The organism is Desulfobacter hydrogenophilus (assembly GCF_004319545.1).
In the GTDB taxonomy this organism is placed as follows: domain Bacteria; phylum Desulfobacterota; class Desulfobacteria; order Desulfobacterales; family Desulfobacteraceae; genus Desulfobacter; species Desulfobacter hydrogenophilus.
In genome coordinates, this window is sequence record NZ_CP036313.1 from 4,318,588 (window position 1) to 4,376,258 (window position 57,671).

The window sequence follows — 57,671 nt, forward strand, 5'->3', positions numbered from 1 at the left end:
GCGTGAACAAAAGACCGTGTTTGGACGAAAAGTTACCCATATGCAAGGCGCAGAAAAGGTTACAACCGGAGCATACTAACGTATGTGAGGATTGTAATTTTTTTTGCAACGCCGCAGATGGGTGACTTTTCGTCCAAGCACAAATCAACATTCGTCACAATAGTTCTCTACCATACAGGACCCGTCCACCAAGCAGGCAAAGGCGATCTTTTCTGCCTGGCCGCGTCGTTTGGCGGACACCGTTTCAAATTCATTAGGTAAAGATTTTATCATATGATGATCAGGCCCGGGAACGGCAGATATCCCCTCCCCTTCCACCTTTCCGGTGTTACCTGAAATCAGTTCAGCATCCTGGCCATTGGTGACCACCACAAAAGGGATCTGGTAATCAAAGATCAGCCGCGACAATGCCAGCGTCGGCAGACGCCGGGTCACAAGAGAACCTGGGGCATAATTAATCATCATGACGGCGCGCTGATTCATGTAAACCAGAAAATCAGCAATCACAACCGCACTACGTTCAGTGGTTTGGATAGTTATTTCCCGCCGCGCCTCAATATCTGACTTATCAAATCCCAGATCGTTTACCAGATGACGGGCAATTTGCTGACGATACCGTTCATCATGGGTATCTGTAATGGCTTTGCCACTTAAAAAATCAACAAGCTCACCCAGGATCAAGTGATGGGAATTGTCACTCATAACGTCCCCTTTAATTTTAATTAAGTTATTGACCTTATATGCAGAAAAACATTATGAATGCCATAAAAAATTTATAAAAAGGGTGTATCAGTCATGCTGGATTTTCTTCCCACACCGGTTAAGGGGGTACTTTCATTTATTGGATATCTAATAAACACGCTTTGTTTGACTGTGCCTTTGATTTTAACATCTTTTTTAAAATTTGTTCTACCTTTTAAAGGGGTTATTGTATTATTGGACAAAATTATTATTTGGCTTGCAACCCTGTGGATCAGTATCAACGGCGTGAATTGTGACCTGTTCAACAGGATAGACTGGCAGGTGAAAGGCTTGACCCAGTTAAAAAAAAAGGACTGGTATCTTGTCATATCCAACCACCAGTCCTGGGTGGACATCCTGGTACTGCAAAAAATTTTTAATCGCAAAATCCCTATGTTGAAATTTTTCTTAAAAAAAGAGCTGATCTGGGTACCATTTCTGGGGCTTGCCTGGTGGGCGCTGGATTTTCCGTTCATGAAACGGTATTCAAAAAAATTTCTAGAAGCCAATCCCCACCTGAAGGGAAAAGATCTTGAACAAACCCGCAAGGCGTGTGAAAAATTCAAACATACCCCGGTGTCAGTGATGAATTTTGTGGAAGGCACCCGGTTTACCCCGGAAAAACATGAATGTCAAAACTCGCCCTTTGAGCGGCTCCTTTTGCCCAGAGCAGGCGGTATTGCTTTTGTGCTGAGCTCCATGGGCGAATACCTTCACCATATTGTGAATGTAGCCATTGTCTATCCGGGCGGGGTGCCGACCTTCTGGGACTATATTTCAGGCAAAACCAAACAGATCATTGTGGACGTGGATGTATTCCCTGTGGGTGAACAGATGATTGGTGATTACTTCAATAATGATGTGTATAAGAAACAATTCTGTGATTGGCTTAATAAGATCTGGCAGGAAAAGGACGAAAAACTGAAAAAACTGCTTCTTTGTGAATCGGCGGACAGGCCATCGGCCTGGTTAGGGCAATCACATATAAAAAAAATCAAGAATTAAAGGGGCTTTGATAAACTTATTTAAAATTCAGAGCATTGGAAAGGGGCCAATAAAAAAATCCGTTTTTTCGCGGGGAGGTGTTTTTTTCTGTAGACCCGGTCTTTAATGAATAGCACCCTTTTTTATATTTTATAACAGCCATGGGCTGATCTGGCTTTATCTTATCACCAACCAGTCTCAACCCACAACAAAGAATGAAAAAGGAAATTTCAGTAACTTAATTGTACCCTTCCTATAAAAATATCAGGCTGTTTTTCTGTCCATGTTTTCACTTCGCGGGTGCTACAACTTTCTACGGATTCCCGCGATTGAGAGAAGACCGAAAGCCAAGAGGAACATGGTGGCAGGCTCCGGAATTGTGGTCGTGGTTATGTTATCGACAAGTAATACTGAAGGCTCATAAGAAGAATAAGAATAGTTATCCGGATCAATAGAAACACCAAAAATGATAGCGTAGTCTGCTTTAGAATCAGATTCAAACTTATAGGAAAAGGGTTGCCATTCAATTGGAAATACAACCAATTCTTCAAATGACATCGTGACTATTGTTTCTATAAGGTCCCCTGAGTTAAGATTATAAACGCCAAAGTACCAAGAATCTGTAAGCAGGCCACTATCAAAGCTTAAAAAATTCCAGTCAAATGAAATAATATCCCCTGTAGACCAACTCAACTCCTGATAAATATAAGTGTCTCCTGTTAATTGTGCAAAATCATCACCATCCGTTGCATTGAATGTTGTATCATACATACGATAATAAAAACTTGAACTGGTCGCAACAGTACCAGAGTTATCCCATCCATTTGATGCATCTAAACCATCTTCAAAACTGGCATTTTGAATAGTTATAGCAGATGCCTGGCCGATGATCCCGATACTCAGTAAAAATCCAATTAAAAATAAAAACTTTCTCATGAGGTTTCTCCTGTATATTATTTTATCCAAAGAATTATTCACCACTTTTACCTAAAAAAATTTTAAGCAATTAAAATGCCAAATATATAAAAAGATTTGTCAGGCTTTATTAAAAAGGTTTTTTGCGAAAAAATAGAAGTAGCTAAACAACTTTAAAAAACACGAAATAGTTACATTTTTACCCAATATATAGAATATTTTTACACGAATTAGCCATATTTATTGCCCATTTTTTATATTAAAATAGAGCAACCTCTTGTATAACCTATACTGATTCACATTTCAAAGAAAAATTAGACCTTGGTACAATATTTTTTTTAAAAAAATCAATTATACTTGTGTAAAATAATACAGATCATTTTTATCTGGTATTATAACATCATTTAAATCAATTCCAGACCTCGTTATTTTTGCCTATATTTTTTGGACACTCGGGCAGATGATCATCTTGTAAGTTATTGAATTTATATAAACTGATGGAATATAAGTGTCCAACTTTTAGGCAAATTGTTAAAAGTCGCTTTAACAAAGCATCTTACACACCAAAGAGGTTAAAAAGTAACGAGGTCTGAAGTTAAAACAACTTGGAGGAAAAATCATGGCACAAGCCGGAATCATTAAAACAATTACAGGCAGTGTAAGTGCACGGACGCCGGATGGCCAGGTCCGCCAACTTGTTGCCGGGGACGTGGTCTATGACAATGAAATCATTGAAACAGCCACCGGTTCCAATCTTACCATTGAACTGAACGATGGAAGGACACTGAAATTGGCGGAAAACAGCCAAGTTGTCATTGATGACACCGTTGTTGCAACCGTTGCACCACAGGATGCGGTGGTTACGGAAGTGCAGGAAATTCAGGCCGCCCTGGAAGCAGGTGAAGAAATTCCCGATGAAGAGGCTGCTGCAGGTGAAGAAAATGAAGAACATGATTATAATCTTGCCTACTATGCAGGTGATCAATCCGGGGGCGAAGTCGACAGTTATCTGTTCGGTACTGAATATGGTGATGAAGATGAAGATTTTCCCGAAATAGAAGGCGAAGAGGAGGAAGTACCCGAACCTGATCCCGAACCTGATTCTGATCCCGAACCTGATCCCGATCCTGATTCTGATCCCGAACCTGATCCCGAACCTGATCCCGATCCTGATCCCGAACCTGATCCCGAACCTGATCCTGATCCCGATTCTGATCCCGATCCTGATCCCGATCCTGATCCCGATCCTGATCCCGATCCTGATCCTAATCCCGATCCTGATCCCGATCCTGATCCCGATCCTGATCCCGATCCTGATCCCGATCCTGATCCTAATCCCGATCCTGATCCCGATCCTGATCCCGATCCTGATCCCGATCCTGATCCTAATCCCGATCCTGATCCCGATCCTGATCCTGTTTTTATCGTTGGGTCCGATCCACAGGATGACGACCAAGGAGACTATAACGAAGATCAAGCCCTCGACACCCCACCATTGGATGATGTTGAAGGCACTTCAGAGACCGATTACCATACAGTAAATACGGACGGAAATGTTCAGGGAGCACTCCTTGGCCAAGACGGCGCAGATATCCTGGTTGGAGATCCCGGCACGGTCACGGAAACACTGGATAACAATTATATTCTGGTGATGGATACCTCCGATTCAATGCGTGAAAAGGATGATGGTTTAACCACCCGGATGGAGGACCTCCAGCAGGCGGTCAAAGATTTGATCGATGAATTATACCAAAAGGTTGAAGACAGTGCCGATGGCAGTGTAAAAATTACGCTTTTACCTTTTTCAACTTATGCAGGCACCTCTGCCTGGATCTCTTTTACCAAATCCGGTGATGCTGTAATCATAGATAACAGTATAGATAACTTAAATTCTTTAACAGGTGATATGGATGAAATCTACGACTGGATAGACAACCTGACATATGCCGGCTGGACAAATTATACGGACGCATTTACTGCAGCCGACACTCTTGTGGACACGTCTTATGCCCAAAACGATGTTATTTTCATTAGTGATGGTATACCAAACATCAACACTACCAACCTTAATGAAGCCTTGAACACGCTTGCTTCTAATGTTGACAGTATAAAGGCTGTTGGGATTAATATGAGTGACCGCGGTGAAGCGATATTGGACGATATCGATTCGGAAAATGATGCAACCAGTCTTTCAGACGCAAATTCACTGAGCGGTGTTATCTCTGACCTTGTGACCGATTTTGATCTTTCTCCTGCGGGCAGTGATGACATTTACGGCAATGACGGCAACGATCTTATTTTCGGTGATGTCCTGAATACCGACGGTGTGTTTGAAAATCTTGAAAATGAGGAATATGATCTATCAACGATCAAGGACCTACCTGACGGATCTGGCTGGGAAGTATTTGAAAACCTGGAAGAAGCAAATCCTGACCTGTGGACCCGGGAGGATACCATCCGGTATATCCAGGAAAACCATGAAGAACTGGCAGCAGAAACCATACTTAATGACGGGACATCCGACGGCGACACTCGCGATGGCGGATACGATTATATAGAGGGTGGCACCGGAGATGACATCATTTACGGACAGGAAGGAGACGATATCATAGATGCAGGGTCAGGCAATGATGTGGTTGACGGCGGATCCGGGTTTGACACCTTGGTTGTGAGCAATGAGACTGAACTTGATTTCAGTAATGTCAAAAATATTGAAAGCATTGATCTGAGTGAGAACAGTGTTGATCAGACGCTGACTCTTAGCCTGGATCGAGTTTTGAGTATGACAGATGAAAATAACACGCTTCAGATTACTGGGGAAACAGGTGCTTCTGTTACACTGACAGGTGTTGAAGACGGAGAATGGACCCATGAAGGCAATGGCTTGTTTACCAATGTCGCGGATAACAGCATCCAGGTAACCATCGCGCCGGTGAATGACGGTGTAGACATTGATGTGGATGTTGATAACGGAGATTCATTTCCGGTATAACAACCATGGGCTGATCTGGTCTATCGAAAACACCCGGACTCAACCCACGACAAAAATCTAAAGAATAAAAAAAGCCGTACCGAGTTTTCCGGTACGGCTTTTTTTATTTCATCCGGGTGGCAAGTTCAAGCCGGTTACGGCAACCGGTTTTATTAAAAATAGAGGTCAAATGGGCTTTAACCGTTCGGACGGAAACAAACATTTTTTCACTGATCTCCTGGTTTGACAACCCGTTAACCAGCCATTTGACCACTTCTGCCTCCCGGGATGTCAAAGCGTTCAACAGATCTTTTCTTTCGTCCTCGGCTTTGGTCTTCGGTAATGCCGAGATCACCTGGGTGATGATGGCCGGGGGCAGCCAAATCTGACCTGCTTTAAGGGTTGCGATCGCCTGCTTCAGGTTGTCTTCATGCATATGCCGGTTACCGTAAGCCCGTATCCCCTTTTGTAACAGTCGCAATGCCTGATCTTTTTGCGGGATGGCAACAAGGGCCATGCAGGGGCAGACAATCCTTGGCAGGTCTTTTTCATCACAGGATTCAAAATCAATGATCAGAATATCTTTTTGTGAGATATCATAACCGGCAAGTTGTTTTTTAGCCGGCAGATGCTCTATCTTTTTTCTGCCGCCGAACAACTCCTTGCAGCGCAGCACCAAAGTCAGATCGTTGCTATAGATATAGTCAGACATCATGATTCTATCTTTCCCTCAACGCATTGCTTTTTGCTCTGAGGATCGGTTTCATCAAATACTGCATAATGGTTTTTTTGCCGGTAATAATATCGACCTGGGCCGTCATTCCGGCAATCATCTCTTTTTTATTATCTTCGGTTCCAAGGTAATTTCTTTCGGTCATGACCCTGACAAGATAAAATTCCTCCTGCCGATCATCAGTGATCGTATCCGCACTGATGTGAACGACCTTGCCGTCAAGGCCGCCGTAGATGGCATAATCATAGGCCGTCAGTTTGACCACCGCCTTGAGCCCCGGATACAAAAATGCAATATCAGAGGGTCGTATCTTGGCTTCAACCAGGAGTTTGTCATCATTGGGAACAATTTCTATAATATCCATGCCCGGTTTAACCACGCCGCCCACGGTATTAAACAACAGTTGTTTCACCGTACCCTCCACAGGCGAACGCACATTTGTCCGCATCACCCGGTCTTTTATGGCCACCTGATTTTTTTTCAACCGTGATATTTCGGCCAAGGCCTTGTTCAGCTCTTCCTGTGCTTCGGACTTGTGCCGGCTCTGGATTTCTTTGAGCTGGTTCCGACTTTCCTTTATTTTTGACGCTAAAGATCTTGCCTCATTTACCGCGCTTTCATATTCGTTCTTTTTATCCAAAACCCTTTGCTTGAGCTGGATGAATTCAAGTTCCGATACCAGTCTTTTTTCAAACATGGGTTTGGTAAGCGCCATTTCCCTTGCGATCATTTCTTTGCTAGTTTTCAGATTGGTTATGGACATACGGGTATCGGACAACTCAATCTCCCGCTGTCTGATGCGCTGTTTTAAAACTTCTATTTCACTTTGTTTGCGGGAAACATTGGAATCATACAGCCTTTGTTCCTTTTCAAGCAGATCCGGCGCAAGACCTTCTTCTTTTTCTACACCTGCTTGAAAACTTCGAATGTCGGCTTCCGCTGCAAATCGAATAGTACGAGCACGCAGCTCATTGATCACACTCCGACTTTCTTCAAAGGAGCTACCTGCGCCTGTATTATCAATAATAACAAGTACCTGTCCTTTTTTAACGGCCTCCCCCTCGACCACCTTGATTTCTTTTATAATACCACCTTCAAGATTCTGAATCACCTGGATCTGTCGGGAAGGAATCAACCGACCGATGCCTTGGGTTCTCTCATCAAGTTGTGCATAATTGGCCCATATAATAAGGGAAATGACCACCAGGGCAACCGCGTAAAGCAAAATATTGGTCTTGGCCGGGCTGTCCGATAACACGGCAGCACTCAGGCTGTCCATGAATTCGATATCAGTCCGGCTGTATTTTTTTTTGTTGTTTCCCACCGGCCATCGTTGCGGGGGGATTTTTTTAACAGAGTTGATATCAATGCTCATTATTTTTTCCCTGCCAGCCGTGCAAGAATTTCATCTTTAGGGCCGTCCATGACAAGCCTGCCTTTGTCCATGACAAGAAGCCGGTCAACAATTTTAAGGATCGAAGGTTTATGGGTGATGATAATGGTGGTATACCCTTTAGTTACACGACCTATATTTGCAATCACCTGGGCCTCGGTATTAAAATCCATGGCATTTGTCGGTTCATCCAGCAAAATAATCGGGCTTTTTTCAATAAATGCCATGGAAACGGCAACCGACTGGCGCTGACCTCCGGACAGCCGGGTTCCCTTTTCCCCGACCTGGAGATCCATGCCCTGGGGATGGCGGTCGGTAAATGTGTTCACCCCGCCGATCCTGGCCGCCCTGATAATAGCATCATCCGACGCGTGGGCTGATTTCAGCGTAACATTGTCCCGCACACTTCCGGAAAAAAGCGTCACATCCTGGGGCACATAGGAAAAATTATGCCGTAAATCTGCCGGATCAATCTGATTGATGTTCAGGCCGTCAATAAAAATAGAACCCTCGTCCGGTTCAAACAAGCTGAGTAGCAGCTTGCCGATGGTGGACTTTCCTGACCCGACGGCGCCGATGATACCGACGCGCTCCCCTGATTTTATGTGGAAGCTGATATTCGAAACGGCCCGGCTTTGTTCTTCAGGATAATTGAAACCGACATCTTTGAATTCAATGTCACCTTTAATGTTAGGCCGGTGGATAAATTTTTTATTTTCAGGCCGTTCGACATCTTTTTGCATGAAGGTATTAAGGGATTTTAATCCGGCTTTCATCTGGCCAAAATTCAACATCAAGGAAACAGCCTGAGCCATGGGGGAAATGGAACGGGAAGCAAGAATATTAACCGCAATCAGACCGCCCATAGTTAATTCGCCATCCTTGATCAGATAAACGCCGGCAATAATAATGGCCACGCTGTTCACCTGTGTTAGAAAAGCGGTCATGGTGGAAAGAAATCCGGATCTGACCCGTGAACGCTGGCTTTTGTCTGCAATAAATCCGCAGCTTTCCTCCCAATGCCACTGCATGGAACTGCCGGCATTATACGCCTTTATCGCTTCAAGATTGGATAAAGATTCTATGAGCACACTATTCCTGTGGTGGGTGGCATCATGGGTACTGTCGATGGTTTTCTGGATCAAATACCGCATGGGGATACTGATGACCAAAATTAAAAAAACCGTTACAAGCGGGATAAGCACAATGAGATGGTTAATTGAATATATCACCAGAAGAAAAATAACAGCAAATGGAAGATCTATAAATGCGGTGATTGCACTTGAGGCAAAAAAAGACCGTATGCCGTCAAAATCTCTTATAATGCTTGAAAATGAACCGATAGATCCCGGTTTATCCCGCAATTTCAGGTTCATGGCCTGTTCAAAAAGCATGGAAGAAAGAATCACATCGCTCCGGCGTGCGGTATTCTCAAGGAAGTAGGTTCTGATATTTTTAAGAATCAAGTCAAAAATATAAATCAGGCCGACCCCGCAGGCCAGAACCCACAATGTGTCTGTTGCATTATGGGGAATAATGCGGTCATAAACATTCAGGGTGAAAATAGGTCCTGCAATGACAAAAAGATTCACCAGGAATGTGGCAAGAAGCACCCTACCGTAGATCCCTTTAAATTTCATGAGCGTGCCGAAGAACCAATTTTTTTTCTTTAGAATACCGGCTGCCGCAGGATCCTGGTTTGCTCCTTTAAATTTCTTTTTAAGAAAAAACACATACCCGAGGTACTCCTCTTCCAATTTTTCAAGGCCAATTTGAACCGGATTGTCATCAAGCCAGGGAAGTATGACCTCAGCGTTTTTTTTCTCAAAATTAATGTCAAGCAGAAGACATGCATTGTCATCTTTAAGGGTGAGAATCGCAGGGAGAACCAGGGAAGGAATCTGTTTAAGCTTACGCTTCTGCAGCTTTGAAACGAACCCGGCTTTTTGCGCAGCACGCGAAAAATTGGCTTTGGGATTGTCAATACTGAACAGCCGCGGCCGATCTGCACCGGGTTCAAACGGAAGGCCATGGGAAAGGACTTTTTCAGAACTGGGCGTGTGGTTCAGTCTGGTCATTGCTACCAGGCACTGCATCAAAGGATCGGAAAAATGGGTTTGGCTCATATTTATCCTTTTAACGGAATAATTTCCGCAATGCCGTGGCCCTGGAAATAAGTTATATTTTTATCTGCAAGTTCAAGCCGTTGGGTTTCGTTTTCAATTTTTGTGGCAATCAAATTTATACCCAGGCTTTTGGTAATTGCAAACAGTGAATTTAAAACCATATCCGCTTTCTGGGGATCATCAAAGACCTCAAGATAATCGCGTTCAATTTTAATGTAGTAGGGTTTTATTTTATCCAGCAGGAGAAGTGACGCATCATGCATGGTGAACCGGTCGATGCCCAATTTAAAGCCCTTTCCCGTAATCAAACCGTTAAAATCAAAACAGATTTCAGGAAAATTTATCAAGGTGTTTTCATGTATTTCAAACAAAAGATGGTCTGACAGCGATTCTTTATCCGAGAGGAATTGCCGTAACCAGGCTGCAGCCAGATGGTCTCTGCAGAATTCCGTTGTGAGATTCACCGCCAGAACACTTCCTTGATTTTCCTGCAGAAATACCGCGGATTCTTCTATAATATACCGGTCAAGTTTACTTGCAAGGCCCAGGGTTGTAATCATGGGCATAAACAGGTTTGCCTTTCTTTGGATGCCTTCCTGGTCCACCATGTTAACAAAGACTTCGCGGTGGAATTCACCAAGATCAGAGTGGACGGGCTGGGCTGTCAGAAAAAAATGATTCTTGGAGAAGGCGACCTCAATCAATGTTTTCCATTCCTGTTTTCCTAGGGCCTTCTGGAATGACTCGTTCCTGAACATCCTGACCGTTCCCGGATGGCCGATTTTTGCTTTTGACAATGCATAATCCGTCCTGGAAAGAACCATGCCCACATCATCATTTTTGTCATATGATGAAATCCCTGCGTAGACTTTTATTGTGTCCGGAATATCCCTGTCTTTTTCTGATAAAAATTTCTTTATAACGCTTTCAACAAGAGTCATGACGTCTCTTGGTTCGGTGTCCGGCAGGATTGCGGCAAACTCGCGCCTTGGAAATCTGTAAACCGTTGCATCCGGTACAGCGGCCCCTGTCCGGGTGTCTAAAATACCTGCCATCTCCTTGAAAATTTTATGGACAAGGGGCCGGTTACCCGAGGCCTCGATTGCCTCCATGCCGGTCAGGCCAAAAAAGACAACATGGCCCCGGGCTTTTTTGCTCTCATCCCCGGTAAACATGGCAAGCTGTTTTATGAAGGACGTACGATTGTGAAGGCCTGTAATTTTATCCTGATATCTTAATTTCTGGTACTTGCTTAAGTTTTCAAGGTTGTGTTCATAAATTGACTGCACTTTTTTAACCATGGTGTTCATGGCAAGAACCACTTTTTTTAGCTCTGGTGTTTGGGGGATATCCTGGTTGACAATAAAAGCATTATTACTGATTTCTTCTGCCTGGTGTTTGATTTTTTCCAAGGCGCCCAAAAGATGGCGTAATCCTAGAACACTCAAGAAAAAAACAAGGATTCCAAGTACAAAAAACTGAAGACACAACTGTTTTAGTGTCTCCCAAAGTTTGGTGTAGGATGAGCCTGGATGACCTTTGATTTTAAGGGTGCCGAAGATATTCCATCCCGCCATGACCTTTGCCTCGACTTCGGGTATAACAAGATCAACGTGAGTGATGAAAAAAGATGGCACGCCATGTATTGCCACTGGTTCACGTTTTTCATACACCAGGCTGCCGTCCTGGCGGACCAATGATATGAATTCAAAATAGCCGCCGTCGAACATTGCGTTGATACAGGTTTTCATGAAATCTTCATCCATGGGCCGAATACTCAACGTCAGGGCAAGCATGTTCACGTTATTTTTTGTGTTCAAATAAGATTCATTGGCTGTAAATTCCCGGGCCGTATTAAAATTGATCCTCAAGACAATAATCAGGGTTGCCGTCAAAAGCAAAGTTACCAATAGCTGCGTCTGTTTTAAAAGACTCAATGTTTAATCTCCTGGATTTCCAGATCAATAGCCTTTAATTTGAGTTGATTTTTCAACAACCCGCGACTCACACGTTTACCAAGGCCATGCTGTTTCTGGATATAAAGATCCCTGGCTGTAAAACTGTAAACAGGGACAAGGTCAGGCCGCTGTGTGGCAGGCAGGATCTTTTTGATATAGTTGTCAAGGACAAAGGGTACGGTGCCCAGGTTTTTGTAATAGGTTGCAACAAGATGGGCCGGCTCCGGAAATCCTCTGGCACGAACATAAGTCAGAAATATTTTTTCACCAGGGACGCCAAGCTGCATCATGGTTAGAAATTTGGCAACGGCGAAATCCTCACAGTCACCCTGTCCCCTGCCGAGAAATTCCAGGCGGCTGGCCCAGTAATCACTTTTATTCCACGTTTTTTGGTCAGAACGATATTCCAATTGGTTATAAAAATTGTTTACATTAATAACGATCTGCTCTTCGGGTAAACCACTTTGTTTTTCCATCATCGCAAGCAGGCTGTCTAAACGCCTGACCGCCTGCCCACCATATTTTTTTTTATACGCATTTAACAATTTTCCAGGCACAAAAAACCTGGTGGTGGTTTCAGCAAAGAGCGCCGTCACCACCAGGACAGTCAATACGATCCATATATGCTTGATTTCGGACATTCATCAACTTACTATTTCGTCAACCGAAATTCCGTACGACGATTCTTCCGTCGGCCGTCATCGGTTGAATTATCTGCAACAGGCTGACTCTCTCCCCGTCCGCTTGACGTCATTCTGTTTTCATCCAAATCCAGCCGTTTCAATTCCTCAAGTACACTACCGGCCCTTGCTTCGGATAATTTTTGATTGTATGCCTCACTGGCAGTACTGTCCGTATGGCCTATGATTTCAATATGATAATCGGTTGCCGCCTTAAGCTGTTCTGATATCGGTATGAGCATCTGTTTTGCATCATCCGTTAATTGGGACGAGTCAATATGAAAAGGAATGACATCCAGGCTTATGGACTGAACTGCTTTTCTTGTATCTATCTTGAGATTCAATGCTTCGGGAGTGCCTTCATCTGGCAGGATATAGGGACTGATATTTACCGGTTCGGTGTAGCCAACCAATGAAACATTTTCACCGATGCAGCCATAAGCTGACACATTTGCACCCATAGCTGAGTTATCGCATTGATCGCTGACATCGACCACCCTATCGACGTCACGATTCGGGTCCAGGATCTCTTTTTCATATTCTACAAGGTCATAGGGTTTTTCAGTGGGAAGATTCATCTCTTCCAGCAGGCCTGTATCAAATTCATGAATCAGCACCCCTGTTGCCTGTGAAATCCTGTAATATGCCGTCAGTCGATTATATTCGGATTCGGCATTGGCAACTTTGGCAGCATTGTATTCATTTTCCATATTAAGAAGGTCTAAAAGTGTTCGACGGCCTAAATGATACTCATCTTTAAACGCGGATAGGGTCTCGGCACTCAACGCCAAATGGTCATTGAGAAATCCTTTTTTGACCTGTTCAGCCTGATTGATATTCCAGGCCAGCTGGATAGCCTGGTTAACATTTCTTCGTTCGGTATATGCAAGCTGATATTCTTCGAGCAGGGAATGGTACTTTTGACCTTTTTCACCTTTGCGGATTCCCCCGTCGTAAAACAGGTAGCTCAATTTGAGCAATGCCGAGGCCTGGGTGGTATCCCCCTCATCACGTCAGCATCATTCTCGTACTGTGCTTTCAATTCAAGATCAAGACTGGGCCAGTAGGCCCCTTTTGTTCGTTCATAGGCAAATTTACGCGCATGAATATTGAACGTTGCAACCTCCAAGGCCGGATGATTGCGAAATGCAAAATCAATAGTTTTTTCAACCGTATCCGGAAATTTAAAGGCCGGTTCGGGCATCACGAATTGTTCAGGCTGGAGCACCCGACCAAACTGGCGATGAAATTTTACAACAGCATGGTTCAGGTCCTGCTGGGCTGAAATCAAATTTCCCCGGGCAAGGGACAATCGGGCCTTTGAGTTGGTTAGATCGGAAACACGGGTAAATCCTGCTGTGGTCCGTTCCTTGACCTGGCTCAGTATCCGTTCCTGGGTCATAACGTTTTGTTGCGAAAACGCCAGCAGTTCACGGGCTTTCAATACATTAATATACGCTTCAACCGCTTCGAGAAAAACCCGGTTGGCAACCGTGACGACCTCATAGGCTGCAGAGAGGATTCGGGCATCCGTCTCCTCGACAAATGCTTTTGTTTCTCCACCTTTGAACAGGTTCTGCCGAAGATATATTAATGCTCTGGATGCAATATAATCTTCACGTTGATCGTTGGTATCAACACCGTCCGTAATTTCAGGCCCTACGGACACTTCTGCCCCGATTTTCGGATAGTAGCCGCTTTCCGCGATGGAAAGCTCTTCCAGGACACTGCGATAGTTGTCTCTGGTCGCTATAATATCCGGATTTGTTTTTATAATATCTTTCAGGATATCATTTAAAGGCATGGGATCAAGGTTCCCGGCTTCGGAAGCAATCACAGCGCCTGCGTAAGACACAAGACACACACTAAAAACAAATAACAATTTCAAAAATCTATAAATTTTTAACAATCGAACGGCTCCTTTCGTTGGCATTATTAAACGCTGACTTAAAGGCCATGAGAATTTTAAAATACGTAAATATGGCGAAAAATATTTACTCCTATTCAATGTGTTGCATCAAAATATGAGCATATTGATGCAACAAAGAAAATGTAAAAAGATCAACCATATGGTGAATTTTACTATTTCATGATCCTAAAAATATTCTAAATTTACTTACTATAATATTTGGATAAACTCCCATTGATTGAATAAAAATCGACATGAGAGAGAAGTATAAAATAGGTATTAAATAGGATAAAAATTTGATTTTTGTCAATTAAAATTATGATCAGGCATAATAAAGTAAAGACAGCTGATTAAATAACTTGAACTAAATAGCTTGCCTTTTAGCCCATCTACGTCGTTGCATCAAAGGCCCAATAGGCCTGCTGTTCAATCTTTAATACGCCTTGTAGATGAATCAACATTCGGCGTTATTTCTGCCCAACCTATTTAAACTGCGGTCCTCAGTGATTCGGCGTTATGTTTTCATTGACAAGGCATTGTCTACAGTCTACTTTAGACCGAATTTTTTCAAAGGAAAGAAATTTTATGCTGAAGTACCAAAATATTTCAACAAGCATCCTTGAATTTTTAAGGCGGCAGATTGTGTCCGGAAAAATTCAAGGCGGTGAACGCCTCATCGAAAACAAACTATCCGTTGAACTTGGGGTTAGTCGTCCACCCCTAAGAGAAACCTTTCGAATCCTTCAAAACGAAAGTCTGGTAAAAAGCACGCCTCGCATGGGTACTTTTGTGACCAAGCTCAGCGGTTCGGATTTTAATCAGATCTGCGACCTTCGCATAATGGTGGAATGTTTTGCTGTTCAGCAATTAAAAAACAGTGGAATAAGAGAACTGCCTGAATTGAAAAAAATAGTTGAAACCCAGAATGCGATTCAGATTCCAAAAAAATTTATTGACGATGAACAAAAATACACATTATTTTATAAGTTTTCCAAATTTCATCTTCAACTTGTTGAATCTGCAGGAAATTCCTATCTTACGCATTGGTACCGGGGATTGTCTTCAAATATTGCACGCTACCAGTATCTTTTTTTCTTCCAACCAGGCGCCATAGCCAAAGACCTGAAAGACCACACCAAAATGCTGAATTTAATTAAATCAGGACAATTAGATGAAGCGGAGGCTCTTTTAAAAGCACACTTGGAATACCAGCGCAAAAAATTAATGACAACATTAAGCCGGGTTGAAAAGGCAGATATGAATGCAGAAGGACATTAATAAACCAAAGGGGAGACCCAAAGCAATAATTGTCTACAATAGACTAAACAGAAGGAGGAAAAAATGAAGATGAAATCAATGCAGGTTTGTCTGATCCTGGCAATAGTGTTGATTGGAACGTCTATGGTGTGTGCCAAAGAACGTATGATTCGATGGAAGTATAATTCTTTGTGGCCGGTAGGTATCGGACTTTATGAAGGTGATAAGTATTTTTGTGATACGGTCAACCGGTTGAGTAACGGCCGATTGAAAATAAAATTATATCCGTCCGGGCAGTTACTACCCGGATATCAGAATCTGGACGCCGTTAAAAAAGGAACAATTCAATGTGCCGGAGACTTCGGTTCTTACTGGGTTGGCAAAAATACCGCCTTTGACATTCTTGCAACAACGCCCATGGGCATGACCTGGATAGACTACATGCTCTGGATCTATCATGGCGGCGGCCAACAATTGTATGATGAACTCTATGGACAGTACGGCTGTAAGTGGCTGCTTCAAAATTTCACCCCCATTGAAGCCGGTATCCGAACACACAAACCCATCCGTACCTTAGAGGACTATAAGGGGCTACGCCTTCGCATGGGCAGTCTTTTCGGACAAAAAATACTTCAAAAATTAGGGGCCTCACCGGTTCTGCTGGACGGCAGCGAGGTCTATGAGTCCGTAGCCCGCAAAGTAGTTGATGGCGCTGAATTCAGCATCGCCACAGTGGACTGGACCGTTGGGTTTCAAAACATCACCAAGTACTGGAATGCCCCGGCATGGTATCAAACGGCCATCGTGCTGGGCGTGATAGTAAATCAAGATGCCTGGAACGAGCTGCCCGACGACTTGAAAGAAGTGGTGATCCAGGCGTCCCGGGCCACCACAGCCTACATGAGTTCCTGGTTTGAATACGGTAATATCAAAGCAACCCAGGATTTTCTGGCCGCAGGTACTGAAATCACCCATTTAGACGATGACTCCATTAAAAAAATATCAGCCATTATTAGTGAAGTCCTGGCGGAAGAGGCTGAAAAGAATCCGGACTTCAAAAAAATACTTTCTTCACAGATTAAATTCATGAAGGATTTTTCACCGGTTCGCGACTATGAGTCACCGTTTACCTTTGGTACAAATTCCATCTCCCTGCCGGAATTAAAGTAGTATTTGAACGCAAAGTCACCCATCTGTGGCATTGCAGAAAAATTTCCAATCCTCACATACGTTCGTATGCTCCGGTTGGAAATTTTTCTGCGCCTTGCATTTGGGCAACTTTGCAACCAAACACGAATTTCCGTTAATATATTGGAATTAGGAATTGTTTTTATATGGAATTGATGAATCGAATAATTTTAATAATTGAAAAAATCATTGCAGCCATTGGCAAAACAGCCGCCTGGGCCATTATACCCTTAATGCTGATCATGGTTTTTGAAGTGGTGACCCGGCGTATACTCAATCATCCCACGCTATGGACGTTTGAAACCAGCACTCAGCTTTATGGATTTCATTTTATGATTCTGGGTGCCTATACGCTGCAACTGGGTCGCCACATTTCAGTGGACATTGTTGTTGAACGCTTCACCAAGCGTACAAGGGCAATCCTGGACATTCTGCTTTACCTGGTTTTCTTTTTCCCTTTTATCATTGTTTTACTTATTGAAAGCACAGCCTTTGCCCGGGAATCATGGAGAATACTTGAAACCAGTTTTTCTGTATTTGCACCACCAATTTATCCCATCAAGACAATGATTCCGCTCACGGCTCTGTTGCTTTTGCTGCAAGGGATCTGCATGTTTTATCGAAAATTCATTTTCGTGGTAAAGGGAGTTGAGTTATGACAACCGGTATGATCCTTGCGCTTTTAATGTTCGTTTGCCTGTTGATTGGTCTTAGCCTGGGCCATCCCCTGGCCTTTACCCTTGGCGGACTGGCCGTCATTTTCGGATATTTCGGATGGGGACCGGAATGTTTCGGTATGTTCATTGATCGCATCTACATGTCGACCATGAACAGTTACATCCTTGTGGCAGTACCCCTGTTCGTCCTGATGGCCAATTTTTTAGACCGATCCGGCGTCATGGAGGGACTGTTTGTCTCTGTGCGCTACCTTCTTGGCCCCGTGCGCGGCGGTATTGGGATGACCGTTATCCTGGTGGCCACTATTTTTGCGGCCTGCACCGGTATTGTCGGCGCGTCAGTGGTGACCATTGCCCTTTTGGCTACCCCGCCCCTGCTTGAATATGGATATAAAAAGGAATTGATTGCCGGCTCCATCTGTGCCGGCGGCACCCTGGGCATCCTGATCCCCCCCAGCATCATGCTGGTGCTCATGGGGTCCTATGCCGGTGTTCCGGTGGGCCAGTTGTTCATGGGGGCTCTAATTCCCGGTGCCATCCTTTCCGGGCTGTATATTCTATATATTGCTATTATCTGTTTTATTAAGCCGGAATGGGGCCCCGCCCTGACAGTCGAAGAACGTGCGGCGGTTCCCACCCAAAAAGTGCTTATCGACTGCCTGAAAAATCTTTTCCCGCCCGCGCTTTTGATAGCGTCGGTCCTTGGGGCTATCTTTGCCGGTGTGGCAACGCCTACGGAAGCTGCAGGCATGGGGGCCTTTGTTGCCCTTTTAATGATGATTGCATACGGCAGATTCAGTTTCAAAATTATCAAGGACTCGGTAATTGCCACCAGTACGGTAACGTCCATGGTATTGTTTATCGTGGTTGGCGCCACCTGTTTTACCGGCGTCTTCATCGGCCTTGGCGGTGACGAGCTTGTGGAAGTGGCCATACTGAGTGTGGGAAGCAAATGGGGATCTTTTGCCCTGATGATGCTCATCGTCCTTTTTCTGGGCATGTTTATTGATTGGATCGGCATCACCATGATCTGCCTGCCGCTCTTTGTTCCCATTGCCAGAGATCTTGGATTTAACGAATTGTGGTTTGTTATGATGATTGCCATGAACCTGCAAATGTCTTTTCTGACGCCGCCGCTGGGCTATGCTTTTTTTTACTTCAAAGGCGCGGGAGGAGCCACATCTCAAATCGAGATGATTGAAATATACCGGGGCATGATCCCCTTTATTCTGATAATGCTTTCAGCCCTGGCGCTGTGTATCCTGTTTCCCCAAACCGTTCTCTACCTGCCCGAAATGATGAACTAACATCCATGGGCTGACCTGGCAGATCAACACCCAGACTTAACCCATAACAAATCATGAAAGTAATTTAACAATTTATTGAAACTTTCATATAGTGAGGAAGACGTGTTAACCGAAAAAATAAAAAAAAAGCTGAAAAACATTGTTGGGTCAAAGGGATTTATTGATACCCCGGAAGACTTGTCAGCCTATTCCTATGATGCGTTTGTTAAAGAGGCAACCCCACAACTTGTGCTGTTGCCTGAATCCACGGCAGATGTTGCCGCTATCATGGCGATAGCCGACCAGGAGGGCATCCCGGTTACCGCACGGGGAGCCGGGACCAACATCAGTGGCGCCTCTATTCCCGTCAATAAAGGGATTGTCCTATCCTTAACCCGGATGGACCAAATCCTTGAGGTCAGCACCCCAAACCGGTACTGTATTGTCCAGCCCGGCGTGGTTAACGGAGATCTCCAGGCCTGTCTGGCTAAAGAGGGATTCTTCTACCCCCCTGACCCGGGCAGTTACATGGTTTCCACCATCGGCGGTAATGTGGCCCAGAATGCCGGGGGACCCCGCTGCCTGAAATACGGCGTGACGGTTGATTATGTCCTGAGCATGGAAGTGGTGCTGGCGTCAGGCGAAGTGATTCGTTTTGGAAGCCGGAATGTAAAAGACGTTACCGGCTACCGGCTGTCAAGCCTTTTTTGCGGGTCCGAAGGTACTCTGGGCATTGTCACTGAAATCACATTAAGGGTTGTGCCTTTACCCGAAGCCACACGCACCATACTTGCCGTATACAACGACCTGGATGACACGGCGGACACAGTTGCCGACATTATTGGTTCAGGCATTCTTCCGGCTGCCCTGGAATTAATGGACAAAACCGTGGTTAACGCTGTGGAAGACTCTGCCCACATTGGCCTGCCTCGCCATGCCGAAGGACTGCTGCTCATTGAAGTGGATGGTGTCGAAGAAGCCGTGGAAAAGGAAATGCGCACCATTGTTGAAAAAGCCAAAGCCCACGGCGCCCAAGAAGTCATTGAAGCGCGTACGGCTGCCGAGCGAGACGATGTCTGGACGGCCCGGCGCTCGGCATACGGGGTGTTTGCTCGCCTGGCACCGGATTGTATTGTAGAGGATGCCACCGTACCGGTCAGCCATGTCCCTGACATGATCCGCCACATCCGGCAGATTGCGGACCGTTACCAATTGCGCATCGGCATTCTGGCCCATGCAGGTGACGGCAACATGCATCCGTTGATCTCCACAGATACAAACGACAAAGAAGAGTGGCAGCGGGTTGAAGCTGCCAGTCGAGAGATTTTCGAACTGGCCATGTCCTATCACGGAACCTTGTCCGGGGAGCACGGCATTGGCCTTGCAAAAACGGACTACCTGCCCATGGCCATTGACGATGCAACCCAGGCCTTCATGACCAGGATCAAGCAATGTGTGGACCCCAAAGGGATCCTTAATCCCGGAAAATTTGTATAGGTGGTGATCATGAAAGCTGATGAAGCATATCAATGTGGTAAATGCGGTCTATGCCTAACCAGTTGTCCGGTCTACAGGGTAACCCGTGAAGAAACCACGGCCCCCAGGGCCAAGGTTCATCTAATCAGAAGTTTCGCCCATGACAGCCTGCCGGCTACGGACCGCATGCAGGAAAAGTTGCAATGCTGCCTGATGTGCGGCACCTGTACAAACATGTGCCCGGGCGGTGTGCAGCACGATATCCTATTCATGCGCATGCGCCAAGAAATGGGGGTCCGGCGCGGCCGGTCAAAGGAAGTCAAGGTCGCAGAAGCGATTCTGCCCAGGGAAAACCGGCTTCGGCTGGCGTCAAAGGCGGCACGGTTAGGAACCAGCAGCCTGGCCCAGCGCATCATTGGACGCATGCACATCGGCAACATCCCCATTGAGAACTTTCCGCCCCCCAACGCAACACCTTTTCGCGACCAGATACCGGAAATTATTGAACCTTCCGGCAGACCTGCAGGCACGGTGGTTTATTTCACCGGGTGTGCGACTAACCATATTTTTGAACGCACCGGCCACGCCGTCATCAAGGTGTTAACACGCATGGGATACCGGGTCTTGCTCCCCAAAAATCAGGGATGTTGTGGTCTGCCGCTGTTTTTTCACGGTGGTATAAAGCAGGCAGAGGATACGATTCTATCCAACATCGATACTCTGCAAGCCACCACCTGCGATGCCATATTGGTGGACTGCGCGACCTGCGGCTCGGCCCTGGGCCATGCGTATCCGCAATTGATGGCTGAATTGGATCTACCTGACGGGCCGGCACGTCGCCTGGCCGAAAAAGTGTGGGATATCGGCGAGTTTGTTTTTAAGCATTTTGACCAATTGGCGCCCCATCTGGATCAAGAAAGGGATAAAGAGACCGTAACCTATCATTTGCCCTGTCACCTTAAAAATCATGGCCAAGGGAAAAATATGGTTGAAAACCTGCTGAAGCAGCTTCCCCATGTGGATTACCAAAAGGCAGGAGACTGGGATTCATGCTGCGGCGGGGGCGGTTTCTTTTTCAATGAATACCCTGAAATCTCAAAAAAAATCGTAGACGGCAAAATCAAAAACGCGATCAACACAGGGGCACAATCCTGGGCAACGGGCTGTCCGGGCTGCCGGGTACAATTGTCAGGCAACCTGCCCCAAAAAGGCTTGCTTGATGTCTGCCATCCAATGGAAATCATCGCCCGGGGACTTAAATAACTTGGTAAAAAAGATGATAAGGGCCGCAGATTAAATCAAGTAGACGAAATTTGCGGTCCTAACCCAGGGCAAATTGTTAAAAATCATCCACCTGCATCTGGTAAAAGATTTGGGAATTTTCCCCGTCATCGGATTTGACAGGCCGCTCCGTGATCCGGACATGACAAAGTTCAGTCTCCGGCACAAATGTGCTGTGCAGCCCCTTAATGACGGTTCCAGACACGATTTCACCGTCCACAACCACCCGGGCCTTTCCAGGAGTATGCTCCGACCAGCGGATCAGATTTTTTTTCTCATCAGCCAGGGCCTTTTTTGACGCCGCCGGTTCAAAAATATGCTGGTTTATTTTTGCTGCCTGTTTAATAAAGTCTTTGATTTTTGCGGCACACATCTGCATTTTCTTTTCCGCAGCTTTTAGATTTTTTCTAAGTCCTGTTAAACGACTATCTAAGGATTCCCGGCCACCCGGAGGCAGTTCCGACCGGGATTCAATTTCCCGGTATTTAACCAGTATCCGATCCCTGCCCAAATCCAGTTCGGTCATCTGTTTTTTAAGATCGCCTGCCTGTCTGCGGATCGCATTCTTTTTTTTACCCAAATCCTGAAGCACTTCTTCCAATCGTATTGTCCCGGCACTGTTTCTTTCCAGTTCCCGGGCAACAAAAGCATCATGCCCGACTCTAATCCTGGAAGGGCCGGCTGTACCGGAGCCGATGCTGCGGGCCATCAGTCCCATTTTAGCGGACACCCGGCTTGACACCAGTATACCGGTGATAATGGAACAGGTTCCGGAGCATTCAATTTTTGAATCTACAACCTTTTTTTTAACAAACACATCACCCATACAGACAATCTGGCTGTTGGTAATGGATTGGGCATACACATTGCCCCGGGCGTACACCCGGGCATCATTGATGCTGCGGGTAATGGTCAGATCTCCCTTGGCTTCTACAATGCCGTTGTCCACTGCCTGTGCGGAAACATCAACACCGCACACCCTGGCACCGGATTTTATGCTCCCGGTTACACGAATGTTGCAGTCAAGTTCAACAGGCCCGGTTTCATTGTCTATATCACCGTTAATCTCAGATTCTTCATGGACAACAATCAACCCGGCCAAGGTGATCCTGGGGGCTCCCCGAACCGTGGCCAGCACTTTTTGACCGTCCTCGGACAACACGGCACCTGCACCGACACGAAAGGGATCATCCGTTTTGCCTATCGCCGAAACGACATTACCGAAGACGTCTTTGCCGGGCTGGGGTCTGGTCCCTGCAATTTTTTCAGCCAGCACCGTGCCTTTTTCCACCAAAGACCTTCGGCCCCAGCGTTTAAAATCAATATTGCCGGAATCATCCATGCCACCGGTTTTTAGATAATCCGTATTAAAAAAAAACTCTATTTTGGTATTTTTCCCCGGGGACGCCCCTACCCCCTGGGCCACACCGAAAAGTGTTGAATCCGCAATGGACGATCTGATAAAGTCTTCTATGCGTTCATCCGATGCCAGACCGAAAACAATGCCATTTTCCGCTAGGGCCGTACGAACGACCACGGCCGGAATATCCGGATCCATGTCACAAATTTTTGATAAAAATGCAGACATATGGTCGCAGGTAACCTGGAGCAAAAGGCCCCCGCATATCTGTGCCACCTGTTCCATCCGGTCAAGGATCAGATTATCATTGGCTTCCGGGGTTCCCCCTGGGATATTGTTTGCAGATGTGTGGTACGCATCAGGGTCACCAGAAAGCCCATCCACCAAGGATTTTGTTTTTGCAGACGGTTTGCCGGGCAAGTCAGGCGGTGTGCAGGATCGATTCTGAAGTTTAAGTATCGCATCCCGCTGTTTTATTGTGATCATGCCCGCTTCCACCATCACGTCTCCGATGCGCCGGGGCTTTTTCCCTTTTTTGAACTGCTCTTTTTGTTCCTCCAAAGCCAGATCCAGAACGCTTTTATTAACAATCCCCCTGGCAAGCGCGATGGCACCGAACCGGTATTCTTGTTGATGGATGGCAACGGCTTTGACTGCCATGGTCAGCCGATGAACATTCTGGGTTGAAATCAGGCTTTCAGCAAGAAAATATGCTTTGAGTTTTTCATTTAAATCGTTGTCACCGGTGCATTGGGCAAGGGCATTTTGCAACTGTTCTTCACTGATGAATTCATTTTTGACAGCCAGGATTCCGATCAGCGGAGCAGTTTTACCATGCTTTAACCCATCTTCTGCCATATTTTCCCAACATCCTCCTTAGAAAAGGATAACTATCAGCCGGCAACAGCAATTATGCCTGCAAGCAGCAAGGGGAATTCGAACCAGAACTCATAAAAATTAGCGGAAATATCACTGTCTGTTTTATACCGGATGGTTAATATAAACATAAAAGCCGGTATCAAGGCAAGACCGCAAACAACAGGCGACCCCCAGACAGATAAAATCAAAGGGATGATCATTGTAGCCACAAGGGTGTAATGAACAAATTTAAGACTTTTCTTTTTACCCAGAAGAATGGGAAGAGTTTCCCGGCCTGCAATTCTGTCTCCCTGGATAGCCAGAATATCCATAAAAGCGGTCCTGGCAAACGATAGTCCTGTGGTAAAAACAAAGGCGACCAGGGTCAGACCCGGGTGTGCCTTAAGACTTATCCCGGGCATCAGGCTTGTAACAACGCCCCATGCCACTGCAATGAGAATGGTTTTTGAACCCGGCACATCCTTAAGTCGGTAAATTTTACGTCCGGAGGAAAAGGAGGGGAAAATAGTACGGGTATATGACATGCCTAACAGCATCATGACAAGCAGCACACCAAAGTACCCCCATCCCCTTGTCCAGGCAAGGTAAAGCCCAATCGCACCGGACAAAAACGCCACCAACAAAAGCCATCCCCTGTTTTGCTTATAAAGGGCTGCACGATCCGGTTTGTTGTAGGTGTCGGACCCGATGGTCATCATGTTGTTCATAATTTGCATGGACAGAATATAAAACATGGCAATGACCGCAGATACGCCAGGGCTTTCTGCGCCGGAAATCATGGCTGCTCCCAGGGTCAGACAGGCGGCACCTGCGGCCAGGATAATGTTGGCTTTCATCAACACATCCATCACGGCCATAATTTTTCTCCGCCCGGGCTGTTTTTCCCTGAACGCCTGTTCCACCCGACTGCAGGTATCATTGATAATCCAATTGGGGGTGGAGGCCCCTGCGGTAATGGCAATGGATTTTGCATGGGCAATGGATTCATAGTCGATTTCCGAGGCCTGTTCAATATGCATGGACGGTTTACCGGTTTCCGCAGCCACCTGGGCAAGGCGCTTTGTATTTCCGGAAAATTTTCCCCCCACAACAATGACGGCATCATGGGTAACGGCCATTTCCCTGACTTCATTCTGCCGCTTTTCCGTGGAATCGCAGATGGTGTTAAAAATTTCGTAATGGGGGACATTTTTACGGCACCAAGCCTGGATATCCGCAAAAATTTTAGTATTCTGTGTGGTCTGGGCCACTACCACAGCCTTTTCAAATATAGGAAGCGCCTGAAGCTCATCCAGATTGGTGACGGTATGTCCCTTATCCCGGGCATATCCCAAAAGGCCGATAACCTCGGGATGCTTTTCATCGCCAAGAATAATGGTGTCATAGCCCTTTTTTGAATATTTATCGATAATGACCTGTACCCTTACCACCCGGGGACACGTGGCGTTAATTACGGTGAATCCAACATCAGCCAGGGCTTTTTCATCCTGGGGCGGCACCCCGTGAGCCCGGATGAGCACAATGCCTTTTCCGGATTCAGGAATCGTGTCCATCCGAAAAATCTGTTTGCTTTCCAGCATCTCCAGAACCTGAGGATTATGGATTAAAGGGCCATACGTATAAATGGGTTCCTTAGCCTTATTGGATGCATCCAGCACCATGTCCACGGCCCGGCGGACGCCCATACAAAAACCAGCGGTTTTAGCAATTGAAATTTTCATGAAATTCTGCTCAGTAACTCCACAAGACGGTTAAATTCGGATCCGGAGGAGAATTTGATCTCGATTCGTCCACGGCCCCCACTTTTCTTTATGAAGACTGGAGAATTGATCCGGGAGGATATCTGGGACGAGGTCTCTTCCAGAAACTGTTTTTCGTCCGCAGTCATTTTTTTTTCGATTTTCTGAGGCTGTTTTTTAGCCTGATTTACCAAACGTTCGGTTTCCCGTACCGATAGGTGGTGTTCCACCACCTGTTTGAACAAATAAAGCTGATTTTCAACAGAGCCTGCCCCCAACAGTGCCCGGGCATGACCCATGCTGATTGTTTCGGCAATCAGGCTCTCCTTGATCTCTTCGGGAAGACTGCGCAAACGCAGCAGGTTGGCAATGGTAGACCGATTCTTACCAATTTTCTCGGCCACCTTTTCCTGGGTGTATCCAAACTCATCAATGAGCCGGAAATAGGCTTCGGCCTCCTCGAGCACGTTGAGATTTTCCCTTTGGATATTTTCGATAATCGAAACTTCAAGCACCTGCTCATCCGTAAGATCCAAAATAATGACGGGCACCTGGGAAAGTCCAGCTGCCTTTGCGGACCGCAAGCGACGTTCCCCGGCAATCAGCTCATAGGCACCATCCATTTTCCGGGCCAAAAGGGGCTGGAGAACACCCTGCTCGGCAATGGACTGGGTAAGCCGTTCCAGTTCCTCCTCACTGAACCGGGTTCTTGGTTGGTAGCGGTTAGGGCTTAACTGATCAACGTTACAAAAGAAAAAATCTGAATTGACTTCGGGTTCTTCCATATCGGGAATCAGGGCTGATATACCCCGGCCTAGACCGGTATTTTTCCGTTTCTTGTTCATCATCGCTTTAAAAGTTCCCTGGCAAAGGACATATAACTTTTAGCCCCTGGTGAGGTTTTATCATACAGAACAACCGGCAGGCCATAACTTGGGGCCTCTGCAAGCTTAACATTCCGGGGAATTTTTGTCTTGAACACCAAATCTTTGAAATACTGCCTGGCGTCATCCACCACATTCTGGGATAAATTGGTTCTGCGATCGAACATTGTCAGCAAAATACCTTTGATTATCAAACTTGAGTTAAATGCATTTTTAATTCGCTTAATTGTATCTAAAAGCTGCCCTAATCCTTCCAGGGCAAAAAATTCACTTTGCAAAGGGATGACAACGGAATGGCTTGCGGAAAAAGCGTTCAGTGTTAAAAGACTTAACGCGGGCGGACAATCGATAATAATGAAATCAAACTTATCAGCCGCGGGAACCAGAAGTTCCTTGAGTCGGGCTTCCCTTTTGGGGGCAGACATCATTTCCACCTCAAATCCAATGAGATCAACATTGGCCGGCACCAGGGTCAGACCCGTCATCATGGTGGGTAAAAGCATATCTTCAATGCCGGTTTCTCCAATCAATCCATCATACAAAGAGGATTCCAAGGCGGGTTTGTCTACCCCAAGAGCAGTTGTGGCATTGGCCTGGGAATCACAATCCACAAGCAGCACTTTTTTTTTCAGTTTGGCAAGGGAGGCAGATAGATTAACTGCTGTGGTGGTTTTACCCACCCCACCCTTCTGATTTGCAATACTGATGATCTGAGTCATAATCCAATTTTCTTATCATAATTAAAGTGTAGAAGCAAACATATAGCCATTCGATCTATCGGATGATTTGGCCGCTTTTTAAGGATACGGCAGGATGATAAGCGCCAGCAATAAATTGATATTACTACAGCACGTCCCCTGTTGCCCCGGGAATATCCCCAACGATTAGAGCAATGCTTTTATTCCCCTATTCCAAAATGCATGTCAATAAAAAAATAGTTGTGAGGGTCAAACGGTTTATTTGACATTTTCAAAAGCTTGGCTACTATTGGCGGTATTATGTCAATTTCAGATCAGATTAAAGCACTCATCCCAAAGGCCATGTGCCGGGACCGGTATATATTGGCTCGTGCCTTGCGCAGCAGGCGCAAACCCGGTCAACAGCCAGACAAAAAAAATTTAAAAAATCTTCTATCAAAAGCCCGGGCTTCGGCTGAGACCAGGCAGCGGCGCATGGACAACCGGCCTCAAAACATCCGCTTTGACCCGGATTTGCCCATCAATGGCAGAAAAGACAAAATCATTAAGACCATACAGGATCATCCTGTGGTAATCATTTCAGGTGAAACAGGATCCGGTAAAACCACCCAGATTCCTAAATTATGCCTGGAAGCAGGCCGTGGAATTTCGGGCATGATCGGCTGCACCCAGCCCCGGCGCATTGCCGCCATGACCGTGGCCAAACGCATTGCCTTTGAGCTCAACGAATCTTTGGGGCAATCCGTGGGATATAAAATCCGGTTTGATGACCACACACCGGACAGTGCCTATATCAAGCTGATGACCGACGGTATTCTCCTGGCCGAAACCCAGCAGGACCAATTTTTAAGCCAGTATGACACCCTGATTGTGGATGAGGCCCATGAGCGCAGCCTTAATATTGATTTTGTTTTAGGCATTCTGCGGGGCCTTGTTAAAAAACGTCGAGATCTCAAATTGATCATTACCAGTGCCACCATTGACACGGAAAAATTTTCCAAAGCCTTTGACAATGCCCCGGTTATTGAGGTTTCGGGTCGGATGTATCCGGTGGAACTGATATATGCGCCCATCGAAGATGACCATAACACGGGTGATACCACCGGTGCCCCGGATGACCAGGGTTATGTGGAGGCCGCCGCCGGACAGACCGCAGAGCTGTTAATGCGCACCCGCACCGGAGATATCCTGATATTCATGCCCACAGAACAGGATATCGGAGAGACCATGGAAATACTTAAAGGCAAAAACCTTTCCGGGGTAACGATTCTGCCGCTGTTTGCACGGCTGTCTGCCGGAGAACAGGCCCGGGTCTTTGCCCCGGGCCCCGGCAGAAAGGTCGTGATCGCCACCAATGTGGCCGAAACCTCTTTGACCATCCCCGGCATCAAGTATGTGGTGGACACAGGCCTTGCCCGTATTCCCTCCTATTCGCCAAGAACCCGGACCACGGCGCTGCCGGTCAGCCCTGTTTCCCAATCCAGCGCCAACCAGCGCATGGGACGTTGCGGCCGTGTGGAAAACGGCATATGCATCCGACTTTACGATGAAGATGATTTCAATGGCCGCCCTTTTTTTACAACACCTGAAATCTTGCGCGCCAACCTGGCCGAAGTTATTTTACGCATGATTGCCCTACAGCTTGGAGAGGTTTCCACCTTCCCCTTTATTGATCCGCCTGCGCCCAAAAGCATCAAGGACGGATTTGACACGCTTTTGGAACTTAACGCCATTACAGCACACAAACCCGAAAAACAAACAGGTGCCCCAAAAAAACCGGGCAAAAAATACCGGCTTACCCCCTCGGGACGTTTAATGGCCAGGCTGCCCATGGACCCGAAACTGTCCCGCATCCTGATCAACGCCGGAGATACGGGTGTACTTAAAGAAGCGGTCGTCATCACCACGGCCCTGACCGTGTCCGACATCCGCCAACGACCGGCAGACAAGGTCCAGGCTGCAGACCAGAAACATGCCCAGTTCAAGGACCCGGCATCTGATTTTATTACTCTGCTCAACATCTGGAATGCGTGCATAGACGCCAAAACGCGGCTGAAATCACGTTCAGCCCTCCGCAAATGGTGCATTGAAAATTTCCTATCCTTCAAGCGGCTGCGGGAGTGGCAGGATATCCATGGCCAAATTACCCGGATAATCAAAGAACACGGCATTAAACAAACGGTTCCACCGGCAGCAGACTCAAAAACCGCGGATCTTAAGGCCGACCAGTTTGAACATGGAGGCCCCTTATATGCCGCCATCCACAAGGCCCTTCTCCACGGGTATCTGGCCGGCATTGCCCAAAAAAAAGAAAAAAACCTTTTCTCGGCAGCCAAGGGCAGACAGGCCATCATCTTTCCGGGTTCCGGCCTGTTCAATAAAGCCGGCAACTGGATTGTGGCGGCAGAATATGTCAAGACCAGCCAGCTTTTTGCCCGGTGTGTCGGCAATATTGATCCGGCCTGGATCGAAGAGATCGGCCAAAGCCTTTGCGCCCGCACCTACAGCAATCCCCACTGGGAAAAGAAACGCGGGGAGGTGGTGGCATCCGAACAGGTATCTTTATTCGGCCTTATCCTTGCGAGCGGCAGATCCGTGGCCTATGGAAAAATTAATCCCGAAGAGTCCGGGGAACTGTTCATCCGCCATGCCCTGGTCCAGGGGGAAATTTACCAGAAGTTCGGGTTCATGACCCACAACACAACTCTCATAGAAGAAATTGCTACCCTGGAAGACAAAACCCGCCAGCGGGACATCCTGGCTTCGGAGGATGAAATCTATATGTTCTACCAGTCCCGGCTGCCCAAACCTTTTTACAACATCCGCACCTTTGCCAAATTCATTAAAGACAAAAAAGATGATACCTTTCTGCGCATGACCCGTGGGGATCTGCAAAAAACCGATGTGGACGAAGCGTTTCTTGCCCAATTTCCCAACACCCTGACCACGGACCAGGGGGAGTTTGCCCTGGATTACAAATTTAATCCCGGGGCAAAGACGGACGGGGTCACCCTTAAAGTGCCAAGCCAGGATGCGGCACTTATCCGCCCCCACCAGGTGGAGACCCTGGTACCGGGACTGCTCAGGGAAAAAATAGCCGCCTTGATCAAAGCCTTGCCCAAAACCCATCGGGTAAAATTGATGCCCATCCAGCAGCGGGCTGAGTTTATTGCAGACCACCTGCCCGACTCGGATGCACCTTTATATTCAAAGCTGTCCTGGGTCATCCGCAACCATTTTAACCTTGTGATTCCCGCTTCAGCCTGGTCTGATACGGATCTTGAGGATCACTTAAAGATGCGGATATCCATTCGGGACCACAAAGACAGGGAGATCAAATCGTTAAGGGACCTGTCAAAACTCGGGACTTTTGCCACCCGGCGCCCTGCCGAAAAAACCAATGCCTTTGAGCGGGCAAAAAAAGCCTTTGAAAAAACAGGGATTCAGGAATGGAATTTTTCTGATCTTGAACAGGAAATCCACTTAGACGAAGGCAATGGAACCCGGCGCAAAGCCTTTCCCGGCCTTTGCTGCGGGCAAGACCCCCACGGGATGACGTTAACCTTGTTCAAAACAAAGCAAGCCGCCTTAGAAAGCCACGCCAAAGGGGTGGGCCGCCTGTTTGAAATCATGTTCCCCGATGATATCAAGGCATTGAAAAAAGATATAACCAGGACCGAAGGCCTAAGCCGTATCGCCCCCTATTTTAACGACCGGCCCACCTTTGCCGCAATGGCTTACAATGCCATGGCAAAGGCCTTTTTTCAAAAAGAACTCTTTACGCAAAAAGCGTTTGATGCCCATGTTCAAACGCTGCGTCCAAAGCTGTACACCCTTGGCCGGAAAGCCATGGAAAGCATTTTAACCGTGGGCCGGGAATACGCCGCCTGTTTTGATCTGCTGCAAAGCTTAAGTCTTGCGTTCAAAGACCGACCGATCATTTTTGAAGCATTGACAGCTATATTCAATGAGCTGAAAAATCTGTGCCCAGCCAATTTCCTGGAACTTTATGATTTAAACCGGATTGCGCTGCTGCCCAAAAATCTGGAATGCCTGTCCATTCGTGCCAGGCGATGGGTGGACAACCCGGTCAAAGAGGCCCAGAAAAAAGAACTTGTCGCCCCCTATGAACGAAAGCTTGCCCTCCTGATTTCAAGCCTTGACCCGGGCTCTTCAGCGGAAAAATCCAATGCAGTGGAAACGTTTTTCTGGATGCTGGAAGAGTATAAAATTTCCGTATATGCCCAGGAACTGAAAACTCGGTTCAAAATTTCAGCCAAACGCCTGGATAAGGCTTTGTTGGATGTCTCCACCATGGTATAGTGCCCCTTCAAAAACGGTTCCGAAATGATTACGACCTGATGCAAGGAGAGGACATATGCTACCCTGGGTAGAACTGGGCAGGGCCAAGGTACCGGAGGAGGGCAATGAATTGATCCTTCGCAGGCGGGGAGATGAGTTCTCCATCCGCACGGCCGGAACAGAACTGATGAACAGCCGGGTCCACGGGTCTGAAGACGCCCTGGCAGACCTGGCCCTTGCCCGGAGTCACAAAACATCCAGACTCGAAATCCTAATCGGCGGCCTGGGCATGGGATATACCCTTTCAGCGGCCTTGAACGCAATTTGCCCGGAGAGCAGCGTCGTTGTGGCCGAGTTGATACCCGATGTCGTTTCCTGGAATGAAATTTTTTTTGGGAACCTGGCCGGCAATCCCCTGTCAGACCCCAGAACGACGGTAAAAACCCGGGATGTCTTAGACTTGATCAAACAAGAGTCCGTCACCTGGGACCTCATCCTTCTGGATGTGGACAACGGTCCTGTGGGACTGACCCGGAAAACCAACAACCGCCTATATTCACCGGACGGGCTGAAGGCATGCTTCAGGGCATTGGCCCCCGGTGGCATTCTGGGCGTCTGGTCTGCGGGAATGGACGAGGCCTTTTCCCGGCGGCTGGGAAAGTGCGGGTTCAGATCCGAGGCCGTATCCGTCCGGGCCGTAAAGGGTAAAAAAGGCAGCCGCCACACCATCTGGCTGGCGGTAAAACCGCTTGAACAACCACCCCAAAAACCACGAAGATCATCCCGGAGGATCCATAATGAATGAAAACAGGCTCGAAGAAATAGAGACAAAGCTGGCCTTCCATGAAAAGGCCATTAAAGAACTCAATGATGTGATTTACGACCAGCAAAGACAAATAGACCGGATGACCCGGCTCATTGAAGAGCTGGAAAAACAGCTCCCGGACAACTCAACCGGCCCGGCCAATGAGAAACCGCCCCACTATTAGAGGCCAGCCACTCCGCGAGCAGGATCCGGGTCCCCGAAAATAAAACAAAATCTTTTTGCCCACAGCATTTTTATTTTAGGGTGTATGCATTTGTTTGTTAAAATTACGACCTTATCTCCAAAAAAGTGACTCTAAGAACAAAATAGGATATATCTTTTATAAAATCAACCATGATTAAAGTTGATTACATGAGCCAAACCCACTGACACTAAGTAGGTGGACAAAAATAATTCTTGTTTTATTATTGCTTTGCAATAAATCATTGTTGTTATTTTAATTTGCATAGCAAGGATATCAGATGAAACGTACGGGTAGAAAATTTGTTTCTCCAATTGAGCATTGGCATTAAAATGGCTGTCACTTATTGAATTTTCGGATGAAGAGTCAAACCGTACTAAACTTAGGGCTCAAGCAATTCGATTGAGCAACTCTGGGTATAGTATCAATCAGATTTCACAAATATGTTTGACTACTCAGGAAACAGTTTCGAAGTGGATCGATGGATGGGGAAAATATCAATTTGACTCTTTAATTGATAAACCACGTCCTGGAAGGACACCACTGATCCCTGGTGATAAACATGATGAAGTCATTGATATTGTAAAGAAAAATCCAAGACAACTTAAAAGTGCCATTACTGAAATAGAGGGAACGTTTGGTAAAAAAATCAGCGTAAAAACCCTGAAACGAATTATAAAAAAAAACTGCGTTGGTGTCGAGGACGGAAATCTCTCAAAAGCAAACGCAATGAGAACGAGTTCAGGGACGCGCAAAAGGAAATTGAAATCTTGAAAGATGAAGATAAGGCAAATATCATTGACTTGTATTATTTTGATGAATCTGGCTTTACCGGCGTGCCTGAGATTCCATATGCCTGGCAAGAGGCGGATGAGCAGCTTTTACTTCCGAGCGGAAAAACCTCAAGAATCAATGTGTTGGGTTTTTTGAATAAGCAAAATGACTTTTTCCCTTGCGTTTTTAATTGCTCGGTTACTTCAGATATTGTCGTGGCCTGCTTTGATGTTTTTTCACGTTCCATAACAAAAAGAACCATCGTTGTTCTGGACAATGCTCCAATACATCACAGCGCCATTTTTAAAGCTCAAGTTGGGACATGGGAAGAAAGAGGACTTTTTCTATACTTTATCCCCAAATATTCACCGGAGTTGAATCTGATTGAAATTTTATGGAAACATATCAAATACTTTTGGTTATCAACATCTGCTTATAAAGGATTTAAATTTTTGAAAGCTGAGTTGGATAATATATTGGCAAGTGTCGGTAAGGAATTTACAATTTCGTTTTCTTAACATAGATTTATTTTTGTCCATGTACTTAGATGAACCCGTCTTACGTCTAAACGCCTCAGGCAAACTTCCATAAACTTTCTAACCATGGGTTCCAACCGGAGACTTAATCCAATATTCATTGCCAGTTCATGTTGGATAGATATTAAATTCAAGGTGACTGTTTTTCCACTGTTATTCAGATCCAAGCCCTCCAATGACTGTTGTTTTATTCAAAAACCGAATAACCCCTTGTGACGAACTGGCAATTTCACCCAATGTCAGGGCCCCAATGGGTGGCAGTTGATTCGGCAGTTCTTTTTTAATACCAGCAAGTTCTTTGCAGTATTGATCCCCGAGAAACAGCTGCCGGGAAATACAGTCGATGGTGAATGTATAATAGCCTTCCTGTTTTTCATAAACAGAGGATAACTGCGTTCTAAGCTCTTTGGCAGCTTTTGCAGCAGATTGAATCAAGATATCAGGTTGAGAATTCAGTATATAGATCAAGGTATTTTGAGGAACACTCCCGGCACATTCTATGGCGGTACCATGTCTCTGAATGGGATCACGGACAAGATACTCATTATCCAATTGCACCATCCCCAAAGGATAACATTTTGTGATTTCTAAGAAATTGGTAAAATCAATAGGTTCACTGCAATATTCCCTGATAATCCCCTCATAAAACGGAAAAGCAGGTTCATAATTAATGCTTTGAATTAAATTGTCTTTGGCACTTGTAACTAAAAAAGGCCCGGCAATACTTTCCCAACCATGACGAACGCCAAGTGCTAACGGGACTGGTAAACTAATAATAAAACATGCATTTTCATAACATCCCTGTGCCGTAATGAGACAGGGGCGATGGGAAAAGTCCAAATACCCGGCACCGCCACCCAGAACACTGATTGCTGGCCCCAGACAATCATAAATACATGTAATTACATTATCGATGCCCTTGCTTTGTCCATCAATAAGAACAATGGCTCCAGCAGGTACTTTTCCATCTAACCACTGCTTTATTTCATTGGTAATTTCAATATTCGGGCGGGCTATTTCTTTTAAAATGGTAGAGAATAATGGTGTCGTAAATCCGCAGACCAAAGCGCCTTTATGATAGTGCATCTCATCATGAATAATACCAGGAAAGACACCAGCACAGGCAGGTATTGGCAACGATGCAAACAAAGGTGGGAGTTCTTCAATGTCAAATTCATGCTCACTTCCCAAAAAAACAAGCAGGTACTTTGCACCATTTTCCAGTGCCAAATCAATCATCCGGTGCAGTTCGGACAGAAGACCTGTTGTTTCAACATGAACACTGGAAAATATCTTCATTATGACTCTTTAAATTGGTAAATAAAAATTTCATTGGAAGGGTAAAAAAAACACGAAATTTTATCATTTAAAATTCATGATATCATACATAGGAACATGGGAAATTACAAGGCAGCTCAAACCATAAAACTGCCCATCACCCTGCATTTGTAAAAAAAATGGTAAGAAAAACAGAGTCTGACCCTATGTTTGCATTGGCCTGATCTGCCCCATGTTTTCCTATTTGTTTCTCGGCTACCGTTTTAAATCGGGACACCCTCAGAATGTTGTAATTGTCTGTCTATTTGGATCTTGCTATAGAAAACTGCCTCATGCAACAGATGCAGAAAAGCCAAACCGGCCGTCAAGCTCCAACGCCAGCTTGTCACCTGATTTTAAAGCGGCCACACCGGCCGGGGTCCCGGTAAGGACAACATCTCCTGGCAACAGCGTAAAAAAACCGGACATGTAGACGATCAGGTCAAAGATTTTGTTAATCATCAACTTTGTACTCTCATCCTGACGCACCTGACCATTCACTTCCAGCTTTAATCGTGTATCCTGGGGATTGGCAAGGTCGTCGGGTCCAGTAAAGGGAGTGATTGGACAGGACCCGTCGAATGCTTTTGCCTTTTCCCAGGGCAGCCCTTTTTCCTTCAGCGATTTCTGGACATCCCGCAGGGTCAGATCCAATGCAAGCGCATAACCTGCAACAGCCGCCTCTACCTCGTCCCGACCTGCCCGGGTAATCTTTTTGCCGATCAACACGGCCAATTCCGTCTCATTGTGGCAATCCTTGGTAAAATCAGGGATCACAATCGGCTGACTGATCGGCTGCAGTGATGTTGCAGGTTTGATAAACAAAATAGGTTCCGTGGGCATGGGATTGTCCAATTCCTTGATATGGTCTACATAATTGCGACCGACACAAACCACCTTTCCCACCGGCAGGTCGCACACCGACCCATCGTTAAATACATGTTTATATATCATCATTTCCTTTTTCCATTTTTAGACAACAATAAATCCAAAAGCGCTTAGGACCGCAGATTAAATAAGTTGGGCAGAAATAACGCCGAATTTTGGTTCATCTACAAGGCGCATTAAAGGTTGAATAACAGTCCTATTGGACCTTTGATGCAACGAAGTAGATGGGCCAAAAGGCAAACTATTTCGTTCAAGTTATTTAATCTACGGTCCTTAACATCTAAGTACATGGACAAAAATAAATCTATGTTAAGAAAACGAAATTGTAAATTCCTTACCGACACTTGCCAATATATTATCCAACTCAGCTTTCAAAAATTTAAATCCTTTATAAGCAGATGTTGATAACCAAAAGTATTTGATATGTTTCCATAAAATTTCAATCAGATTCAACTCCGGTGAATATTTGGGGATAAAGTATAGAAAAAGTCCTCTTTCTTCCCATGTCCCAACTTGAGCTTTAAAAATGGCGCTGTGATGTATTGGAGCATTGTCCAGAACAACGATGGTTCTTTTTGTTATGGAACGTGAAAAAACATCAAAGCAGGCCACGACAATATCTGAAGTAACCGAGCAATTAAAAACGCAAGGGAAAAAGTCATTTTGCTTATTCAAAAAACCCAACACATTGATTCTTGAGGTTTTTCCGCTCGGAAGTAAAAGCTGCTCATCCGCCTCTTGCCAGGCATATGGAATCTCAGGCACGCCGGTAAAGCCAGATTCATCAAAATAATACAAGTCAATGATATTTGCCTTATCTTCATCTTTCAAGATTTCAATTTCCTTTTGCGCGTCCCTGAACTCGTTCTCATTGCGTTTGCTTTTGAGAGATTTCCGTCCTCGACACCAACGCAGTTTTTTTTTATAATTCGTTTCAGGGTTTTTACGCTGATTTTTTTACCAAACGTTCCCTCTATTTCAGTAATGGCACTTTTAAGTTGTCTTGGATTTTTCTTTACAATATCAATGACTTCATCATGTTTATCACCAGGGATCAGTGGTGTCCTTCCAGGACGTGGTTTATCAATTAAAGAGTCAAATTGATATTTTCCCCATCCATCGATCCACTTCGAAACTGTTTCCTGAGTAGTCAAACATATTTGTGAAATCTGATTGATACTATACCCAGAGTTGCTCAATCGAATTGCTTGAGCCCTAAGTTTAGTACGGTTTGACTCTTCATCCGAAAATTCAATAAGTGACAGCCATTTTAATGCCAATGGCTCAATTGGAGAAACAAATTTTCTACCCGTACGTTTCATCTGATATCCTTGCTATGCAAATTAAAATAACAACAATGATTTATTGCAAAGCAATAATAAAACAAGAATTATTTTTGTCCACCTACTTATATCAATCCTTCAACGACAAAAGTGCCGGAGAGTGGTCCACCAAATATTCTGAAAGCTCATCAACCTCTGAGTAAATACGAGAATCCAATCGTTTCAACCAGCGTTTCGGTATTCCGTCGACCCCGTAAACAGCACCTGCAAGCATCCCGACCAAGGCGCCGGTCGTATCCGCATCCCCCCCCTGGTTTACCGTACCAACGAGGCAATCTTCAAAGGTTGTCGTTGAAAATAAAAAGTGGAAAACGGTCTGCACCGTGTCCACAACGTAGGCAGAGCTTTTACCCGGATACGGGCGGTAACAAAAATCAGGATGTTCATCCACAAAATTGTCGGTATGGACCAGAAGTTGACTCAATGTGGCGCCCATCATGGCCTCATGCAGCAAACGGCCAAAAAATATACATGCCGCATCAGACAAAGGATTATTGTGCGTCAGGTGGGCCTGTTCCACCACGTATTGAGCAAGAGAATCTTCATTTCCCAGTGTGTAAAGCGCAACGGGAAGCATGCGCATCAAGGCCCCGTTTCCGGCACTCCAACGACTCGGTGCCGCTTCAAGGGTCTGGTGGAGAATGTAGTTTCTGATTCCCCGGGCACATGTGGAGCCGACATCAATCGGTCGACCTTTTACCCAATTGGCAAATTCCTCTGCTACGGCCGTAAGATTCCATCCCTGGGAATTTCGAATGGCCCGCCCTATACAAATCGACATTTCAGTATCGTCTGTTACTTGACCGGCTTTAAGATACAGCCATCCTTTCCCGATGATCTGTTTATGTACGCCATATTGTAATTTAATTTCCTCGGGCGTCATGAACTCGGTAGTCGCCCCTAGGGCATCTCCAATGGCAAGACCGACAAAGGCCCCTTTTGCCTTTTCCACAATTTGCTTTCTGTCTGGTACCCGAACCGACTGCATGAATGATGGTTTCCCTGTTATATGATTCGTCTGGAAATATCGTACAAACCGCCAATGACCAACACTTCTTCTTCCCCCTTGAGTATCCCGGCATGGAGAAAAGCGCCATCAAAAAAAATTTTTGCAACAGGCACCCTGGCTTCAATAACGAATGTTCCAAATTCCCAGGCCCGCTCAAAATCATGGGTAAAGGAATTTAGATTATTGAGCCGGACCACCCCTTTACCCGTCTTGCTGTCCCATTCAATTAATTCATGATCGTAAAACCCATGAACACCTCTGAAAAGGGTAATGTGACAGGTGTTCGGATCGCGACGTTCCATCTCGTACTGAACAAATTCATAGAGAAGATCCAGCTGGTTGAAAATAGCGTTGGTCCGCCCTGAACCTTTCATACGATCCTTCATGTATGATAAATACTCGTCGCTCTCTTTTCCGCTAATCCGGCCGCCATGATAGGTTGGGGGCAGCCCCATCCTGCTTTGCACCCATCCCTTCAAGACCGCCCCTTCAACAGAATCGGCATTAAAAAGCCAGCCCCGAAGAAATCTTAAATAACTGTGTTTTATACTGAGCAGCTCACCAACATCACCTTTTTCTCGCCATTGATGAAGATGAAACGCAACCTCCATATAATCTTGAAATATTCTGGCTCTTTCTTCCCAGCTGGAAAGATTATCCAACTTTTTGAAAAAATGGGCATGGGTTGCTCGTACACCATGAACACTTAAGGAGGTAGGATTGACGTTGAATTCGCGGGAGCCAATGACCCACGCCGGCACGCTGCACAAGCTGTATTGATAATGATAATCTGCCATAAATTATTTTATAATAACCTTCACACTTTTTAATCTGCCTCAGGATAGGCAAGTTTTGAGTCTACTTTATACGTCCATGGCAGTCCTTCATTCTTCCAAACACCGAGCACACGCTTTCCATACAACGCACTATGTTCGTTTTTTTCTTTATCACCTTCAAATCCGCCCATCATATTGTATATTTTATCAAGCGGCCAGCTGGCCTTTAAATATGCTATGTTTGTTGCTTCACAAGAGTGGCTACAACTTCGACACATAAAAATAAGCGTATCGGTTTCAGGATTGAATCGTTTTTTAAGATCCTCTGAAAAACTTTCATTCAATATCATACCATATCCTTTGCCAACATGTTTTCTTGTCCAAAATTTTATGGGAACATGGTATGCAATAGTTGGATGTCCAACCAGAACCTACTCTGGACGGGTTCGGACATCCACAATAAAAACATGCTTATCTTTGGTTGCCATGTTGTATGCTTGAGTTTGTTATTAAAAAATTAAACTACCAATTATCTATGGGAAAAAGTTTTATCAGAAACAACCTGTCGATAACAGTATTATTTATTTAAACGTCCTTGATAAATCGCCTGACCAGTGAACGGTTGATCAGGCTTGAAAACCACGCCCAAAAAGCTTAGCTTAAACCTCACAATTAATAATAAAGGAAACAATGCCATGCTGACCCAGACTATTACATTTCCTGCAGCGTTTGCGGCAGGCCTTCTGTCCTTTCTGTCCCCTTGTGTGCTGCCGTTGATCCCGGCTTATTTCAGTTTTATCACAGGACTCTCTTTAGATGAACTGACAGCTGACGACAAAGACGTGCGCAAAAAAGTAATTTTGTCCACCCTGGCCTATGTAGGCGGATTCTCCTTTATTTTCATCCTGTTCGGAGCATCCGCCTCCTTTCTCGGCGGACTTGCCTCCCGGTATTCCTGGGTTGTGCGTTATGTGGGCGGCGGCATTATCCTTCTTTTCGGGCTGCATCTGCTCGGTATTATCAATATTAAAAGTTTTCAGTTTGAACGTAAATTTCATTTCAAGGAGACACCCTTTCATCTGTTTGGTACATTTTTGATCGGCATGGCCTTTGGCGCCGGATGGAGTCCGTGCATCGGCCCCATGCTGGGCAGCATTCTCATTGTGGCAGGCAGCCAGGACACCATCCTCAAAGGCGTGCTGCTGCTGGCCACCTATTCTGCGGGCATGGCCCTGCCTTTTATTGTGATATCCATTTTCATTAACTCCATGATCAGTTTCATGAAAAAGGCCACCCGGGTCATGGGCGTTATCAATAAATGTGCAGGCGGGCTTCTCATTGTCATTGGTTTGCTGTTGATCTTTGACAAATTCCGGCTTCTGGCAGCCTTTTAAATTCCGGCAAGAAATTTATGATAAGCCGATCGCATGCGTTTACCGCATTTATTGGTGTGGCAACGTTCAGCAAACTAATGTTGAATACCGCCCGGCGTATGGTCTACCCTTTTGCACCGGCACTTGCCCGGGGGCTTGGGGTACCCCTGACGTCTGTCTGTAACTTCATTGATCGTCGTCAACCAGGCCCTGGCAGTCCTAAGGCCCGCAGATTAAATAAGTTGGGCAGAAAGAACGCCGAATTTTGGTTCATCTACAAGGCGCATTAAAGGTTGAATAGCAGGTCGATTGGACCTTTGATGCAACGAAGTAGATGGGCCAAAAGGCAAGCTATTTCGTTCAAATTATTTAATCTGCGGGCCTAAGTGCAGGAGCCGGAAGGGAGCACACAACCCGCTAAATATAAAGATGTATAACTTTTCTTCTTTATTGAGGTTCAATCAGGCTTTGAATCGGATGGATTCGTCCACCTGCTCTGCCCTCTGAAGACCTGTCCGAGTGCGACCGGGTGTTGACAGGCGGAAAGGAATATCGCATTCTATGTCCCAATGACAAAGATCTTTCCCATACCCTTTTCCGAAAAGGTCAAAAACAAAACCGATGAGCCGGTCACCGTGATGACGTTTAATCTCCGGTTCGGTTTGGCCAAGGACGGTGGTCCCCATGCCTGGGAACACCGGAAACCTCTGGTGTCAAAAATCCTGGAAACATACCCCAACGATTTTATCGGCTTCCAGGAGGTCAACCATTTCCAGGCCGAATTTTTGATCCGGTCACTGAGACACCACGATCACATTGGCTGGTACAACAAAGGGGTTAAATGGTGGCAGAACAACCTGATCCTTTTCGACTCGTCCTGGGAATGCCTGGGGCACCGTCACTTTTTCTTAAGCCACACCCCGGACATCCTCTCCCGGCTTCCCGGTTCCAGATGGCCCCGGCAGTGCGTCATTGGATGGTTTAAAAAGAAAAACCGGTATCTGCTCATGGTCAACACCCACTTTGATTTCACGTCCGAGGTCCAGCAAAAAAGCGCCGGCCTGGTTATGAAATTTCTTAAACGTTTTCCAAAGGGCGTGCCGCAGATCATCACCGGCGACTTTAACACCACCCCGGGTTCGCCTGCCCATCGGTGTTTTAAATCCCGGGGATTTGGTCTGGTCAAGGAAGGAGAATCCATCACCACCTTCCACGATTTTACCGGGAAAAAAACAGGGCGTCACATCGACTGGATACTATACAGGAACGGTCTGTCTCCCGTATCCGAACAGGTGATACAGGACTCCTTTAACGGTCTTTTCCCATCCGATCACTACCCGGTTCGAGCCGATTTTGCCTGGATGCTTTAAGCCCGGCCTGCCGTGAAAATTCAGTAATACAAATCTCCTATACCATACTTCAAATTAGTATTGGCTTCTTTTGCCGTTGGTTACTTGTTTTTGTCATGGCTTTTTCTCCTTTGTTGGCGTCCTGCCTCCGCCGTTCCAGGAATTATCTCCAAAAATTGTGAAGGCAGACGCTCGTGGGTTTTTTCAATATTTTATATTATCGATTATTAATAATCATCGGTCAAAGTCATTAAAAAGGCTTCGATATTTTCCAGCTGTGTCGTTGACAGCCCCAGGTTTCCAACTTTGTCTGACAGGTTCTCTGAAACTTCCGGTACAAAACTGGTGCCGTCATTGATAAACTCCAGCATTTCCATGAGGGTTGGAAAAACCCCGTTATGGGAATAAGGGGCTGACAGCGAGATATTGCGCAGGGTTGGAATTTTGAATTTTCCGTTTTGGGTATCATCGTCAACCACAGGTCCCAGACCTAAGTCCGCTTCCGATGGAATTCCCGGGTTAGCCGGAACACCGATGTTGGCGTATTGATAATTGGTAAAAAGTGACGCCGGCGCATTAAAATCCGCTTCCATGGAATGACATGAAGCGCACTTGGTCTCGAAAAGAGCCTGTCCTGCCTGCTCCGTAGCAGTAAGAGCAAGCTTTGCTGTGTCAAACTTTGAGGTAAATTTAGTCACGTCGTTTGAGCGTTCATATGCCGCGATGGCTCTGCCAAAATTGTCATAGGCGGCGTCCACGTCATCAAGTGATCCAGAGCCGAAAATTTTAATCCACAGATTAAGATAATCGGAATTCGCAATCACATCTATCACCGCATCTTTACTAGGCATGGCCATTTCAACCAGATTTAACGGCGGACCCTGTGCCTGTTCAGCAAGGGGGTCTTCCAGTACAGAAGAGCCGTCTGCCCGACCGTCCCAGAACATGCCGCCAACATAATTTCCGGCAGCATTCACATGCAATTTCGGGCTGAACCCGGCATAGGCCGAGGACGGGGCATTCCGTCCGCCTTTGCTGACACCGTCTGCGCCGGTTGAAACAAAGTTGGTAGAAGGATCCAGATAATTGGTAATATCCGCAAACCCACTGAAGTGGTGATGGCAGTCCCGGCAGGACTGAGTACCGTTATAAGAGATGTTCTTGTCATTATAAAGCCTCATCCCGAGTTTTTCCATATCGGAACCAACGTTGGGCAGGCCGCCGGCAGCCCATACCGCCGAAATCAGAAATAAGGAACTTATCAAAATGCCAGTCAGTTTTTTCATCATGTTGCTCTCCTTTTGATATTTTTTATTTTTATATGAAAGTTCCAATAAGTGACTGAATTACTTTCATGCTTTGTTGTGGGTTGAACCTCGGTATTGATAGACCAAGTCAGCCCATGGCTGTTTATATGAAAGTCTGGGTAAGGTACTCAGATCTTTCAACCTTTGTTGTGGGCTGAGCCTGGGTATTGATAAACCAGGTCGGCCCATGGCCGTTATAAAAAATGTGTCTGCCATAAGGCAGCATGTAGCCCTACTTGATGAATAATAGATACCGATAATGGGTTATTCTACCAGATGCGATTTTGAAAAAATATTGGCAAAAGGCCTAATTTAAACATAGCCAGTGGCTTAGAGGGCCATGAAAATAATAAAATCCAGCGTGGCTTTCTGTCGCAAATTATAGGGTGGTAATCCCTTCCCGTATGGCAAATTTGGTCAACTCCGCAATGGAATTGGCACCGATCTTCTCCATGATGTTTCTTCTGTGGGCATCGACGGTTTTCGTGCTTACATGGAGTTTTTCAGCGATCTCTTTGGTGTTTTGACCTTCGGAGATCAGTTGAAGAATTTCGCGTTCCCGATCGGTCAGCATTTTCCTGTTTATGCGCCGACTTGTGTCATTTTCAGAGACAGAGCGCAACAGGTACCCGTCAACAATGGTTCCTGCAATTTCAGGGCTGATGTAGACCTGTCCTTTTGCCACCAGGCGGATGGCCGAAATCAGTTCTCTTGCGATGCAGTTTTTCAGGATATATCCGGATACGCCCGCCTGAAACATGCCTTCCACAAAACGCTTGTCCGAATACATGGAAAGAGCCAGAACTTTGGTGCCGGGGGCCTCGGACAGGATTCTCCGGGTGGCGTCCATACCGTTTAACTCAGGCATGGAGACATCCATGACCACAAGATCCGGTCTGAATTTTTTAACTGCAGACAGGGCGGCCCGTCCACTATCCGCCTCAGCAAGAACCAAAAGATCTTTTTCACTTTCAAGAAGCAGCCTGAGCCCTTCACGAATCACATGATGATCATCGGCGAGAATGATATTTATTTCCATGATGCTTCCTTAAGCTGTTATGCAGGATTCTCAAAATGGCCCGGGTTCCCGCACCGGATTCAGACAAGACCGTAAACTTGCCGCCAATGGCGTTGAACCGTTCCCGAATGCTGAAAAGTCCGAATCCGATACTTTTATACTGTTTTTCAGGATCAAACCCAATTCCGTTATCCGTAACACAGATTTCAAAAAAATGCGCTCCTTGGGACAGGTGGATCGTTATTTTTGAGGCGTTTGCGTGTTTGATGATATTGTGGAGTAATTCTCTTACCGTCCTAAAAATAAGAATGCTCAGACTGTTATCCAGCCGATCTTCCTCCAGATCTCCCTCCAGAAGCGTGTCGATGTCGTTTTCCCTGCAGGTGTTTTCCAAAAGCCACTCCAGGGCGGGCTTAAGTCCCAGTTCATAAAGTATTGGTGGGCTGATTTCAAAGGTCAAGGTCCGGGTTTCCCGAATAATTTCATCAAGTTTATCTTCTATCTCGTTTAATTCCCCGGCCCGGGCCGTATTGACCGAAGTCCAGGACGTCCTGAGCATTGAAAGTTTTAACTGACAGATCGCCAGATTTTGACTGATCTGGTCGTGAAGGTCTGATGCAAGCCGTCTTCTTTCCCTCTCTTCCGTTAACAGGAGTTTGTAAGTGAGTTGCCGCAGCCGGGTCCGCTGGGACTGGAGTTTTTCTTCGTAACTTTTCCGCTCCCGGATTTCGTGATTCAGACGACTATTGGTCTGTTTCAAATTTTCATGAACTATGACAAGTTTATTAAAAAGCGTTTGAAACTCACCGCATAAAATGCCTATTTCGTCATTCCGGTTTAAAAAAAGAGAAAATGAGGTCTGTTTTGAATTCCCTAAAGAAACGACCCTTGCTGTCAGTTTCCCCAAAGGCGCAATCACGACATGGTTCAATAAGAAAAACATCACAAGCAGCAGGATAAACCCGGCCAAAACAGTGGCAATCAGAACAAAAAACATGGTGTTCATTGCATATTTCATAATCTGCCGGGGAATTTCGGCCCGGATAATGAGGTCAGAAGAATCGGTCAGTCCCTTGAAAACATCGTATACAAAAAGCATGTTTTTATCCTGTTCTTCAAATACGGGACCTAAATTTTTTTGCACGCTTTCAAATATGGAACTGGATTCAGCCGGGATGGACGGATCCTGTGAAAGCCAATACCAATGGTCCACCTTGGTCTGGTCCGTCAGGGTTCTCATGTATGCCTCGTTCAGAAAGCGCCCCATGATCATATAGCCTTTTGCCGGTCCAAGGTGCAGGCTTCGGATGACAGGCCGGGACGCCACAAGAAGAGGACCTTTATCGGTGGCATAAACCCCTGCAACACAGCTTTCTATATCTTTGGTGTGTGCTAAGAATGCGTGGGACAATGGGAAACGATCATCAGGGAATTGGTTGATATTCAGTTCCAGGCCGGTCTTTAAATCCAACATTTTTTTCCAGAGGACACGGCCATCCAGATCCAGAAGGATAATGACGTTTAATCTGTTGTCGATAAAAGTTGTACGAACAAGGTTCGACCGGATGAAGTCCATATTTGTGTTCTGAACGAACTCATAAGCATCATCCCACGCCGCCCAGTCATGGACAAATTCGTCCAGATAATGAATTTCCCTTCTCAGTGCTTCAAGACACCGGTTCAGATCTTTCTCGGCCTCAAGCCTTTCCTGCAAAACAAAACTTGGAAAAACCACAAAACGTTCAATAACGTAGCTCAAAACACCGTATACGAGCAGCACCGCCAACAAAACGCCCAGAATTTTTGTTTTTAATTTCATGGCCAATAGTATTTAATTGCAGGAGTAGGATCAAGTTTATTCCCTCGCGTTTGGAGTTGGAAGAAAAAAGACCAGCACCCCAGCGCCGAAAACGGCACTGAGCAGGGATGCTGCCAGGATACCGGTTTTTGCAGCTTCCAGCTCCGGATTCTCCAAGGCCAGACCGGCAACGAACAAAGACATGGTGAATCCGATTCCCGCCAAAAAGCCTGCACCGGTCAAAGGCCCCCAGGTAATACCACGCGGCAGCCGCGCTATCCCGGTTTTCACCGCCAGCCAACTAAACGCAACAATACCGATAGGTTTGCCCAAAAAAAGACCACAGACAACAGCCAGGGCAACAGGATCGGTGAACCCTTCGGGCCGCAGTGCCACACCGGCATTGGCAAGGGCAAACAGAGGCATAATCACGAAACTGGTCCAAGGGTGCAGCTGATTTTCAAAACGCTGCTGGGGGGAGATGGATTCCCGGGTCGCGTCCTCCATGTCACGCAGCGCCTTGTACCGTGCCTTGGGATCGGACCATTGGTCGCCCTGCAGGTAGCAGAGCGTACGCCGCGCCATCGTTCCCAGTCGTCCTTGGCCCACCCAGCTGCGGGTGGGGGCAAGCAGTCCGAAAGCAACCCCCGCCAAGGTGGGGTGAATGCCCGATTCATACAGGGCCGCCCACACGAACAACATGCACAGCCCGTACACGGCCATATTGCGGATACCCAACCGGAAAAACACCAGTGTCAGGCAAAGTCCGCCTACGGCCAGGGCAAGTGCTGTCAGATGGACTGTTTCCGTATAGCCGACGGCGATCACCACAATGGCACCGATATCATCGGCAATGGCCAAGGAGAGCAACATGACCCGCAAGCTGTTTGGCACCCTGTCCCGAAGCAAGGCCAGAAGCCCCACAACAAAGGCGATGTCCGTGGCCATGGGAATTCCCCAGCCGTCTGTTGACGGCCCCTCGTTAATGAGCATCAGGTAAATGCCGGCAGGTACCAGCATGCCGCCAATTGCTGCAGCAATGGGCAGGACGACGCTTCGGATGTCACTGAGTTCCCCGACTACAAGCTCTCGTTTGACCTCCAGGCCGACCACAAAGAAAAAGATAGCCATCAGCCCATCATTTATCCAATGTTTCAGCGACAGGTCCAGGGTAATATTTCCGACAGATATCGCCGCATGGGTATCCCAAATGGCCTGAAAACCGCCGGCGGCCGGGGTATTGGCCAGCAATAATGCTGCAACAGCCGCCCCAAGCAGTACAAAACCGCTGGCCGATTCCACATGCAAAAAGCGTTTAAACGGATCGACCATCTTGTCGATGGGTTCGTCCGGAAACGCTGAAAAGTCTTCCGAAGTGGTTAGATACTCGCACTCCTGGGGATCAATATACTGATCCCTTGATCCTGACTTATTCTGTTCTTTTGTTTCTTTCTTGGACATTTTTCAAACCATTTTCTATAATTTTTAAGAGAAGGATATTTGTGATTTCCTCTTTGAGTTCCACACCGGCTTTTTCGTTTTCGTCCTGGGCTTACTTTTTTTCAGCTTAAGCCTGTTTTGCTTTGGCCTCTTTTTCCCAGGCCGTAATTTGAGATTCCAGTTTGTCTATCAAAATACTCTTTTGTGGACATGGGTATTTTCCTTTGTTGTCTTCAAATATATTAGGCCCAAGTTCAAAATAAAACCTTCCACATGGTTTGCCTTTTCATCCGTTTTCTTCGTTGTGTCAATGGGTACATATACTTCAATATGCTCCCATTGCCACGCCTTGAATACGAACGAAAATTCTAAACCATATTTTGGAATATTTTATTCCGATCATAGGCCTTATTTTTGTAATGTTCTTCTTTTATCAAAAAAATAAAAAACTATTATATTTTGCCAACCGGAACGGGTAAATGGGTAGATACCCGTATTCTTAATTCCGATCATCACCATGTCAGAAATATCAGTGCCGTCCCCAAACGAAGGGCGCCGGGTTAGCAGTCCCCATCCCAAAAACAATGAATTCCATGAAAACGTCCGAGAACTGCCGGTCAATATTGATTTGCCCGAACGGCCGATGATCGATAGTCCTGACATCCACAGCGATCATTGCTGGACTGTTTTTTAAATGTCATCACCCTGATTCCTTGACTGATTATGGGGACAGTGATAGCTTTGTCATGCAAAATTTCAAAACAGTTCACAACGTATCTAAGCAGATTACATCAGGAGGTCAGAACATGGAAATCATCGGCATAGATGTGGGGTTTGGTTTTACAAAAGCATACAACGGACAAAATTCGGTCATTTTCAAATCCCTCATCGGCGACGCAGCCGAAATTCAGTTTATGTCATCCATGGGCGATGCTGCAGCAACGGCCAATCTGCATATTACCCTGGACAATAAAACTTATTTTTTAGGATCCTATGCCGAACGACAGTCCAGCCTGACCGAATATACCCTTGACCAGGAAAAAATGGTGGAAGAATTCATCAAGATTCTGGCCCTTGCAGCGGCAGGTACATGTTCCCAGACCTATGGCCCGATCAATGTGGTAACCGGCTTACCTGTTGCGTACTTAAAACGGGATACCAAGCGGCTTAAAGAAATTATCCAGGGTGAACACGAAATCATCTATCACCACCAGGACGCACCAGATGAACATAGAAAACTTTCAATTGACAAGGTATATGTCATACCCCAGCCTATTGGGTCCATCTTCAACCTGATTTTTGACGATAACGGAAAAATCTGCGACAGGGATCTTGCGGCCTCCAAACTCGGAGTGGTGGATATTGGTTTTAAAACAACTGATTTTTCCATTTTTGACCATCTTCAATACATTGAAAGGGGTTCGTCAACCATGGACACAGGGGTGTCCAAATGCTTTTCCGTAATCGCGGATAAGCTGCGCCAAGAAAGCGGCATCAATATTGAACTTTACAAAATTTTTAAGTTCATGGAATCCGGCGTGATTAAAATCCGGGGCAAGGAGTACAATATTCTCAATCTTAAAAAACGCGTGTATGCACATGCCGCTTCAAGCATTTCCTCTGATTTGAACCGACTATGGAAAAATGACTGGGATATTGACATCATTATCGTATCCGGGGGAGGGTCTATCCCTTTGGCCGAATTTCTGATACCATCTATTGAAGGCAATGTGATCCCTATTCCCACGAACATTGACGCCCGGTTTAATAATGTTCAGGGATATTGTAAATTTGGTCATTACAAATGGGGAAAAGACAAGACGATACCTTCCCGGCAGGCAGCACCGGCTCCTAAAGAAGAGAAAGAAGAGCCGTCAACCCGGGAAGAGGCACCATCTTCGGAAGAAACAGATAAAGCAAGGAAAGGACTTGCCTGGTTGAGAAGGCAAAACGCTTAGACGCTATATGAACATTGATACATTAACCAAACTTCTTTCCATGGTGGCCGACGGCGCACTGCCCGTGGGCCAGGCGGCAGATCAATTAAAACACCTCTCGTTTGAAGATATCGGTTGTGCCCATGTGGATCATCACAGGGCCCTTCGCAAAGGTTTTCCCGAGGTGATTTTCGGACAGGGCAAAACAACTGCACAGATTATTGCCATTCTTGAGAAACTGGAACAATCGGAAAATATCGTACTTGTTACCCGCATTGACCAGGAAAAGGCAAACACGGTTCTTTCACGGTTTCCCAATGCGCAATACTTTGATGACGCACATCTATTAAAAATAGAAAAACAGCCCCCTGCCATTACAGGCCGAGGTACGATTCTTATCGTCAGTGCAGGAACCTCAGATATTCCGGTGGCAATGGAAGCCTATTTAACGGCAAAGGCCATGGGTAACCAGGTAAAAACGCTTTTTGATGTCGGGGTTGCAGGCATCCATCGCCTTTTTGCCCACCAGGCAGACCTTGAAAAAGCGGCCGTCATTATTGTTGCCGCAGGCATGGAAGGTGCCCTGCCTTCGGTGGTGGGTGGCCTTGTCAAATCGCCTGTAATTGCAGTGCCCACAAGTGTTGGTTACGGCACAAGCTTCAACGGTATGACTGCGCTTTTGGGCATGCTTAATTCCTGCAGTTCAAATATTGCTGTGGTCAACATCGACAATGGATTCGGGGCAGGTTATATGGCCGCCACCATTAACCATGTGGGGGTTGAGTTTTAAATCACTATATTTGCCGGCGCATTTTTAAGGCTTCCTTATTTGACGGATCAATTCTCAAAATGCGGTTCAGATAGTCGTCTGCCTGGAGAATACGTCTATTGTTAAAATGAATTTTGGCTATCTGAAGTTTGGTTTTAATATCCCCTCGCCTGTTATTATCAACAGTGACAAAGCATTCAAGGGCTTTTTCCTGATCACCGGTTTCAAGATAAATGGTGCCGGCTTTATACATTAAATCCATGTTGGAAGGATTCTCTTTGATCGCCTCAGTAACAATCTCGGCCACAAACTCATATTCCTGGTTCTCCAGGCAGATATTAATAATTTTTTCCTGAAGCACCCTGTTGGAGCGGCTTTTTGACATAATACGCGAAAAAAGCATTCTTCCTTCATTCCTGAATCCGTTAATCAAAAGTGATTCACTTAGACGAACAGCTGAATCAAAATACCTGGTGCTGAAAGAGAGAATTTCCATGTAAAGCTGGGCGGCCCGTTTAAATGCGCGCTTGTTAATGTATAACTTGGCCAGATGGCTTCGGGAAATCGTATCCTGACAGTTGACGGCAACGGCCTTTTGAAGACATTTTTCACCAATTTCCGTTTTCTTGGTCTCAAGGTATAACAGCCCAAGTTTTCTTAAAATCCGTGATGCTTTGGGTTTAAGCGCCAAGGCTTTTCGGGTTTCGTCTATGGCGCCTTCAATATTGCCGGCCTCTTCACACGCCCTTGCCTCGAGCAGATGAAGCTTTGCCTTTTCCGGGTGGTTGGCAGCCTCAATAACGCTTTTTATCTTTGTATCCAAAGCGGCCAGGGTCAATGGTTTAAGAAGATACCCGTCCACTTCGTATTCTGCAACATCGGCCACAATATCGCGTTCGTTTTCGGCTGTAACCATAACAACAGGAATATCCCTGATAGTTGGGTCCCGGCGCAGGTTGGCCAACATTTGGCTTCCGTTCATTTCGGGCATACTCCAGTCAACAATGACTAAATCACAGGAAGAATTTTTCAGCGTACTCAAGCCTGATTTCCCATTATCCGCAAACAGAAGATCTTTGCCGATCTCAAGATTCCGCAGCATTTTCCGCAGGGTCAGACGCATGCTTTTCATGTCATCCACAATCAGTATGGTCATAGTTTTAATATCAATCATAAAAGGGCCTTTTCGTTAAACCGATTCAAATATTCCTTAAGCATTTCGGGTACGACCAGTGGGTCCGACGGCACAGCATTCTCGGCTCGGGTTTCGATGTCAAAGGCGGCTCGTCTCAACTGATCTGCATTTACATTGGCCGCACCGCCTTTTAACGCATGGGCGCAGGTCTTGACATATTCAGGATCAAAAGGCTCTTTTTTAACAGCCGACACAAGTTTATCAACAAGCTCGTCCACTTCCTGAAGAAAGGATGCAAGGACTTCTCCAGCCAGTTCCTCGTCATTACCAAACCGTTCAAGAAGTCCGATCCGGTCAAAGGCAAGTACCGGCGCATCGTTATCTTCCAAAACTACTGAGACCTGTTCTTGTTTCTCAACGTCATGCATATCATGATCAGGCATGTCGGAATCCGGGATTTCAAATGCCACCGAAACCAACGAGGATTTCAGCTTATACGCATTGATAAGTTCAATTAACGCATGGGGATTGACCGGTTTTGCAATAAAATCATCCATACCGGCGATTTTACAGGCCTGCCGGTCCCTTTCAAAAGCGTTTCCGGTCATGGCAATGATGGGGGTTGCGTCAAGTTTTTCCAAGGATTCATATGCCCGGATCCGACGACTGGCTTCATAACCGTCCATTTCCGGCATCTGGCAGTCCATGAAAATCAAATCGTATTCATTATCCTTCGCCTTTTCAAGCGCCTGGAGACCGTTGGATGCTGAATCGGTCTGGTATCCCTGTTTGCTTATAATTTCCTTTACCGTCACCACATTGGTTTCAATGTCATCCACTATTAAAATTTTAAATGATCTTTTTTTGCGTTCTGCAAGGGCATACCGGGTAACAATGGCCTGGCTGCTTTTCCGGTAGGTTGGTGAAAGCACCGTGTGAATGGCATCATGGAGAATGGTTTTGTCCAAAGGGAAACTTAAAAAGGCTGAAAAGCCCAAGTCTTCAAATTCTTTTGCATCCCCCTGTTTACCCACCGCAGTGACGAGAATACACGCAAGGTTGTTCAAATCAGGATTCAGGCTGAATTCCAGACCAATATTCCTTGCATATTGATCGGATTCGCTGACCTCCATAATGATCACATGGAAAGGGGTTGAAGTTGTATTCGCAAGGGTAACAAGTTCAATAAGTTGATCGTGTTCACACATCTTATAATCAAACCCGACCCGATCAAGTATTTTAGTCAGCCGGGTGCTGGGTTCCGGTTTGTCAGATACGGCAATCAGCCTGATTTCATTTCCGGAAACGGCAGACGGGTCCTGGGCAATCTCCTCGGGCAACTGTTTTTCAAAGGGCGCTTCAAACCAGAACGTGGAGCCTATTATTTCAATGCTGTCCACACCTACCTGACCACCCATTAACTCAATGAACAGTTTTGATATGAACAAACCAAGACCGGTACCGCCATATTTCTTTGTTATGGATGCATCGGCCTGAACAAAAGGCGAAAAAAGGCCTTTGAGCACATCATCGTTAATACCGATACCGGTATCATCCACACTGAAATGGATCAACGCGGACTCTTCGTTGTCCTCTTTGAGTGTCACATTCAAGGTCACAGACCCGGTTTCAGTGAATTTGATGGCATTGCTGGTGAAATTCAAGATCACCTGGCGTATTCTGCCGATATCACCTTTAAGCAGTCTTGGTACATCCGTATCTATATTATATACAAATTCAAGTCCTTTTTGCCTGGCCTGCAATTCCGGTAAAGAGACAATATCCTTAATGGCGATTTCAAGATCAAAGGGACGGATATCAAGTTCAATTTTGCCTGCTTCAATTTTGGACAGATCCAGAATGTCATTAACAATGGTTAAAAGGGCTTTGGCACTGTTATGGGCAATGTCTGCGTAGCGTCTTTGCTCGGCATCAAGCTCAGAGTCAAGAAGAACGTGAAGCATGCCCAAAACCCCATTCATGGGATTTCGTATTTCATGGCTCATGTTGGCCAAAAATTTATCCTTAACTTCGATGGCGTTTTTGGCTTCTTCCTGAACTTTTTGGGAAAAGTCAACAGCCGTCTGCTGTTTTTTGATAAGCTCCTGCTGTTTTTTGAAAATTAAAAACAAGACAGATCCAATACCGGAAAACAGAATGACAAAAACCACAAGACGAAATTCGTTGAGATTCAATACACCTGGCCCCCAGGAAGGACCAAAATAAAAAAAGGCAAGCAAGGCTGCAAAAAAACAGAATAGAACAAAAAAACCGGACAAATCCACGCAGAGAACGGTTCCGGCCATAACAATGATGAAAAAAAAGAGCCCGGGACTGAAAATACCGCCGGTAAGACAAGAAAACCAGGTGATATAAACTGTAAAAATCAATAGAATACTGCGCCCCCGGATTGCGGATCTGTCGGCAGATCGCCCACCTAATAGATGATGTGCGGCCCATATCAGGCAGACTGTTGCAATTGATGGTGCAATCAGGGCAAGGGTTTTGGCATACACACCCATCCCTGCCAGACAGAATATAATTGCCGTCATAATGGATGACAACCGGATTGATGGATCTTTATCAGTGATCATGTAGAGTTGCGTCAATCTAAATTCATGGTGTTTAAGATGTGGATATAGGAATACTATAACTGGCTGGCTGTTTGTATGTCAAACCCTAATTCGTGGGCGCTCAGGAATAGCATTTTTGCTCAATTTCTTGGTTGAATAAAAATCCTTATTTCTGAACAGACGCAGTTCATTTAATGCCTGCCTGTCAGGTGGAAATTTAATTTGGCGAAAGTATTATTTTTTCTTGACATTAATGTTATTTATATATAATTAATATTCTTAAGTAAGAGTAAAATATTATGATTAAAACAAATATTATTAACAGCCTAGTGGTCCTCATTATCGTGGAGGTGATTATTGTCACCTCCGGACGAAGGGGCGATTAGTGGCTTAAATAAGATTAATGAAAAAAAGCCGTTACCAGCCCCGAAGGGGGGCTGGTAACGGCTTTTTTGCTTTTAGGAGACTTTTTAAAAATGAAAAGAAGCAGTATTGCAACACAGGGCGTGGCAAGAGCACCCCACCGGGGCCTGCTCAAAGCCTTGGGATACACCGATATAGAGCTTAACCGCCCCCTGATCGGGATTGCCAATTCCGCCAATGAACTGATCCCGGGACACATGCACTTGGACTCTATTGTCAAAGCCGTCAAGGCCGGTATCTCCATGGCCGGCGGCACCCCCATGGAATTTTCCACCATCGGCGTATGTGACGGTATTGCCATGAATCATATCGGCATGCACTATTCACTGGCATCACGGGAGCTTATTGCCGACAGCATTGAAGTGACGGCCATGGCCCACCCCTTTGACGGTATTGTCATGGTGCCCAATTGCGACAAAATTGTGCCGGGCATGCTGATGGCTGCGGCAAGGCTTAACATTCCTGCCATTTTTGTCAGCGGCGGCCCCATGCTGGCAGGACGTCATCCCCATGACCGGGCAAAAAAAATCGACCTGATCACCATATTCGAGGCGGTGGGTGCAGTACAAAGCGACAAAATGACCGAAGAAGAACTTCTGGAAATGGAAAATGCAGCTTGTCCCACCTGCGGATCCTGTGCAGGCATGTTCACGGCCAATTCAATGAACTGCCTCACCGAAGCCATCGGCATGGGACTGCCGGGCAACGGCACAATTCCGGCACCCATGTCCAGCCGGGTGCGCCTGGCAAAAGCTGCGGGTATGCAGATCATGAATCTGGTGGTACACGATATTACCCCGGACAAAATAATGACCCGGCAAGCCTTTATGAATGCCCTGGCCGTGGACATGGCATTGGGCTGTTCCACCAATACGGTTCTGCATCTTAAAGCAGTGGCGGCCGAAGCCGGTGTGGATATTCCTCTGGATTTGATTAATGAAGTGAGCAAAAGAACCCCCCATTTATGCTCCTTAAGCCCCGGTGGAAAGGACCATATTGAAGATCTTGACGCAGCCGGCGGTATCCAGGCTGTCATGAAGGAACTTAGTGACAACAACATGATCGACACAAGTCTTGTGACAGCCACGGGTAAAACCATCAAAGAAAACCTTGAAAAAGTTAAGGTGAAATATCCTGATGTCATTCGGCCGGTTAACGATCCCTATCATAAGGAGGGCGGGCTTGCCGTATTGTTCGGCAATATTGCACCCGAAGGCTGTGTGGTTAAGCAGTCTGCGGTTCTGCCGGAAATGATGAAGCACCAGGGGCCTGCAAGGGTATTTGATTGTGAAGAAGATGCAAGCGCCGCAATCATGGAGCGACAGATCAATCCGGGCGATGTCATCGTGATCCGGTACGAGGGACCGGCCGGGGGGCCCGGCATGCGCGAGATGCTCACCCCCACATCAGCCATTGCAGGCATGGGGCTTGATGACCGCTGTGCCCTGATCACGGACGGCCGGTTTTCCGGTGGCACCAAAGGCGCAAGTATCGGCCATGTATCTCCGGAAGCGGCCCAGGGCGGCCTGATTGCCTTTGTAAATGAAGGAGATCAAATCCGCATTGATATTCCCAACAAAACCATTGAATTGATGGTACCTGAAGATGAACTTGCCCTGCGAAAAGCAGACTGGAAAAAACCCGAACCCAAAATCAAAAAAGGTTATATGGCCCGTTATGCCAAGATGGTGACATCTGCCGGCAATGGTGCCATATTTAAATAAAGGAGCGGATAATGAAACTTACAGGGGCCCAAATCCTGATTAAGATGATAAAGGCACAGGGTGTTGACACGATCTTCGGATATCCCGGCGGTGCCACCATTGATATCCATGATGAAATCATTAAACATGACGACTTGCGCCATATTCTGGTGCGACACGAACAGGGGGCTGTTCACATGGCCGATGCCTATGCAAGGGCGCATAAATCCACCGGTGTCGCACTTGTCACCTCGGGACCCGGTGCCACAAATGCCGTAACAGGACTTGCATCCGCCCATTGCGATTCCATTCCCATTGTCGTCTTTACAGGCCAGGTGCCCACAGGCCTTATCGGCAATGATGCTTTCCAGGAAGTGGACATCGTCGGCATCACACGCCCCTGCACAAAACACAACTACCTGGTCAAAGATCCAAACCAGCTTGCGGAGATCATCCAGGAAGCCTTTTTCATTGCCGGATCCGGCCGCCCCGGTCCTGTACTGGTGGATCTTCCCAAGGATGTTGTCCAGGCGCAAATTGAGTTTGAGATACCCGGGCCTACAAAAATGCGCAACTACAAGCCCAATTACAAACCGAATAAAAAGCAGTTGACAAAGGCTATAAAAATGCTCAAAGAGGCCCGCCGTCCCGTAATGTTCGGCGGTGGCGGCATCATTTCATCCGGTGCAAGCGATGAATTTACCCGGATTGCAAAATATGCCAATATCCCAGTTACGGCATCTCTGATGGGACTTGGTGCCTTTCCAGGATCCGATGATAATTGGCTTGGCATGCTCGGCATGCACGGCACCTACCGGGCCAATATGAGTATTGGCCATAGCGACTTGATTTTTGCGGCTGGTGTAAGATTTGATGACCGAGTAACCGGCAACCTTGAAAAATTTGCACCTGACGCACAAATCATTCAAATCGACATTGACCCCACATCCATTCATAAAAATGTTAACGTTGACTGCCCCATTGTAGGGGACTGCAAAATGGCCCTGGCAAGTATTGCCGCGCTTATGGAAAAAGAAGCACCTGAAAATTTTATGAACGACCGGGATGCATGGATGAACCGCATCAACGAGTGGAAAGAGCTGACACCTCTGACGTACGACCAGTCCTTTGACACCATCAAACCGCAATATGTGGTTGAAAAACTGTATGAGGTCACCCAAGGCAAAGCCATTGTTACCACGGAAGTGGGGCAAAACCAGATGTGGTCGGCCCAGTACTATCATTTTGAAGCGCCCAATCATTTTATAACATCAGGCGGTCTTGGTGTTATGGGGTTTGGCCTGCCCGCAGCCATCGGTGCCAAGGCCGCGGCCCCTGACAAAACAGTTGTCTGTGTGGCAGGGGATGGCTCAATACAGATGAATTCCCAGGAGCTGATGACGGCTGTCGCTGAAAAACTGGATGTAAAAATCGTTATTTTAAACAACCGCTATCTTGGGATGGTGCGCCAATGGCAGGAACTTTTCTACAACAAAGTATATGCCGACACCAATATGGAGGCCCAGCCCGATTTTGTAAAGCTTGCCGAAGCTTACGGGGCAACCGGTTTCAGGTGTGACGATCCGGCCAAGGTGACCCAGACCCTTGAAACGGGATTGAATACCCCCGGTACGGTGATCATGGAATTTGTTGTAGACCGTGAAGAATCGGTCTATCCAATGGTTCCGGCAGGCGGGGCCATCACTGATATGCTTCTGGTTTAAAAAGGAAAATTGATATGGAAACCAACAGATATATT

47 protein-coding genes (1 of these 47 running past the window's edge) are annotated in these 57,671 nt (G+C 46.1%); 21 read left to right on the forward strand and 26 right to left on the reverse strand.

Annotated features, from left to right (window positions below):
• Positions 1-144: 144 nt before the first annotated feature.
• The gene (locus EYB58_RS19220; RefSeq protein WP_111957809.1) at positions 145-702 is read right to left on the reverse strand and encodes a type I restriction enzyme HsdR N-terminal domain-containing protein; all 558 of its coding nucleotides are present in this window, start codon (positions 700-702) and stop codon (positions 145-147) included.
• A 93-nt stretch (positions 703-795) separates the two neighbouring features.
• On the opposite strand from EYB58_RS19220, the gene EYB58_RS19225 reads away from it, so the two are divergent.
• Complete coding sequence (locus tag EYB58_RS19225) at positions 796-1,746, forward strand: acyltransferase (RefSeq protein ID WP_111957811.1); 951 nt, start codon at positions 796-798, stop codon at positions 1,744-1,746.
• 282 nt (positions 1,747-2,028) lie between these two features.
• Here EYB58_RS19225 and EYB58_RS19230 read toward each other — a convergent pair whose 3' ends face one another.
• Entirely contained in the window at positions 2,029-2,661 is a 633-nt protein-coding gene (locus EYB58_RS19230) for a PEP-CTERM sorting domain-containing protein (RefSeq protein ID WP_111957813.1), read from the reverse strand.
• 598 nt (positions 2,662-3,259) lie between these two features.
• On the opposite strand from EYB58_RS19230, the gene EYB58_RS19235 reads away from it, so the two are divergent.
• A complete protein-coding gene (locus EYB58_RS19235; RefSeq protein ID WP_111957815.1) occupies positions 3,260-5,632 on the forward strand; it encodes a retention module-containing protein in 2,373 nt (790 codons plus the stop codon).
• A gap of 103 nt (positions 5,633-5,735) precedes the next feature.
• On the opposite strand, the gene EYB58_RS19240 is transcribed toward EYB58_RS19235, so the two are convergent.
• Genes EYB58_RS19240 through EYB58_RS19270 form a run of 7 tightly spaced genes read right to left on the reverse strand, consistent with a single transcriptional unit; the run spans position 5,736 to position 14,410 of the window.
• Positions 5,736-6,326: a response regulator transcription factor gene (locus EYB58_RS19240; RefSeq protein WP_111957817.1), complete on the reverse strand. Its 591-nt coding sequence runs from the start codon at positions 6,324-6,326 to the stop codon at positions 5,736-5,738.
• A 4-nt stretch (positions 6,327-6,330) separates the two neighbouring features.
• The gene (locus EYB58_RS19245; RefSeq protein WP_111957819.1) at positions 6,331-7,719 is read right to left on the reverse strand and encodes an HlyD family type I secretion periplasmic adaptor subunit; all 1,389 of its coding nucleotides are present in this window, start codon (positions 7,717-7,719) and stop codon (positions 6,331-6,333) included.
• Positions 7,719-9,863, reverse strand: coding sequence for a type I secretion system permease/ATPase (locus EYB58_RS19250; protein WP_111957821.1), 2,145 nt, complete (start codon positions 9,861-9,863; stop codon positions 7,719-7,721). Before EYB58_RS19250 ends, EYB58_RS19245 begins: the two co-directional genes overlap by 1 nt.
• 2 nt (positions 9,864-9,865) lie before the next feature.
• Complete coding sequence (locus tag EYB58_RS19255; RefSeq protein WP_111957823.1) at positions 9,866-11,800, reverse strand: bifunctional diguanylate cyclase/phosphodiesterase; 1,935 nt, start codon at positions 11,798-11,800, stop codon at positions 9,866-9,868.
• Positions 11,797-12,462, reverse strand: coding sequence for a transglutaminase-like cysteine peptidase (locus EYB58_RS19260; protein WP_111957825.1), 666 nt, complete (start codon positions 12,460-12,462; stop codon positions 11,797-11,799). The genes EYB58_RS19255 and EYB58_RS19260 overlap by 4 nt, the downstream gene beginning before the upstream one ends.
• An 11-nt stretch (positions 12,463-12,473) precedes the next feature.
• Positions 12,474-13,481 carry an OmpA family protein gene (locus tag EYB58_RS19265; protein WP_111957827.1) on the reverse strand — a complete coding sequence of 336 codons (1,008 nt, stop codon included), beginning with the start codon at positions 13,479-13,481 and terminating at the stop codon, positions 12,474-12,476.
• Positions 13,469-14,410, reverse strand: coding sequence for a TolC family protein (locus tag EYB58_RS19270; RefSeq protein WP_163354396.1), 942 nt, complete (start codon positions 14,408-14,410; stop codon positions 13,469-13,471). The genes EYB58_RS19265 and EYB58_RS19270 overlap by 13 nt, the downstream gene beginning before the upstream one ends.
• 585 nt (positions 14,411-14,995) lie before the next feature.
• Here EYB58_RS19270 and EYB58_RS19275 point away from each other — a divergent pair.
• The 6 genes from EYB58_RS19275 (at position 14,996) to EYB58_RS19300 (ending at position 21,557) form a co-directional block, all read left to right on the forward strand.
• A complete protein-coding gene (locus EYB58_RS19275; protein ID WP_163354398.1) occupies positions 14,996-15,688 on the forward strand; it encodes a GntR family transcriptional regulator in 693 nt (230 codons plus the stop codon).
• Between the two features lie 63 nt (positions 15,689-15,751).
• Positions 15,752-16,837, forward strand: a complete 1,086-nt coding sequence (gene dctP / locus EYB58_RS19280; RefSeq protein WP_111957833.1) for a TRAP transporter substrate-binding protein DctP — start codon at positions 15,752-15,754, stop codon at positions 16,835-16,837.
• Between the two features lie 164 nt (positions 16,838-17,001).
• Positions 17,002-17,514 carry a TRAP transporter small permease subunit gene (locus EYB58_RS19285; RefSeq protein ID WP_111957835.1) on the forward strand — a complete coding sequence of 171 codons (513 nt, stop codon included), beginning with the start codon at positions 17,002-17,004 and terminating at the stop codon, positions 17,512-17,514.
• The gene (locus EYB58_RS19290) at positions 17,511-18,839 is read left to right on the forward strand and encodes a TRAP transporter large permease (RefSeq protein WP_111957837.1); all 1,329 of its coding nucleotides are present in this window, start codon (positions 17,511-17,513) and stop codon (positions 18,837-18,839) included. Before EYB58_RS19285 ends, EYB58_RS19290 begins: the two co-directional genes overlap by 4 nt.
• A 102-nt stretch (positions 18,840-18,941) precedes the next feature.
• Positions 18,942-20,315, forward strand: a complete 1,374-nt coding sequence (locus EYB58_RS19295) for an FAD-binding oxidoreductase (RefSeq protein WP_111957839.1) — start codon at positions 18,942-18,944, stop codon at positions 20,313-20,315.
• 9 nt (positions 20,316-20,324) lie between these two features.
• Entirely contained in the window at positions 20,325-21,557 is a 1,233-nt protein-coding gene (locus EYB58_RS19300; protein WP_111957841.1) for a (Fe-S)-binding protein, read from the forward strand.
• 76 nt (positions 21,558-21,633) lie between these two features.
• Here the strand turns inward: EYB58_RS19300 and EYB58_RS19305 are convergent, their stop codons facing one another.
• The 4 genes from EYB58_RS19305 to EYB58_RS19320 are packed head-to-tail and all read right to left on the reverse strand — an operon-like array spanning position 21,634 to position 27,156.
• Positions 21,634-23,793 carry a DUF342 domain-containing protein gene (locus EYB58_RS19305; protein ID WP_111957843.1) on the reverse strand — a complete coding sequence of 720 codons (2,160 nt, stop codon included), beginning with the start codon at positions 23,791-23,793 and terminating at the stop codon, positions 21,634-21,636.
• Between the two features lie 35 nt (positions 23,794-23,828).
• Positions 23,829-25,535, reverse strand: a complete 1,707-nt coding sequence (gene ispH / locus EYB58_RS19310; RefSeq protein ID WP_111957845.1) for a 4-hydroxy-3-methylbut-2-enyl diphosphate reductase — start codon at positions 25,533-25,535, stop codon at positions 23,829-23,831.
• Entirely contained in the window at positions 25,532-26,401 is an 870-nt protein-coding gene (locus tag EYB58_RS19315) for a ParB/RepB/Spo0J family partition protein (RefSeq protein WP_111957847.1), read from the reverse strand. Before EYB58_RS19315 ends, ispH begins: the two co-directional genes overlap by 4 nt.
• Positions 26,398-27,156, reverse strand: a complete 759-nt coding sequence (locus EYB58_RS19320) for a ParA family protein (protein ID WP_111957849.1) — start codon at positions 27,154-27,156, stop codon at positions 26,398-26,400. Before EYB58_RS19320 ends, EYB58_RS19315 begins: the two co-directional genes overlap by 4 nt.
• Before the next feature lie 279 nt (positions 27,157-27,435).
• On the opposite strand from EYB58_RS19320, the gene hrpA reads away from it, so the two are divergent.
• The 5 genes from hrpA to EYB58_RS24245 all read left to right on the forward strand — a co-directional run bounded on the left by hrpA (position 27,436) and on the right by EYB58_RS24245 (position 33,736).
• A complete protein-coding gene (gene hrpA / locus EYB58_RS19325) occupies positions 27,436-31,458 on the forward strand; it encodes an ATP-dependent RNA helicase HrpA (RefSeq protein WP_111957851.1) in 4,023 nt (1,340 codons plus the stop codon).
• 55 nt (positions 31,459-31,513) lie between these two features.
• Positions 31,514-32,242: a spermidine synthase gene (locus tag EYB58_RS19330; RefSeq protein WP_111957853.1), complete on the forward strand. Its 729-nt coding sequence runs from the start codon at positions 31,514-31,516 to the stop codon at positions 32,240-32,242.
• A complete protein-coding gene (locus EYB58_RS19335) occupies positions 32,235-32,426 on the forward strand; it encodes a SlyX family protein (RefSeq protein ID WP_111957855.1) in 192 nt (63 codons plus the stop codon). The genes EYB58_RS19330 and EYB58_RS19335 overlap by 8 nt, the downstream gene beginning before the upstream one ends.
• A 339-nt stretch (positions 32,427-32,765) precedes the next feature.
• Entirely contained in the window at positions 32,766-33,218 is a 453-nt protein-coding gene (locus EYB58_RS24240) for a helix-turn-helix domain-containing protein (RefSeq protein ID WP_242637441.1), read from the forward strand.
• The gene (locus EYB58_RS24245) at positions 33,131-33,736 is read left to right on the forward strand and encodes an IS630 family transposase (protein WP_242637634.1); all 606 of its coding nucleotides are present in this window, start codon (positions 33,131-33,133) and stop codon (positions 33,734-33,736) included. The genes EYB58_RS24240 and EYB58_RS24245 overlap by 88 nt, the downstream gene beginning before the upstream one ends.
• 171 nt (positions 33,737-33,907) lie before the next feature.
• Here EYB58_RS24245 and EYB58_RS19345 read toward each other — a convergent pair whose 3' ends face one another.
• From EYB58_RS19345 to EYB58_RS19370, 7 genes are all read right to left on the reverse strand, one after another.
• Positions 33,908-35,053: an FIST signal transduction protein gene (locus EYB58_RS19345; RefSeq protein ID WP_111960811.1), complete on the reverse strand. Its 1,146-nt coding sequence runs from the start codon at positions 35,051-35,053 to the stop codon at positions 33,908-33,910.
• Positions 35,054-35,362: 309 nt separating this feature from the next.
• Positions 35,363-36,028, reverse strand: coding sequence for a fumarylacetoacetate hydrolase family protein (locus EYB58_RS19350; RefSeq protein WP_242637442.1), 666 nt, complete (start codon positions 36,026-36,028; stop codon positions 35,363-35,365).
• A gap of 240 nt (positions 36,029-36,268) precedes the next feature.
• Positions 36,269-36,874 (reverse strand): IS630 family transposase, encoded by a 606-nt coding sequence (locus EYB58_RS24250; protein WP_242637634.1) that lies wholly within the window; start codon positions 36,872-36,874, stop codon positions 36,269-36,271.
• Complete coding sequence (locus EYB58_RS24255; RefSeq protein ID WP_242637426.1) at positions 36,787-37,281, reverse strand: helix-turn-helix domain-containing protein; 495 nt, start codon at positions 37,279-37,281, stop codon at positions 36,787-36,789. Before EYB58_RS24255 ends, EYB58_RS24250 begins: the two co-directional genes overlap by 88 nt.
• Before the next feature lie 91 nt (positions 37,282-37,372).
• Complete coding sequence (gene draG, locus EYB58_RS19360; protein ID WP_111959923.1) at positions 37,373-38,290, reverse strand: ADP-ribosyl-[dinitrogen reductase] hydrolase; 918 nt, start codon at positions 38,288-38,290, stop codon at positions 37,373-37,375.
• Positions 38,291-38,307: 17 nt separating this feature from the next.
• Positions 38,308-39,108, reverse strand: coding sequence for an NAD(+)--dinitrogen-reductase ADP-D-ribosyltransferase (locus EYB58_RS19365; protein WP_111959925.1), 801 nt, complete (start codon positions 39,106-39,108; stop codon positions 38,308-38,310).
• Between the two features lie 29 nt (positions 39,109-39,137).
• A complete protein-coding gene (locus EYB58_RS19370) occupies positions 39,138-39,437 on the reverse strand; it encodes a rhodanese-like domain-containing protein (RefSeq protein ID WP_111959927.1) in 300 nt (99 codons plus the stop codon).
• A 345-nt stretch (positions 39,438-39,782) separates the two neighbouring features.
• Here EYB58_RS19370 and EYB58_RS19375 point away from each other — a divergent pair, with 345 nt between their 5' ends.
• The 3 genes from EYB58_RS19375 to EYB58_RS19385 all read left to right on the forward strand — a co-directional run bounded on the left by EYB58_RS19375 (position 39,783) and on the right by EYB58_RS19385 (position 41,830).
• Complete coding sequence (locus tag EYB58_RS19375) at positions 39,783-40,481, forward strand: cytochrome c biogenesis CcdA family protein (protein ID WP_111959929.1); 699 nt, start codon at positions 39,783-39,785, stop codon at positions 40,479-40,481.
• Between the two features lie 17 nt (positions 40,482-40,498).
• The gene (locus EYB58_RS19380; protein WP_131072120.1) at positions 40,499-40,750 is read left to right on the forward strand and encodes a hypothetical protein; all 252 of its coding nucleotides are present in this window, start codon (positions 40,499-40,501) and stop codon (positions 40,748-40,750) included.
• Positions 40,751-41,029: 279 nt separating this feature from the next.
• Entirely contained in the window at positions 41,030-41,830 is an 801-nt protein-coding gene (locus tag EYB58_RS19385) for an endonuclease/exonuclease/phosphatase family protein (protein WP_111959931.1), read from the forward strand.
• A gap of 206 nt (positions 41,831-42,036) precedes the next feature.
• Here the strand turns inward: EYB58_RS19385 and EYB58_RS19390 are convergent, their stop codons facing one another.
• The 4 genes from EYB58_RS19390 to nhaA form a co-directional block, all read right to left on the reverse strand.
• Positions 42,037-43,098: a cytochrome-c peroxidase gene (locus EYB58_RS19390; RefSeq protein ID WP_111959933.1), complete on the reverse strand. Its 1,062-nt coding sequence runs from the start codon at positions 43,096-43,098 to the stop codon at positions 42,037-42,039.
• 397 nt (positions 43,099-43,495) lie between these two features.
• Complete coding sequence (locus tag EYB58_RS19395) at positions 43,496-44,155, reverse strand: response regulator (protein WP_111959935.1); 660 nt, start codon at positions 44,153-44,155, stop codon at positions 43,496-43,498.
• Complete coding sequence (locus tag EYB58_RS19400; RefSeq protein WP_131072121.1) at positions 44,127-45,953, reverse strand: sensor histidine kinase; 1,827 nt, start codon at positions 45,951-45,953, stop codon at positions 44,127-44,129. The genes EYB58_RS19395 and EYB58_RS19400 overlap by 29 nt, the downstream gene beginning before the upstream one ends.
• A gap of 36 nt (positions 45,954-45,989) precedes the next feature.
• Positions 45,990-47,393, reverse strand: a complete 1,404-nt coding sequence (gene nhaA / locus EYB58_RS19405) for a Na+/H+ antiporter NhaA (protein ID WP_111959939.1) — start codon at positions 47,391-47,393, stop codon at positions 45,990-45,992.
• Between the two features lie 785 nt (positions 47,394-48,178).
• Between nhaA and EYB58_RS19410 the strand changes: the two genes are divergently transcribed.
• Complete coding sequence (locus tag EYB58_RS19410; RefSeq protein WP_111959941.1) at positions 48,179-49,330, forward strand: ParM/StbA family protein; 1,152 nt, start codon at positions 48,179-48,181, stop codon at positions 49,328-49,330.
• Positions 49,331-49,337: 7 nt separating this feature from the next.
• The gene (larB, locus tag EYB58_RS19415) at positions 49,338-50,099 is read left to right on the forward strand and encodes a nickel pincer cofactor biosynthesis protein LarB (protein ID WP_111959943.1); all 762 of its coding nucleotides are present in this window, start codon (positions 49,338-49,340) and stop codon (positions 50,097-50,099) included.
• Positions 50,100-50,103: 4 nt separating this feature from the next.
• Here the strand turns inward: larB and EYB58_RS19420 are convergent, their stop codons facing one another.
• Together EYB58_RS19420 and EYB58_RS19425 are read right to left on the reverse strand one after the other, a co-directional pair.
• The gene (locus EYB58_RS19420; protein ID WP_111959945.1) at positions 50,104-51,252 is read right to left on the reverse strand and encodes a response regulator; all 1,149 of its coding nucleotides are present in this window, start codon (positions 51,250-51,252) and stop codon (positions 50,104-50,106) included.
• Positions 51,249-53,807, reverse strand: coding sequence for a response regulator (locus tag EYB58_RS19425; RefSeq protein ID WP_111959947.1), 2,559 nt, complete (start codon positions 53,805-53,807; stop codon positions 51,249-51,251). Before EYB58_RS19425 ends, EYB58_RS19420 begins: the two co-directional genes overlap by 4 nt.
• A 455-nt stretch (positions 53,808-54,262) precedes the next feature.
• Here EYB58_RS19425 and ilvD point away from each other — a divergent pair, with 455 nt between their 5' ends.
• The 3 genes in view from ilvD to ilvN are tightly spaced (at most 14 nt apart) and all read left to right on the forward strand, a layout consistent with a single transcriptional unit that may run on beyond the window.
• Entirely contained in the window at positions 54,263-55,933 is a 1,671-nt protein-coding gene (gene ilvD, locus EYB58_RS19430; protein WP_111959949.1) for a dihydroxy-acid dehydratase, read from the forward strand.
• Between the two features lie 11 nt (positions 55,934-55,944).
• A complete protein-coding gene (gene ilvB / locus EYB58_RS19435) occupies positions 55,945-57,636 on the forward strand; it encodes a biosynthetic-type acetolactate synthase large subunit (protein ID WP_111959951.1) in 1,692 nt (563 codons plus the stop codon).
• 14 nt (positions 57,637-57,650) lie between these two features.
• On the forward strand, positions 57,651-57,671 hold the start of the coding sequence (gene ilvN / locus EYB58_RS19440; protein WP_111959953.1) for an acetolactate synthase small subunit. Its footprint extends 471 nt past the window's final position; the window shows 21 of its 492 coding nt (coding positions 1-21); it begins with the start codon at positions 57,651-57,653; its stop codon lies beyond the right edge, outside the window.

Bases quoted from the DNA above. Each gene is read 5' to 3' on its own strand.
- EYB58_RS19220 (WP_111957809.1), bottom strand. From the start codon at position 702: ATGAGTGACAATTCCCATCACTTGATCCTGGGTGAGCTTGTTGATTTT.
- EYB58_RS19225 (WP_111957811.1), top strand. From the start codon at position 796: ATGCTGGATTTTCTTCCCACACCGGTTAAGGGGGTACTTTCATTTATT.
- EYB58_RS19230 (WP_111957813.1), bottom strand. From the start codon at position 2,661: ATGAGAAAGTTTTTATTTTTAATTGGATTTTTACTGAGTATCGGGATC.
- EYB58_RS19235 (WP_111957815.1), top strand. From the start codon at position 3,260: ATGGCACAAGCCGGAATCATTAAAACAATTACAGGCAGTGTAAGTGCA.
- EYB58_RS19240 (WP_111957817.1), bottom strand. From the start codon at position 6,326: ATGATGTCTGACTATATCTATAGCAACGATCTGACTTTGGTGCTGCGC.
- EYB58_RS19245 (WP_111957819.1), bottom strand. From the start codon at position 7,719: ATGAGCATTGATATCAACTCTGTTAAAAAAATCCCCCCGCAACGATGG.
- EYB58_RS19250 (WP_111957821.1), bottom strand. From the start codon at position 9,863: ATGAGCCAAACCCATTTTTCCGATCCTTTGATGCAGTGCCTGGTAGCA.
- EYB58_RS19260 (WP_111957825.1), bottom strand. From the start codon at position 12,462: ATGTCCGAAATCAAGCATATATGGATCGTATTGACTGTCCTGGTGGTG.
- EYB58_RS19275 (WP_163354398.1), top strand. From the start codon at position 14,996: ATGCTGAAGTACCAAAATATTTCAACAAGCATCCTTGAATTTTTAAGG.
- dctP (WP_111957833.1), top strand. From the start codon at position 15,752: ATGAAGATGAAATCAATGCAGGTTTGTCTGATCCTGGCAATAGTGTTG.
- EYB58_RS19285 (WP_111957835.1), top strand. From the start codon at position 17,002: ATGGAATTGATGAATCGAATAATTTTAATAATTGAAAAAATCATTGCA.
- EYB58_RS19290 (WP_111957837.1), top strand. From the start codon at position 17,511: ATGACAACCGGTATGATCCTTGCGCTTTTAATGTTCGTTTGCCTGTTG.
- EYB58_RS19300 (WP_111957841.1), top strand. From the start codon at position 20,325: ATGAAAGCTGATGAAGCATATCAATGTGGTAAATGCGGTCTATGCCTA.
- EYB58_RS19305 (WP_111957843.1), bottom strand. From the start codon at position 23,793: ATGGCAGAAGATGGGTTAAAGCATGGTAAAACTGCTCCGCTGATCGGA.
- ispH (WP_111957845.1), bottom strand. From the start codon at position 25,535: ATGAAAATTTCAATTGCTAAAACCGCTGGTTTTTGTATGGGCGTCCGC.
- EYB58_RS19315 (WP_111957847.1), bottom strand. From the start codon at position 26,401: ATGATGAACAAGAAACGGAAAAATACCGGTCTAGGCCGGGGTATATCA.
- EYB58_RS19320 (WP_111957849.1), bottom strand. From the start codon at position 27,156: ATGACTCAGATCATCAGTATTGCAAATCAGAAGGGTGGGGTGGGTAAA.
- hrpA (WP_111957851.1), top strand. From the start codon at position 27,436: ATGTCAATTTCAGATCAGATTAAAGCACTCATCCCAAAGGCCATGTGC.
- EYB58_RS19330 (WP_111957853.1), top strand. From the start codon at position 31,514: ATGCTACCCTGGGTAGAACTGGGCAGGGCCAAGGTACCGGAGGAGGGC.
- EYB58_RS19335 (WP_111957855.1), top strand. From the start codon at position 32,235: ATGAATGAAAACAGGCTCGAAGAAATAGAGACAAAGCTGGCCTTCCAT.
- EYB58_RS19345 (WP_111960811.1), bottom strand. From the start codon at position 35,053: ATGAAGATATTTTCCAGTGTTCATGTTGAAACAACAGGTCTTCTGTCC.
- EYB58_RS19350 (WP_242637442.1), bottom strand. From the start codon at position 36,028: ATGATGATATATAAACATGTATTTAACGATGGGTCGGTGTGCGACCTG.
- EYB58_RS24255 (WP_242637426.1), bottom strand. From the start codon at position 37,281: ATGAAACGTACGGGTAGAAAATTTGTTTCTCCAATTGAGCCATTGGCA.
- draG (WP_111959923.1), bottom strand. From the start codon at position 38,290: ATGCAGTCGGTTCGGGTACCAGACAGAAAGCAAATTGTGGAAAAGGCA.
- EYB58_RS19365 (WP_111959925.1), bottom strand. From the start codon at position 39,108: ATGGCAGATTATCATTATCAATACAGCTTGTGCAGCGTGCCGGCGTGG.
- EYB58_RS19370 (WP_111959927.1), bottom strand. From the start codon at position 39,437: ATGATATTGAATGAAAGTTTTTCAGAGGATCTTAAAAAACGATTCAAT.
- EYB58_RS19375 (WP_111959929.1), top strand. From the start codon at position 39,783: ATGCTGACCCAGACTATTACATTTCCTGCAGCGTTTGCGGCAGGCCTT.
- EYB58_RS19380 (WP_131072120.1), top strand. From the start codon at position 40,499: ATGATAAGCCGATCGCATGCGTTTACCGCATTTATTGGTGTGGCAACG.
- EYB58_RS19385 (WP_111959931.1), top strand. From the start codon at position 41,030: ATGACAAAGATCTTTCCCATACCCTTTTCCGAAAAGGTCAAAAACAAA.
- EYB58_RS19390 (WP_111959933.1), bottom strand. From the start codon at position 43,098: ATGATGAAAAAACTGACTGGCATTTTGATAAGTTCCTTATTTCTGATT.
- EYB58_RS19395 (WP_111959935.1), bottom strand. From the start codon at position 44,155: ATGGAAATAAATATCATTCTCGCCGATGATCATCATGTGATTCGTGAA.
- EYB58_RS19400 (WP_131072121.1), bottom strand. From the start codon at position 45,953: ATGAAATTAAAAACAAAAATTCTGGGCGTTTTGTTGGCGGTGCTGCTC.
- nhaA (WP_111959939.1), bottom strand. From the start codon at position 47,393: ATGTCCAAGAAAGAAACAAAAGAACAGAATAAGTCAGGATCAAGGGAT.
- EYB58_RS19410 (WP_111959941.1), top strand. From the start codon at position 48,179: ATGGAAATCATCGGCATAGATGTGGGGTTTGGTTTTACAAAAGCATAC.
- larB (WP_111959943.1), top strand. From the start codon at position 49,338: ATGAACATTGATACATTAACCAAACTTCTTTCCATGGTGGCCGACGGC.
- EYB58_RS19420 (WP_111959945.1), bottom strand. From the start codon at position 51,252: ATGATTGATATTAAAACTATGACCATACTGATTGTGGATGACATGAAA.
- EYB58_RS19425 (WP_111959947.1), bottom strand. From the start codon at position 53,807: ATGATCACTGATAAAGATCCATCAATCCGGTTGTCATCCATTATGACG.
- ilvD (WP_111959949.1), top strand. From the start codon at position 54,263: ATGAAAAGAAGCAGTATTGCAACACAGGGCGTGGCAAGAGCACCCCAC.
- ilvB (WP_111959951.1), top strand. From the start codon at position 55,945: ATGAAACTTACAGGGGCCCAAATCCTGATTAAGATGATAAAGGCACAG.